50 protein-coding genes and 2 pseudogenes (1 of these 52 running past the window's edge) are annotated in these 57,671 nt (G+C 65.3%); 41 read left to right on the top strand and 11 right to left on the bottom strand.

Annotation, left to right across the window (positions count from 1 at the left end; all coding sequences use genetic code 11):
- Positions 1 to 76: 76 nt before the first annotated feature.
- The gene (locus tag ACFWPH_RS32720) at positions 77 to 1,690 is read right to left on the bottom strand and encodes an MFS transporter (protein ID WP_378756138.1); all 1,614 of its coding nucleotides are present in this window, start codon (positions 1,688 to 1,690) and stop codon (positions 77 to 79) included.
- Positions 1,691 to 2,267: 577 nt separating this feature from the next.
- Here ACFWPH_RS32720 and ACFWPH_RS32725 point away from each other — a divergent pair.
- A pseudogene (locus ACFWPH_RS32725) lies at positions 2,268 to 2,466 on the top strand (IS5/IS1182 family transposase); the annotation flags it as partial.
- A 5-nt stretch (positions 2,467 to 2,471) separates the two neighbouring features.
- On the opposite strand, the gene ACFWPH_RS32730 reads toward ACFWPH_RS32725, so the two are convergent.
- The 5 genes from ACFWPH_RS32730 to ACFWPH_RS32750 form a co-directional block, all read right to left on the bottom strand.
- The gene (locus ACFWPH_RS32730; protein WP_378756139.1) at positions 2,472 to 3,092 is read right to left on the bottom strand and encodes a hypothetical protein; all 621 of its coding nucleotides are present in this window, start codon (positions 3,090 to 3,092) and stop codon (positions 2,472 to 2,474) included.
- Between the two features lie 59 nt (positions 3,093 to 3,151).
- On the bottom strand, positions 3,152 to 4,570 hold the full coding sequence (locus ACFWPH_RS32735) for a caspase family protein (protein ID WP_378756140.1): 1,419 nt from the start codon (positions 4,568 to 4,570) through the stop codon (positions 3,152 to 3,154).
- Entirely contained in the window at positions 4,555 to 6,009 is a 1,455-nt protein-coding gene (locus ACFWPH_RS32740) for a hypothetical protein (protein WP_378756141.1), read from the bottom strand. Before ACFWPH_RS32740 ends, ACFWPH_RS32735 begins: the two co-directional genes overlap by 16 nt.
- Positions 6,010 to 6,021: 12 nt before the next feature.
- Entirely contained in the window at positions 6,022 to 7,584 is a 1,563-nt protein-coding gene (locus ACFWPH_RS32745; protein ID WP_378756142.1) for a hypothetical protein, read from the bottom strand.
- A gap of 234 nt (positions 7,585 to 7,818) precedes the next feature.
- Positions 7,819 to 8,118: a hypothetical protein gene (locus ACFWPH_RS32750; RefSeq protein ID WP_378756143.1), complete on the bottom strand. Its 300-nt coding sequence runs from the start codon at positions 8,116 to 8,118 to the stop codon at positions 7,819 to 7,821.
- Here ACFWPH_RS32750 and ACFWPH_RS32755 point away from each other — a divergent pair.
- A pseudogene (locus tag ACFWPH_RS32755) lies at positions 8,098 to 9,179 on the top strand (IS3 family transposase); the annotation flags it as partial. The gene ACFWPH_RS32750 and the pseudogene ACFWPH_RS32755 sit on opposite strands and share 21 nt — an antisense overlap.
- Before the next feature lie 40 nt (positions 9,180 to 9,219).
- Here ACFWPH_RS32755 and ACFWPH_RS32760 read toward each other — a convergent pair.
- A protein-coding gene (locus tag ACFWPH_RS32760) for an IS3 family transposase (protein WP_378756144.1) occupies positions 9,220 to 10,382 on the bottom strand; the annotation gives its coding sequence in 2 pieces (ribosomal slippage) (positions 9,220 to 10,115 and positions 10,115 to 10,382; 1,164 coding nt in all).
- A gap of 111 nt (positions 10,383 to 10,493) precedes the next feature.
- Here ACFWPH_RS32760 and ACFWPH_RS32765 point away from each other — a divergent pair.
- From ACFWPH_RS32765 to ACFWPH_RS32790, 6 genes are all read left to right on the top strand, one after another.
- Complete coding sequence (locus ACFWPH_RS32765; RefSeq protein ID WP_378756146.1) at positions 10,494 to 10,796, top strand: hypothetical protein; 303 nt, start codon at positions 10,494 to 10,496, stop codon at positions 10,794 to 10,796.
- A gap of 651 nt (positions 10,797 to 11,447) precedes the next feature.
- The gene (locus ACFWPH_RS32770) at positions 11,448 to 12,866 is read left to right on the top strand and encodes a PD-(D/E)XK nuclease family protein (protein WP_378756197.1); all 1,419 of its coding nucleotides are present in this window, start codon (positions 11,448 to 11,450) and stop codon (positions 12,864 to 12,866) included.
- A complete protein-coding gene (locus ACFWPH_RS32775) occupies positions 12,859 to 14,028 on the top strand; it encodes a hypothetical protein (RefSeq protein ID WP_378756147.1) in 1,170 nt (389 codons plus the stop codon). The genes ACFWPH_RS32770 and ACFWPH_RS32775 overlap by 8 nt, the downstream gene beginning before the upstream one ends.
- A complete protein-coding gene (locus ACFWPH_RS32780; protein ID WP_378756148.1) occupies positions 14,028 to 17,456 on the top strand; it encodes a hypothetical protein in 3,429 nt (1,142 codons plus the stop codon). Before ACFWPH_RS32775 ends, ACFWPH_RS32780 begins: the two co-directional genes overlap by 1 nt.
- 17 nt (positions 17,457 to 17,473) lie before the next feature.
- On the top strand, positions 17,474 to 20,257 hold the full coding sequence (locus ACFWPH_RS32785; RefSeq protein WP_378756149.1) for a pPIWI_RE module domain-containing protein: 2,784 nt from the start codon (positions 17,474 to 17,476) through the stop codon (positions 20,255 to 20,257).
- Between the two features lie 506 nt (positions 20,258 to 20,763).
- Positions 20,764 to 21,093 carry an Lsr2 family protein gene (locus ACFWPH_RS32790; protein WP_378756150.1) on the top strand — a complete coding sequence of 110 codons (330 nt, stop codon included), beginning with the start codon at positions 20,764 to 20,766 and terminating at the stop codon, positions 21,091 to 21,093.
- Between the two features lie 649 nt (positions 21,094 to 21,742).
- On the opposite strand, the gene ACFWPH_RS32795 is transcribed toward ACFWPH_RS32790, so the two are convergent.
- Complete coding sequence (locus tag ACFWPH_RS32795; RefSeq protein WP_378756151.1) at positions 21,743 to 22,495, bottom strand: helix-turn-helix domain-containing protein; 753 nt, start codon at positions 22,493 to 22,495, stop codon at positions 21,743 to 21,745.
- Between the two features lie 388 nt (positions 22,496 to 22,883).
- Here ACFWPH_RS32795 and ACFWPH_RS32800 point away from each other — a divergent pair, with 388 nt between their 5' ends.
- From ACFWPH_RS32800 to ACFWPH_RS32925, 26 genes are all read left to right on the top strand, one after another.
- Complete coding sequence (locus ACFWPH_RS32800; RefSeq protein ID WP_378756152.1) at positions 22,884 to 23,030, top strand: hypothetical protein; 147 nt, start codon at positions 22,884 to 22,886, stop codon at positions 23,028 to 23,030.
- Between the two features lie 122 nt (positions 23,031 to 23,152).
- Positions 23,153 to 24,046: a hypothetical protein gene (locus ACFWPH_RS32805; RefSeq protein WP_378756153.1), complete on the top strand. Its 894-nt coding sequence runs from the start codon at positions 23,153 to 23,155 to the stop codon at positions 24,044 to 24,046.
- Positions 24,043 to 25,281, top strand: coding sequence for a cutinase family protein (locus tag ACFWPH_RS32810; RefSeq protein WP_378756154.1), 1,239 nt, complete (start codon positions 24,043 to 24,045; stop codon positions 25,279 to 25,281). Before ACFWPH_RS32805 ends, ACFWPH_RS32810 begins: the two co-directional genes overlap by 4 nt.
- Positions 25,278 to 26,399 (top strand): lipase family protein, encoded by a 1,122-nt coding sequence (locus ACFWPH_RS32815; protein ID WP_378756155.1) that lies wholly within the window; start codon positions 25,278 to 25,280, stop codon positions 26,397 to 26,399. The genes ACFWPH_RS32810 and ACFWPH_RS32815 overlap by 4 nt, the downstream gene beginning before the upstream one ends.
- 25 nt (positions 26,400 to 26,424) lie before the next feature.
- Entirely contained in the window at positions 26,425 to 27,936 is a 1,512-nt protein-coding gene (locus ACFWPH_RS32820; RefSeq protein ID WP_378756157.1) for a cutinase family protein, read from the top strand.
- A 112-nt stretch (positions 27,937 to 28,048) separates the two neighbouring features.
- Entirely contained in the window at positions 28,049 to 28,774 is a 726-nt protein-coding gene (locus ACFWPH_RS32825) for a hypothetical protein (protein ID WP_378756158.1), read from the top strand.
- 5 nt (positions 28,775 to 28,779) lie between these two features.
- Positions 28,780 to 29,421, top strand: a complete 642-nt coding sequence (locus tag ACFWPH_RS32830) for a hypothetical protein (RefSeq protein ID WP_378756159.1) — start codon at positions 28,780 to 28,782, stop codon at positions 29,419 to 29,421.
- Positions 29,418 to 29,717, top strand: a complete 300-nt coding sequence (locus ACFWPH_RS32835) for a hypothetical protein (RefSeq protein WP_378756160.1) — start codon at positions 29,418 to 29,420, stop codon at positions 29,715 to 29,717. The genes ACFWPH_RS32830 and ACFWPH_RS32835 overlap by 4 nt, the downstream gene beginning before the upstream one ends.
- A gap of 89 nt (positions 29,718 to 29,806) precedes the next feature.
- Positions 29,807 to 30,646 (top strand): alpha/beta fold hydrolase, encoded by an 840-nt coding sequence (locus ACFWPH_RS32840; protein WP_378756161.1) that lies wholly within the window; start codon positions 29,807 to 29,809, stop codon positions 30,644 to 30,646.
- Entirely contained in the window at positions 30,640 to 30,876 is a 237-nt protein-coding gene (locus ACFWPH_RS32845; protein WP_378756162.1) for a hypothetical protein, read from the top strand. Before ACFWPH_RS32840 ends, ACFWPH_RS32845 begins: the two co-directional genes overlap by 7 nt.
- 13 nt (positions 30,877 to 30,889) lie before the next feature.
- Entirely contained in the window at positions 30,890 to 31,507 is a 618-nt protein-coding gene (locus ACFWPH_RS32850; protein WP_378756163.1) for a hypothetical protein, read from the top strand.
- Positions 31,508 to 31,523: 16 nt separating this feature from the next.
- Positions 31,524 to 32,333, top strand: a complete 810-nt coding sequence (locus ACFWPH_RS32855; protein ID WP_378756164.1) for a hypothetical protein — start codon at positions 31,524 to 31,526, stop codon at positions 32,331 to 32,333.
- 116 nt (positions 32,334 to 32,449) lie between these two features.
- Positions 32,450 to 33,793 carry a hypothetical protein gene (locus tag ACFWPH_RS32860; protein WP_378756165.1) on the top strand — a complete coding sequence of 448 codons (1,344 nt, stop codon included), beginning with the start codon at positions 32,450 to 32,452 and terminating at the stop codon, positions 33,791 to 33,793.
- Positions 33,790 to 35,262, top strand: coding sequence for an SCO6880 family protein (locus ACFWPH_RS32865; RefSeq protein ID WP_378756166.1), 1,473 nt, complete (start codon positions 33,790 to 33,792; stop codon positions 35,260 to 35,262). Before ACFWPH_RS32860 ends, ACFWPH_RS32865 begins: the two co-directional genes overlap by 4 nt.
- Positions 35,259 to 36,965 carry a hypothetical protein gene (locus ACFWPH_RS32870; RefSeq protein ID WP_378756167.1) on the top strand — a complete coding sequence of 569 codons (1,707 nt, stop codon included), beginning with the start codon at positions 35,259 to 35,261 and terminating at the stop codon, positions 36,963 to 36,965. The genes ACFWPH_RS32865 and ACFWPH_RS32870 overlap by 4 nt, the downstream gene beginning before the upstream one ends.
- A gap of 4 nt (positions 36,966 to 36,969) precedes the next feature.
- Positions 36,970 to 38,112: a C40 family peptidase gene (locus ACFWPH_RS32875; protein WP_378756168.1), complete on the top strand. Its 1,143-nt coding sequence runs from the start codon at positions 36,970 to 36,972 to the stop codon at positions 38,110 to 38,112.
- Between the two features lie 41 nt (positions 38,113 to 38,153).
- Positions 38,154 to 38,888, top strand: coding sequence for a hypothetical protein (locus tag ACFWPH_RS32880; RefSeq protein WP_378756169.1), 735 nt, complete (start codon positions 38,154 to 38,156; stop codon positions 38,886 to 38,888).
- A gap of 8 nt (positions 38,889 to 38,896) precedes the next feature.
- Entirely contained in the window at positions 38,897 to 39,436 is a 540-nt protein-coding gene (locus ACFWPH_RS32885; protein ID WP_378756170.1) for a hypothetical protein, read from the top strand.
- Entirely contained in the window at positions 39,433 to 40,479 is a 1,047-nt protein-coding gene (locus tag ACFWPH_RS32890; RefSeq protein WP_378756171.1) for a hypothetical protein, read from the top strand. Before ACFWPH_RS32885 ends, ACFWPH_RS32890 begins: the two co-directional genes overlap by 4 nt.
- 52 nt (positions 40,480 to 40,531) lie before the next feature.
- Complete coding sequence (locus tag ACFWPH_RS32895) at positions 40,532 to 41,473, top strand: hypothetical protein (RefSeq protein WP_378756172.1); 942 nt, start codon at positions 40,532 to 40,534, stop codon at positions 41,471 to 41,473.
- Between the two features lie 202 nt (positions 41,474 to 41,675).
- Positions 41,676 to 42,608, top strand: coding sequence for a hypothetical protein (locus ACFWPH_RS32900; protein WP_378756174.1), 933 nt, complete (start codon positions 41,676 to 41,678; stop codon positions 42,606 to 42,608).
- A 23-nt stretch (positions 42,609 to 42,631) separates the two neighbouring features.
- Entirely contained in the window at positions 42,632 to 43,879 is a 1,248-nt protein-coding gene (locus tag ACFWPH_RS32905; RefSeq protein ID WP_378756175.1) for a hypothetical protein, read from the top strand.
- Between the two features lie 34 nt (positions 43,880 to 43,913).
- On the top strand, positions 43,914 to 45,767 hold the full coding sequence (locus tag ACFWPH_RS32910) for a type IV secretory system conjugative DNA transfer family protein (protein WP_378756177.1): 1,854 nt from the start codon (positions 43,914 to 43,916) through the stop codon (positions 45,765 to 45,767).
- Complete coding sequence (locus tag ACFWPH_RS32915; RefSeq protein ID WP_378756179.1) at positions 45,764 to 46,609, top strand: DUF4913 domain-containing protein; 846 nt, start codon at positions 45,764 to 45,766, stop codon at positions 46,607 to 46,609. Before ACFWPH_RS32910 ends, ACFWPH_RS32915 begins: the two co-directional genes overlap by 4 nt.
- Before the next feature lie 15 nt (positions 46,610 to 46,624).
- On the top strand, positions 46,625 to 47,554 hold the full coding sequence (locus tag ACFWPH_RS32920) for a hypothetical protein (RefSeq protein ID WP_378756180.1): 930 nt from the start codon (positions 46,625 to 46,627) through the stop codon (positions 47,552 to 47,554).
- A 309-nt stretch (positions 47,555 to 47,863) separates the two neighbouring features.
- Positions 47,864 to 48,439 carry an NUDIX domain-containing protein gene (locus ACFWPH_RS32925; RefSeq protein WP_378756181.1) on the top strand — a complete coding sequence of 192 codons (576 nt, stop codon included), beginning with the start codon at positions 47,864 to 47,866 and terminating at the stop codon, positions 48,437 to 48,439.
- Between the two features lie 175 nt (positions 48,440 to 48,614).
- On the opposite strand, the gene ACFWPH_RS32930 is transcribed toward ACFWPH_RS32925, so the two are convergent.
- From ACFWPH_RS32930 to ACFWPH_RS32940, 3 genes are read right to left on the bottom strand one after another with little or no spacing between them, the layout of a single operon-like run.
- On the bottom strand, positions 48,615 to 48,896 hold the full coding sequence (locus ACFWPH_RS32930) for a pentapeptide repeat-containing protein (protein WP_378756198.1): 282 nt from the start codon (positions 48,894 to 48,896) through the stop codon (positions 48,615 to 48,617).
- Entirely contained in the window at positions 48,871 to 50,073 is a 1,203-nt protein-coding gene (locus ACFWPH_RS32935) for a hypothetical protein (RefSeq protein ID WP_378756182.1), read from the bottom strand. Before ACFWPH_RS32935 ends, ACFWPH_RS32930 begins: the two co-directional genes overlap by 26 nt.
- The gene (locus tag ACFWPH_RS32940) at positions 50,070 to 51,044 is read right to left on the bottom strand and encodes a hypothetical protein (protein ID WP_378756183.1); all 975 of its coding nucleotides are present in this window, start codon (positions 51,042 to 51,044) and stop codon (positions 50,070 to 50,072) included. Before ACFWPH_RS32940 ends, ACFWPH_RS32935 begins: the two co-directional genes overlap by 4 nt.
- A gap of 621 nt (positions 51,045 to 51,665) precedes the next feature.
- On the opposite strand from ACFWPH_RS32940, the gene ACFWPH_RS32945 reads away from it, so the two are divergent.
- The 7 genes from ACFWPH_RS32945 to ACFWPH_RS32975 form a co-directional block, all read left to right on the top strand.
- Entirely contained in the window at positions 51,666 to 52,391 is a 726-nt protein-coding gene (locus tag ACFWPH_RS32945) for a PIG-L deacetylase family protein (RefSeq protein WP_378756184.1), read from the top strand.
- Positions 52,388 to 53,653: a nucleotide sugar dehydrogenase gene (locus ACFWPH_RS32950; protein ID WP_378756185.1), complete on the top strand. Its 1,266-nt coding sequence runs from the start codon at positions 52,388 to 52,390 to the stop codon at positions 53,651 to 53,653. Before ACFWPH_RS32945 ends, ACFWPH_RS32950 begins: the two co-directional genes overlap by 4 nt.
- 37 nt (positions 53,654 to 53,690) lie before the next feature.
- Entirely contained in the window at positions 53,691 to 54,638 is a 948-nt protein-coding gene (locus ACFWPH_RS32955) for an NAD-dependent epimerase/dehydratase family protein (RefSeq protein WP_378756186.1), read from the top strand.
- A gap of 25 nt (positions 54,639 to 54,663) precedes the next feature.
- Positions 54,664 to 54,903 carry a MoaD/ThiS family protein gene (locus ACFWPH_RS32960; protein ID WP_378756199.1) on the top strand — a complete coding sequence of 80 codons (240 nt, stop codon included), beginning with the start codon at positions 54,664 to 54,666 and terminating at the stop codon, positions 54,901 to 54,903.
- Between the two features lie 2 nt (positions 54,904 to 54,905).
- Positions 54,906 to 55,805, top strand: a complete 900-nt coding sequence (locus ACFWPH_RS32965) for a formylglycine-generating enzyme family protein (RefSeq protein WP_378756187.1) — start codon at positions 54,906 to 54,908, stop codon at positions 55,803 to 55,805.
- 11 nt (positions 55,806 to 55,816) lie between these two features.
- Positions 55,817 to 56,734: an NAD-dependent epimerase/dehydratase family protein gene (locus ACFWPH_RS32970; RefSeq protein ID WP_378756189.1), complete on the top strand. Its 918-nt coding sequence runs from the start codon at positions 55,817 to 55,819 to the stop codon at positions 56,732 to 56,734.
- A 456-nt stretch (positions 56,735 to 57,190) separates the two neighbouring features.
- Positions 57,191 to 57,671, top strand: partial view of an HD domain-containing protein gene (locus ACFWPH_RS32975; protein WP_378756190.1) — the 5' portion only. It continues 71 nt past the right edge of the window; only the first 481 of its 552 coding nucleotides appear in the window; it begins with the start codon at positions 57,191 to 57,193; its stop codon lies beyond the right edge, outside the window.

The following is a 57,671-nucleotide window of genomic DNA, read 5'->3' on the forward strand; positions in this document are numbered from 1 at the left end:
GTATGACAAACTCGCTGTCCGCTACCTGGCAACCGTCCGCGTCGCCGCGATCAACCTGTGGTTATCCGGCCGCAGCTTATGAAACAGACTCTAGGCGGGAGTCCGGAGTCCAGCCTTCGGCCGCGGTGACCAGGAGGTAGCGGCCCGGCCCGGGAACGGCGATCGAGAAGTGGCCCGCGGAGTCCACCTGACTCCAATCGAGATGATCCGCGGCGGGCGTGAACACAGTGACCACCGCATGGCCGATCGGGCGCATCGATCGGCCGAGTACTTTCCCGCCGGCCACGGCCCCGTGCGGATGCGCGGATTTGTCGAGGTCCTCGGTGCTCTCGTCCGGCGTCTCCCGAAGTCTGGTCATGGCCCACGCGATGACCGCTGTGACGAAGCAGGCACCTGCGGAAATCCAGAACAGCACGGCGAAGGCATCGAAGGAGGGAAAGACCTCGTGGGCGACTCGGACCGTGCTCATGGTCCCCACCGCAGCCATGACCGCGCTGGACAGGGCTGTGCCGATGTAGCGCAGCAGGGTGTTCAGTCCGTTCGCGGACGCCGATTCCGTCAGCGGAACTGCGCGAATGATCAACGTGGGCAAGGCAGCGTAAGTCATCGAGGTCCCGGCGGCCACCAGCACCGAGCCGGTGACTATCTGCCAGAGTTCATGACTGAGATACACGCGAGCTACATACGAACCCGCCATGACGAGCGTTCCGGCGAGTAGCGTTGTCACCGGGCCGTACCGGCGGATGATCCGCGCGGACACCGGTGCCATCGCGCCGAAGACCAACGCGATCGGCGCCATCCACAGCCCGGTGCTCGAGATGTCGTATCCGAGTCCGTACCCGGTACTCACCGGCAGTTGCAGCAATTGAGTGGTGACGAGCATATTCGCGAACATGGCGAAGCCCAGCAGCAGTGACGCGGTATTCGCCAGCAGAACAGCGGGGCGAGCGGCGATCCGGACATTGACGAGTGGGTTCCGGACTCGGAGTTCGAGCGGCACCCAGGCGATCAACAGAACTGCGCCTGCACCGGCCAGCGCAAGGGTGGTACCCGAGGTCCAGCCCCACTGCGCTCCTTTGGACAACGCGAGCATCACTGCCGTCAGGGCGACCGACCCGATGACCGCGCCGCGATAGTCGAAGGAGCCGCCGGTCTTGACCGGCGACTCGCGGATCACCCGCCAGACCGCGGCGAGAACGACAACCCCCACCACACCGGTCACCCAGAATATGGCGTGCCAGTCCAGATGCGCTGCTATCAGACCGGACAAGGGGAGCCCCGCGCCGGAACCGATTGCCAGGCTGGCACTCATCAGCGCCACCCCGAGCGGCATTCGATCGCGCGGCAGCTCGTCCCGGAGAATTGCGATGCCTACCGGTATGAGGGAAAGTCCCACGCCCTGCAAGGCGCGAGCGACGATGATGAGGATGAGGTCGGCGCTCACCGCGCCGAGGACCGACCCGAGCACCATGACGATCAGCGCCACCATCATCATCCGCTTCTTCCCGAACATATCGGCGAGCCTGGTGACGGTGGGAATCGAGACCGCACCGAAGAGCAAGGTCGCCGTCACCAGCCAGGACGCGTTGTCGGCGGTCGTGTTCAGAAGGCCGGGAAGCTCGGGAAGGAGCGGGAGGACGAGCGTTTGCTGGAGGGAGACGACGGTGCCGGTGAGCGCCAAGGTCGCCATCACGGTCCAGCTTCGTAAGTCTCCGAATCGGACTGGCGCGCTCACACACAGAACCCTTTCCTCGGGGTGAACGAGTGTTCACCCCGAATCAGTGAACCAGTGTTCACCACGTTGAGTCGAGCGCCCGGCGAAGATTGTGACCAATGCAATTTCGGCTGCCCGGGCTCCGCGGTCATGACAACTGCGCGTGAGGTGGGTCGAGGACGACTCCGGCCGCGGCTCTCAGTCAACGGATCCTGCTGGGGTAGTCGAACGCTGCACCGGCGCCCGCCGAAGGGGTCGGTGGTCGATGAGTGGGCGGATGCTGTGCACGTCCGCCGACCGCACCGGCTGGTCCAGGGCCGCCATCGGTAGATCCGGACCGGAGGCGAAGACAGACGAATCGCCGATCCCGGGCCTGGTGGCGAACGAGGGAAGCCTGGGCCGCAGTGTGTCATCGGTCATAATTTTCACCCCCCTGGGGGTGAAACCGCAGGTCATAGCGTTGAGGGAAAGGGTGTCCAGGCGATATCTGGGCAAGGTTTCTAGGGCAGAAATGCCAAAAAGTGTCCGGAGGGGGATGTACGTGGCGGTCATCTCCGATGCGAACGGAATCCCGCTGGTCACAGGGTCTCTGGCGTCAACGCTCACGACTCGGTGATGCAACCCATGATCGAACGGATTCCGCGGGTTCGTGGAGACGCGGCCGGCGCCGCGGCGAACCCGCCAAGCTGCGGGCGGACAAGGGCTACGACTACGACGTCCCTCGCCGCTGGCTGCGTGCTCGCGGGATCGTGCACCCTCAATTTCGACACTCGACGGTACACACATGATGGCAACCCATCCTCCATTTGCCATTGGCGTCCTGAGTCGGGGCGAACTCCACTTCGGCTTTGAGTGAAGGGAGGCCACCGGTCTCGGCGCACGCCTTGATCGCCTGCTCCTGGGTGCTCTTGCAGTCATCGATCAGCGCCTGCAGTCCTATGGCCAGGAGGCAACCGAGTACCAAGATCGAAATTATGATTATTATCTTGTCGACAGGATCAGTGCTGGCTGTGAAGTCATAGGAAACCCCATTGGCATCGGTAAAGATTCCGCTGTGAATCTCGTATCTGCCACCGATTGCCGAAAACAGTTCGTACTCTGATATCGGCTCCGACATCACATTTCCGTTGAAGTCGGATAGCAGATCGCCGTCGGGTCCGTTTACGTCGATTGTGGTGCCGTTCTCCGTGAAGGAAAACTCTGAGATCCAGTCCTGGGCAATCGATATTCCCACTTCAATTGCCCGATCACGGGTAAGAGTTGTGATCCATCCACTCAGATAGACTGGATCGGCGTCGGGGTAGGTCGTCATCGTGACATCCGCAAGCACATCTTCATCCAGATTGAGGAATGTTATGTCGAGCTGCGCATTGCCCATAGTCAGGAGCCTCTCTGATCCACTCTCGATGCGTCGGTGGTGATTCCGCTGCGCAGGAATCAGAACATCAACGGGCGTTCATTAATTCTCGCTGCTTCGCTGGCAGTACCGTAAACCTTCAGTTGCGGTGTCGATGCTTGTGGAGATGAATTTCGGAGAGCTCTCAGGAACTGCTTGTAAGAACCCCGGAATGCGCCATTGTTCCACGCGCGCGCTATGTTGTAGGTGAATAGCGACAGCGGATTCCCCGCGGGTGTCGTTTGCAGGTCCAAGCATGCTGAGAGCGATATGGCCGTGCACGCCAGTTGTATATCCTCCTTCGATCCAGTGACGCTCTTGACGGTGTCGTACAATCGGCGATTGCTGTCGTAGATCTGAGAGCCGTCAATGAATTTGGCGTCGCCGGAAACAGCTTCGATGTACAGGTCGGCGAACAGTGCGGACGTATTCTTGACCTCTTTTTCGTCTGGGGCAGCCAACTCAACATGCTGAGGTTCGCGATCGCCGCTGATTGCGTCGCCGATTGTTGCTGCTGTGTATGGGATGAGATCTTCCACTTCTGTTTTCTGTGGTCGGTCCTCCCCGCCAGGAACATTCGGGTCCATCGGCGGAACATTGGCGCTCAGACTGGCTTCGGTGTTGCGGAGACCTTTAGCTGCCTCGATTGCATAAAGCTTCTTGTTCTGATTCGGATCGATTCTGACTTCCTTCAAAGCCGTTTCGGAGTGACAGCTGTCGAATACAACATGCACACGCACTCCCGCGCGGAGGTCCGCGAGTAGGGTGTGAAGTTCGTCGTCGATCAACATGCGGTCGAAGAAGCAGAGTGTCTCGTCGAGTTCGTCTTCCTCGAAGTCATTCGAAGTATTCGGTATCTGGCTGCCGTGCCCAGAGAACGAGATGAACAAGCAGTCGTCAGCGAAAAGGTTGCCGGCACAGGACCTCAGAAATCCGGAAAAATTGCTGGTTGTCGCATCTTCGTTCACGAGCAGAACCGGATCGTAGCCGATTGCGATTGCAATTTCCTGCATTTTCTTGGCATCATTGGAACAGGATGGAAGTTTCAGCTTCGATCCGTAGTGGTCTTCGTCCACCTCGTCCAATCCCAGGTGGATACTGACTGCATGAGGGCGACGCACCACGTCCGGAGAGAACAGGGTATCGAGCTGTGAAATTGTTTGGTGGGCGATGATCCCGTCGGCAATCAGCCCGTAGTCTCGCTGGAAGGATTCGACGGACTCCGCGGTGCGTTGACCGAAGTAACCGTCGACCTCTGCCGGGGAAAAGTAGACTCCGCTCAGCGCGGCAATCGCCGACTGGATGGCCGCGACGGCTCCCCGGTTCACCTCGCCGCGTGCAATCGGTTGACTGTTGTCGTCCGCACACAGAAGCCGCTCGTACGTATTGTGCGTGACAATTGTCGTGAACCTGGGTGACCGTAGCATTGGAGTGCCTCCCATTTCTACTTCAGTTGCCATTGGTAATCAGGATTCGGTGCCGGCGCGGCGGGTACCGATGTACAGCCGAACCCGGCGACGTACGCGGTGCTGCTACCGGTGGCCGCTGGTGCCTCTGCTGGCGAGTCGTTACTTTGTGATCGACGACTCGCCAACTCGATTCGAGTCGCGACGTCACTCTCGGTGATTCGTCGGATTCTTCCGTACCGCGCCGGTCTCGAATAGATCAATTGCTGGAGCGACACCCGGGCGCGGAGTACTTCCGCAGTGGGCCTCGGCGCGAAGGCCGAGCTTCCCCGGGTAGCCGGTCCACTACGGGAAGCTGGTAGGTAACGCATCGCTACGAGCGGTTTGGTGCTTGCCGGTAGCTGCTGTGTTCGGCGCCGGCTGGGAGCAACTACGCCGACAGCCGGGGAAGGTGGTTTCGACCGCTGACGCACGCCTCGGCTCGGTCCGCTCTTGAGCTTGGTGGGATCGATGGGTCCGGGGTTGTACGATCCTCCACCAGATGGAGGATCCCGTGGTCTGGGTGGTTGCCGGACGTCTTCGACGACTACGAGGTAGATGGTGGTGACGTAGGCCGGAAGTCGGCCGTCGACGGAATTTCCTTCCGAAACACTTGCGGCCGAGGTGATCTGCCAGTCGTCGGCTTCCAGGAGGCCCGGCATGAACCATGGTCGATGGATATCGAGGGCGGCATAACGAAATCGAACCCTACCCGAGCGCGCTGCGCGCCACGCATCCCATTTGGCTCTCGGCCCCGCGTCTCCCACCGCCAGGTTCAGATCGTCGACCGATGCCTCGGCGAGCAACCATGTATCGGTGGCCGACGCCGACAGCGGCGAAAATCCAGTGGGTGCATACGAGCCGGAAGCAGCGGACAGCAAGGCTGTGGGGTCAAGTTCGTGGTACTGCGTGCTCGCTTCGGGCTGCGAGGAACGCTGCGCGAGGCTTTTCAGGGTGGAAAGTGCAGATTCGATCGCGACTTTGTGCCCCTTGGCAATCCAATCCGCTGCTGCCACAGACAATGTCCCGGAATCCGCTCCCGAGGCCTCGAGTTCGGCATAGGCAAGGCGATATTCTTCGTACATTTGAAAATCCCGGGTGAGCACCTCTTGGCCGTGTGGTCCTTCGTATAGCAGCGCCCGGGCCCTGTTCCACGCATCATCCTCCCTTTTTGTCCATGGCCGGACAGCGAAGGTCATCGATCCCAGCATCTGCCGGTACAGCTCCCATAACACGACCGCTGAGAACGGCTCTGCGTAGCGTCCCTTCCGCGGGACGAAGTTGACCATCCGTGCGAATTCACTGGCAACCTCCAGGTCGAGCATCGTCTCGACGGTCGTCAGGTCCACAGGGTCATAGGCAAAGGGAGTCGCCGGCCATGTCACAAAGTCGTCTATGGCTCGCTGGGCACCGATCCATGCCGCAAGCCCGACGTGTAGCCCGTCCTGCATCATCGCTGTCAGCCTTCAGATCCACTTTTTGACTTCAGAATTCGGGTTGGCGGTCTGCGGAAACAGAACTGACAGAAAGCCAACCAGCTGTAGTCCTCGAACGTGAATGGAGGAGCCCTGAATATCCAGAACGCTCTCGTGGCGACGATTGGATTGTTGGTAGCTTCCGCCGAGTGAAAACGGTCCGAATCCGAAACTTGCCCCTCCTCCGGAACTGGACTGGTATGAATTCAGGAGGCTGGAAAGCTCAGATGAATTGATTCGGAGATCTCGAATGAACAACGCTTTCGTCGGGTATCCGATCATGGCCCCTGATGGATCTTTTTTACCGTCGGAGTGCAGCTTTCCGTAGTCCCGGATGAAGGTATCTTTGGGTCGCCAGCCGGTGGAGAGGAACCAGGATGGATTGAATGCCGGCCGCATGATCTCCACAGTTGTATATTCGAACGACATTCCGAATGATTCGTTGCGGAAATCCGAGCTGTATTCCGTGACGGTCCGCCCCCCGCTGCCGCCGACGGAGAACAAGCCGAAACTGATTCCGGCTCGCCCCGAGGCGCTGTACGATCTTGATGCAGAAGCGTAACGCTGATGCAGTTTATGCTCTTCGAATCTGGACCATCCCGGTGATCGAGCGAATGACCCGGGTAGGACCGAGGCAGGAAAGAATGAATATCCGAAGGCTCCGTTGGTGTTGTTGTCGATATCATCGAGAAGCTCGAGTAGATTCTCTTTCCAACGAACCATCGAACTGCCTAGAATATGACTGATCTGTGCTTGCGCACGCTCGATGTCGGATTTGTAACCGGTAGCGTCCCAGTCGCGTAGGGCCTGCGTCGCCCGGTTTCGATAGATTCCACCGCTGCGTTGCCATTCCACGAGATCGGCGGCCGTTCCGTTGTTGGCTCGTGCAAGGCGCGATGCATAGTCGATAACCGCGTTCTCGTATGCAAGCTTCTTTGCGGTGTACATGGTCATCGCCCGACTGTCCCGGTATTCGATCTCTTTTTCGCCGAGAAACCCCTCGACCTCCACCTCTTGCCCGAGCAGGGCGCGGGCCCTTTCGAGGGCCTCCTTCTGCGTCGCCGTCAGCTCTTCGTCGGCGACTTCGCACCGCTCGAGAGTGTCCTTGTACACCTGACTGAGCGTTCGGTTGGATTGTGAATAAACCACCGAGACGTGTTTGTGCTTACCGGCACCCGGAGTGGCAGACCACTGAGAAGTGGCCTGCGTCGGCATGGTGTTCGGGATGAAGTCGACCAGTCTCGACCACTGCTCCCAGCCCCCGAGGAGATTACCCTGGTACATGATCTTGGCATCCTCGATCGCCTGCGTCCGGTCCACGCCACCCTCACCCATAAGAGCGTCAACGAGTTCGCCGAAGTCTGGCAGTGTGAGTCGCGTAGGCGGGGCATACGGTCCAGCAATGGCGAAATCGAAGGCGCTTTCGTGAAAGGGTATACCTGGCATCATCCAATTGAGGTTGATATTATCCGGCAATGGCAGTTCGGTGCTCCCACCTGTGAGGCCGGCATAGAGGGTGTCGATCACAGTGGCCATGAGATCTTTGAGGTCCATTAATGCCCTCCTCGAGTTCGTCGAACCAACCAGGCTCTCACCGGCACGATCTCGGATGAAGAAGATCAGCAACGCCGTCTGTGCAATTATGCTCCCTCGAGCGAAGCCTGATCAATGGTGCTGTCCGCCCCAAAAGGCATAGGTTCGGTATCGGCCATGGCATTTTGGAGTAAATCTGGTTACAACCGACAGGGCGTGCACCGAGCAATGGATCAACGGCTAACAGAGCAAGGATCAGAGACTTTCGGTTCTTTCGTCACCTGTGATGAAATAGAAGCAGGCGGGAAACACTGCATGGCTCATACATGTTCTGGATCCGGTGCAGGTGGGGGTTGTCGCGGCAGTCCGCAATCGTCGCGCCGATACATGGCAGCTCTGCGCGAGCTCCGGCGGGTTGAGAACCTCGAAGTCGTGCCCCAGCAGAATCATATGCAGGAGTACGGCATCGAGACTGTTGTCAACTGCGTCCGGTGAGTGAAGTGGGCGGTCGGAGCCCATGGTTAGCTGACCTTCGCCGCCGATTTCGGGATCCATCCGATGACGTTGACCAAGTGGATGCGTCAAGCCGATATCGACGAGGGCACCAAGCCCGGAACGACCCGTAGCGAGTCCGATGAGCTGCGGGAACTGCGGCGCCGCAACCGATTGCTCGAGCAGGGGAACGAAGTGCTGCGCCGGGCGGCGGCGTATCTGTCTCAGGCGAATCTTCCGGGAAAAGGCTCTACCCGCTCGTGAGTGAGCTCGCCGCCGACGGGATTCCCGTCGCGGTGACGTGCCGGGTCCTGCAGCTTGCTCGACAGCCCTACTACCGCTGGTTGAACAGTCCCGTTACCGACTCCGAACTCGTCGAGGCATATCGGGCGAATGCATTATTCGACGCCCATCACGATGACCCGGAATTCGGCTATCGGTTCCTCGCCGACGAGGCCGGCGTCGCGGGTGAGTCGATGGCGGAGCGCACCGCCTGGCGGATCTGCTCGACCAATCGCTGGTGGAGCAGGTTCGGCAAACGCCGACGCGGGAAATCCGGCCGTCCCGGACCGCCGGTCCATGATGATCTGGTCCGTCGCGTGTTCACCGCGAAAGATCGGAATCGGTTGTGGCTGGCCGATATCAGCGAACATCGAACCGGTGAAGGCAAGCTCTATATTTGCGCGATCAAGGATGTTTTCTCCAACCGGATCGTGGGCTATTCGATCGACTCGAGGATTAAGTCCCGGCTCGCGGTCACCGCGTTGAACAATGCTGTCGCCCGCCGTGGTGAGGTCGCCGGCTGCATAGTCCACACCGACCGCGGGTCGCAATTTCGTTCCCGGCGTTTCGTTCACGCCTTGAACCGGCACCGGATGGCCGGGTCCATGGGCCGCGTCGGCGCGGCCGGTGACAATGCGGCGATGGAAAGCTTCTTCAGCCTCCTGCAACGCAACGTGCTGGACCGGCAGCGGTGGGACACCCGCGAACAACTACGGATCGCGATCGTGACCTGGATCGAACGGACCTACCACCGCCGACGCCGCCAAGCCCGCCTGGGCCGGTTGACCCCGGTCGAATACGAAGCGATCATGACCCCAGCAGCAGCCGGTCAGGCTGCCTAACCATTGGCCTGCCCCACCAAATGGGTTCCAGTGGCGGTGGCTAACTGGCAGCGGTGATGGGTGTCTTCTCGGAGAGTAGCTCGAACTCGATCGGGGTGCGGTAGCCCAGGGACGAGTGGCGGCGTTGGCGGTTGTAGAAGATCTCGATGTAGTCGAAGATCGCGTTGGCGAGTTCGAGGCGGGTTTTCCATTTCTTGCGGTCGAGCAGTTCGATCTGCATGGACGACCAGAATGATTCGATCATGGCGTTGTCGAGTCCGTCGCCGACGGTGCCGAAGGATGGCAGCAAGCCGGCCGAGCGGATCGTCTCACCGAAAACCCAAGAGGTGAACTGACTTCCATGGTCGGCGTGCACGATCCCGCCGGGTGCGGGGCGTCGGTTCCGGATCGCCATGTCCAGGGCATTGACGACGAGGCTGGAGTCCTGACGAGAGTCGATGGACCAGCCCACGATCCTGCGGCTGAAGGCATCCAAGACCGCGGCGCAGTAAACCCGGCCTTCCCTCGTTCGATGAACGGTGATGTCGGTAACCCACAATTCGTTCGGTTTCAGCCGATGGAATTTGCGGTTCACCAGGTCCCCTGCAGTCACCACACCGCGGAGGCTCTTGACCCGCGCCGAGGCCGGCAACCCACGGATGCCGGCCAGGGTCATGAGAACCGAAACCGTGCGAGAGCAGACCTTGATACCCATCGCCATCGTGAGTTCGGCGTGGATTCTGCGGTAGCCGTATGTTCCTCGGGACGCGACGTGGACTTCGCGGATCAATCCGGTCAGCCATTCGCGCCGCAGTTGGGTCGGTGTCCGCGGGCGTCGTTTGGCTTTGTAGTAGTCCTGTCGGGCGACTCCCAGGATGCGGCAGCATCGGTCGACCGGCGCCCCAGCGGCGACGAGGCTGTCGATCACCGGGTAGAGCCGCCTTTTGGGCCGGGGACGTCCTCCCCGAGGAATTTCGCGGCGTGGCGGATGATCGCCAACTCGCTCTCGAGCTCCCGTATCCGGCGGCGAGCCGCACGTAGCTCGGCCGACTCGACCGACGGCTTGCCGGGACGCAGTCCGTGGTCGATGTCGTCCTGGCGCAGCCATTTCGACAGTGTGACCGGGTGGATGCCGAGCTCGATCGCGGTCTGCTTGGCGGGTTTGCCTGCCCGGACCAAAGCAATCGCGCGGGTCCGGAACTCGGTGGGATAGGCGCGTGGCACGTGGGTCAGCCTCTCGGTAAGGCTGCCGGTTAGCAACCGGAGTTGGAACCCAACCGGTGGGGCAGGTCATCGATCTGGCTTGCCGACAGGTGAGCCTGGAAGGATGTCACTGTGCCCAAGCCCTATCCCCAGGAGTTCCGCGACGATGTTGTCCGGGTCGCCCGCAACCGTGAGGACGGAGTGAATCACCCCACCCGGAAACTGACCCGCGAGGAAATCGGTCGACTGACCAACTTGCTGGGAGGCATGACAGCGGTGCTGCGCAGAGCAGAACCGGCCAAGAAACTCGAGCTCTACCGGAAGTTCGGCCTGAAACTGGCCTATGACCACACCGTACGAACGGTGGTGGCCGGAGCCGCTCCGCCGCCACCCGTGGGCGTACTGGTTGTGTCCGGAGGGGGATACCTGCGCTAACCACAGAGATCAGCCTGCGGAAGCGGTAAAACGCTGACCATTTGGAATCTATGCCGGCTCAATTGTCGCTGGCAGCAAGCGCGGGCGGCTCTCGGGAAGTCGGCTCGGGCCCTGCATGGTCGGTTGCCGGGCCGTAGTTCTCCACTCGGTCGACAGCCGCGGCATGCAGGTGTGGCCGAGCTGTGAGTTGAATCGACTCGCGAGCCATGTTGTCATGCAAACGGGGTCGCTTGAATACGCCAAATTCTCGAACATCGTTCAAGATGGTCTGGTGCGTGTCGATCCCCTACCACGCGGGGGATCTCTGGGTCAACCCGCGAGCCGGGGCGGCCCCTGACCGCGGGACGGTAGTCGACGCTGGCACGCGGGGGCGATGATCGCGGCGGAAAGCGGAACCGGTTGTGTCTGTTTGCATCCCGATATGTTCGAAAGCCAGTATGCTCCACGCGTATCTGCATCGACTGATGCTCAAGTATGTGGGGATTCTGTATGGGGAAAACGCTGCTTCGGCTGAGTATTTCAGCAGCGCGAAAGATGAATAGTGGATGTCACCGGTGCCTTTCGTTCGCAATCAGACCAAGCCTGGATAGGGAGCCGAGGCGGACTCGGCCAGCACGTGAGCGGACCGATCGGTTTGTTCTGCGGGCGGTGATGGATGCGTTGGACAGCATCGAGTTCAAGAACGCCGATATCGAACAGGCCATCAGCAGTATGGCGATGCGATCGACACGGCTGCACCCAGCCGCACAACGCTACGCCGAACACGCCGCCCGGACGTATGCGACGAATTCCTCCGCGCTGAAACCGGTTCCAGGGGTGTGGGTGGTGCAGCGACAGAGCCCGAATGCGTTGTGGGAGATGTTGGCTTGGGGACGCCGGTACGAGTCGTTGTCCGCGGCCACTCGGGAGTTGCGGCTGCTCCGGATGGGGTCGGTCGTTGGGCGCGCTGACAGCGATGACGATCGTGCGGCAGCGGCGATAGCGGCCTACGTGACGGCGTTCGGCGCTGCTGGTCATTGGCCGCACCCGAGGTCTGAGCCGTTCGAGCTCGGGCCGTGTGAGGGGATAGAGCGTGCCCGCGTGCTGGAAGTAGGATTGTTCGACGGCTCGGTGCGGGTTCTGTTCGACGGCACACCGCAACAGGCGCAGCGTCGCTACGACGAATACGGGCGTGACGCCATTGCCGAACTAGCGCGACGCGATGATGCGCGCCCCGGGAGGGCCTGCGGCGAATGCAAGGTGATGGATCGATGTGACGCCGTCGCGCGGATAACCGGCATGTTGGGAGTCGACGCGCCGGCCGCGCCATTGCGGACGACCTCGATCAGCGACCTCCGCTACTACCGCACCTGTCCGGCCCAGAGCTACATGTACAGTATTCACCTGCCCCGAATTTCCGAGTACAGCCCGGAAGCGGTGCTCGGGCAGGCAGTGCACCGCTGGCTGGAGGACATCCATGCCTCTGGCGATCCCGTATGCACTCCGGAGCAGATGTCCTCGGACATCGCGCCGTGGTCAGCAGGGCAATGGAAGATCGGCGGCGATGAAGCCGCTCTCGGTTCGGCGATGCTCCGCAACCATGTAGGTATGTGCCCGTTCACGGCGGGTGCGGCGATCACCAAAATCCGGACCGAGCCCACACTGAGTTTCTTCGACCCGGCGGCGCAGACGGTAGTGATCGCGAAACCTGACCTGCTGTACTGCGAGGACGACGGGTGGGTATGGCGTGAGACCAAAACTACCCAGCGGACGTCCAAAGCCGAGGGGGATGAGTTGCTGGAGTCCTACCCACAACTGGCGTTGGCAGTGGTGGTTTTGAGCGGCGGCGCGCTAGGAGGTCGTGCCGACACCTCGCGAGTCGAGCTCGAACTGCTCCGCCCCGATGGCGCCGAGCTTCACCTCATCGACCCCAGCGACCCTGAAAGGGCCGCCTACGCGCGTCGGGTTCTGCGGGAGCTGGCCACTCCCTGGCGGCTGGATGAGCAGTTCGATCCGCGACCGACCAAAGCTTGTCGGTGGTGTCCTGTATCCAGGTGGTGTCCGAGTTCTCCTGTCACTCAATATGAATGAATCGGAGGCTTTACCCGCGATGACCCCCACCGGCGCGCCTGCAGCGCCAATCATCGACAGTGAATCCATCGTGCGACTGGTCGCCACAGCGATGGTCCAACTGTCCCAGCAGCGCGGCCCGAGCAAGACGATCTATCCCGACGTTGTGCAGAAGGCACTCAACCAGGTTGTACTGCTCGCGCTCGAGCGTGGAGATTCGCCACCGCAGAGCGTGGCCGACCTGGTTCGCTGGGCCCAGCGACCTCTCGGTGAATGGCCGCTGGACCTGCCGGCCGACCTGGCTGCCGACGACACCGTGCTCGTCGACCCCGAGACGGTGACCCCGACACAGCGGTGTCTGGAATGGCTCATCGACGCCGGGGACACCCTCGGCGAGCTAGTCGAGAACAAAGTGATGCTCGGAGCCCTCGCGAAAACTCAATCGGCACAAGCCCCTGATGCCTATACCGAGTTCCGCAATCTGCTGATCACCAAGCCGGTGCTCACCCAAGCCGAATTCCTGTCGATCACCACCATCAACGTCGAGCTGGAGTTGCTGGGCGAACAGATCAAGTACTCCTACCGACCCGCGCCCTCGTCGTTGCGCCGCCACGGGACCTACCACCGGTGCGGACGCTGCAACGGGCTCCTCGTCCCGGTTGGCAACGAGGGGTTCCGATGCGAACTCGACCGATGCCGCCGGGACGGCGTTGTCGTGGGAGACGCAATCGACCCGGGCCGACATCAGCTCGTGTACCAGCTCCTGCGACCGCTTCGCGTGTTCGTCACCGGTCCGGGACTCGCGGAAACCGACCTGCAGACCGACCTGGAATCGCTCGGTTTGACGGTCAAGATGTGGCCGGAGTTCGACAACTACGACCTGCAAGTGATCTTCGGCAACGGGACAGTGTGGGCGATCGATGTGAAGGACTACGCCAACCCGGCGCTGCTGGCTCGGCGCGCCACGCCGCTGCGGAAACAACCGCACTATGACCGCGCGTTCCTGGTGATACCGCAGTACCGGTTCGACGACCGTCCCGACTACCGAACCGTGTTCCACCACCACGTGGACCCCAAGGTCCGCGACCAGCTGGAACTCGTGACCGACACCGAGGTCGTGGCGGCCGCGAAGAAACAACTCGGTACCCACACCACCCGGCGGTTCGATCGGAAGGAACGGTAATGCGGTCACGCAGCGGATGGCATAACAAGCTGGCCGCGCAGTTGCGGCCAGCCTGGCCCACCGCACATGCGGGATTTCGCCCAGGCGATCTCCTCGATGTCGAACTCGGCCTCTATGTGCAGTATTGCCTCAACCCGCAGCGTAATGCCAGCGATGCCGGGACCCTGCTGACCGGCTACCCGTTCGGTGAGGTCTTCGGCGACGTCACGACCGAGGAGGATCGCCGCAGAATCGGACGCGCCCGACACTACCTGTGGGACTTGCGCCGCCGCCACGAATGGCGTCAACACCTCGCCTACTACCTGAGCATTCCGGTCGACCTGCGCGGCTTCGACTTTCCCGACATCGACAGTCCCCCCGTTCGACTCGTTGTCAGCCACGCCCCAAAACGTTTCGACGTGTTCGACGAACTCCTGGAGTCGCCGCCACTGTTCGCCACACACACAGTCACCCCCGCCGAGCCAGGGGAGTACGACTTCATGGTCCGTGACAGCTGGCAGTCGGTCACATTCCCTCTAGAACTTCTCCGCAACGACCCAGCAGCACCGACCCACCAGCTCAGTCAGCCCGCGATCGGTGAGGCAGGACCTATTGAGGCCACCTGGGAGCAACTCGAGCAAGCCGCCCGTGACATGGATGCCGCCGAGCCGGACGAACGGGACCGAACCTGGTTCGCCCGACTCGACCGGGTCCGGCTGCTCACTCGCAACACCGACCTCGGGGAATTCGCTCGCTCGGACACCCTGAGGATCGATCGGCTGCTGAATCTGGTCGGTATGGTCGGTGCCGGCAAGTCGACCTTGCGTGACATCCTCGCATACTGGGTGATCAAGAAGCAGGGGCGCCGAGTAACCATCGTGGTCGGTGATGTCGCCGAAGTCTTGGCTGTGACACAACGATTCACCGGACTCGGGATTGCGGCTGCACCTGTCCTGGGGCACTCGACACGTCATCGAAATATCGAGCGGCTGCATCGTCGGCTCGCCAGCAGCGGCGCGGACAGCATGATCGACCACGACCATCCCGGGTTCGCCTACCTCAGTAGTGCCTGCCCCACGGACGCATTGCGCGGTGTGCAAGCACGCAAGGCATTGCGCATCGGTGAAGCACCGTGCTACAGCCTTTACGCCGCCGACAACGACACGGACACCGATATCGAATCCGACGGTGCCCAAGCCGAACCGCGGCACCCCCGCAAAGGGCGGCACTCCTGCCCCCTGTGGTCTCGCTGCCCGCGCCACCACGCTCCGCGCGCGCTGGTCGACGCCCTGCTCTGGGTGGCAACCCCAGCCGGATTAGTCCATAGCGCGGTGCCCGCACCACAGAACCGCGAGCAGATCCGATACCTCGAACTTGCGTGCCGTACAAGTGGCCTGATCGTCATCGACGAAGCCGACCGAGTACAGATGCAACTCGACAGCATCTTCGCCCCCGCGACCACGTTGGCAGGGCGTTCGCCCAACTCCTGGCTCGACGAGGTGGCCGGCCACAAAATCAGCGAACTTGCCCGCGACGGCCGTCTGCAACTGTCACGCCACGACGTCGATGACTGGACCAATGCGGTGAACACCGTGAACTCGGCCGTGGACCGATTCTACGGACTGGTCATCAACCACCCGGAATTGTTGCGCTGGATCGGTGAAGACTACTTCAGTGCCTTGACCCTGCATCGCCAGCTGATCGCGGACTGGTTTCCGGAGCAGCGTCGAACCGACGGCACCCGTGAGCCGCTGCCCGCCGAGGCTGCTGCCCGGGTCCAACGATTGAATGCAGTCTTGGATCTGTTCCGCGACGATCCCGTGCGCGAGCGCGACGGCACCGAAGCCGACGCAGATGCCGTGGCACAGGTCAACCAGCTGGTCCGAATGACTCTCGGGCTGCTACACGCGCACCGCGAGTCCACGACTCGGCAACGTGTCAAGACCGTACTGCTCGACTTTGTCGGCTCCGACGTCATCGCCGAGGACGAACTAGACCAGTACACGCTGCGATTCGAATTCACCCTGATCCTGGCGGCGCTACACAATCGACTCGACTTCATGACCATCGTCTGGCCGCGGGTCGAGCCGGCATTGAACCTGGAGACCACCTCCAATGTGCTCTCACGCCGGCCACCCAAGGATTACGAACCAATTATCCCCGAATCCCCGATGGGCAACATCCTGGGCTTTCAATTCCGCCCGGGCGACCGCGACAGCGACGGTCACCGAAGCGGGGAACTTCGATTCTTCCGATGCAGCGGGGTGGGTCGTGAACTGATGTTATCCCTGCACGACCTGCCCTCGGTCGATGCTCGCCCGGGGGCGAACATCCTGCTCATGTCCGGTACCAGTTGGGCGGGAACCTCGAGTCGATTCCACATCCATGCCGCGGTAGGCGCGATCTTGCAGCCACACGACGACGAGATCCGAGCAGTCCGCGCGACAACTTTCCGGCCCGGATACCTCTACTGGCCGACAACCGAAGGGGCGCAGGAACCCATCAGGCTTTCCGGAGCGCACGCCGACCGTCGACGGGCTGCCCTGCACCAGATGCTGACTCAGCTCGCCACCCCCGACCGAACCCTGGCTGACGCGGTCAGCCTGTTGCAGACCGAGCTCGACGAGATCCGTTACGAGGATCCCGACCGTGCCCGGGTACTGCTGCTCGTGGGCAGCTACGACGACGCGAAGTTCGCCGCGGAAACACTCAACGAGATCCCGGAATGGACAGGTCGAATCACCCAGCTCATCGCAGATGATGCCGATTTTGACGATTCATGGTCCGCGATGGCCGCAACAGGGACACACCGTCTGCGACGAGGAGATGTCGCGAAATTCACCGGGGAGGTACTGGTTGCTCCGCTGCTTGCGGTCGAACGCGGCCACAACATCGTGTTGGCCGGTGGAAAGGCCGCGATCGGCACGGTGTACTTCCTGGCACGCCCCCACCCACGGCCCGACGACATCAGCCTGGCGATCCAAGCCATCAACGACTGGGCCGTTCGTGAAGTCCGCAGCAGTGCCTTTGCCAGAAAAGCGCTGAATGCGGGTACGCTCGACCGCGCGGGCATCCGATTCCGCGCTCGCGCGACCGCAGAATGGCACCGTCTTCTGACACGGCGGATCGCCTGGTCCAGTCTCGACGACACCGACAAAGCCCACTTCACATGGGACCAACTGGTCGTCATGTGGCAGGTCATCGGTCGTCTCGTCCGCGGCGGTGTGTCGGCCCGGGTCGTATTCGTCGACGCGGCGTTCGCACCCCGGGAGGCCGCGTTCCGCGGCACAGACACCGCGGCAACCAGCCTGCTCGCCAGCATGCGTGAGGTCCTCGCCCCCTACTTCGACGAAGAGTCCGACACCGACCCGATGGATCGGTCCCTCGTACAGGCACTGTACGAGCCGCTGTTCCTTGCCCTGTGTTCGCTCGACGCCGCCCTCGTCTGAAACCGGAGAAATCTCTGATGGCCGCACGCTTTGACCAGCTCGAAACCGCCGTTTTCGTTCCCTCGCCCGACCTCGACCATCTGCCCCGCGTCTTTCACACCCTATCCTTTCCTGAGGCGTGGCACGAGCCGATCCTGGACCTCTACCGGTCCGCCAAGCCGGAGGCGCGACGTGAGAAAGTGCAGCGAGTCCCGATCCGTGCGCTCAACGCGGTGCTGCGAACTTTGACCCCGGATGTGATCGCTGTGGGAAGGGATGCCGAGTTCGAGCCAACACGGCCCTGGCTGTACTCCCGGGAACTGGTGAAATCCTTGCCATTCCGTCGCATCCTGCAGGCGTGGCTTCGATCTATGAATCCGTCCGAAGAAGGATTCGCACAGTTCAAAGATACCTTGAACACAATCAAGATCGACAATCTGGACTGGGAGCAGCAGACGGTCAATCTGCTGGACCACACCATATCCGAAGGGGGCACCTGTATACCCGACGCCCACCTCTACACTCTGCTTCCCGCGATCGTCGCCGACCGAATTCAAGCTCTTGCCTCCTACGAATATGCAGGCAAGCGCGTCACCTTCAAACAGGTAACCACCGGTAACTACGGTGGGGCCGAGCTGATGTCCTGGCCACCACACAAGTACGAGAGCTCGGGCCGAAGATCCGGTGACACGACTACGTGGCGCTACTCGGGACTCATCCGCATCTCTGTGCGGACCGCACCGTTCTCGCCGGTCCCACGTATACACGTGAGTTTCGGAATCCGACGGTGGGTCACCAAACCTCAGCCGTTCACCCGAGGCCGGGGGATCAGCGCCTATCTACTCGCCGCCGACCCGCTGATCGCCGACACATCCACACCAGACCGGTTCGCCATCGCAACGGTAGAGCGGATACCCCAGACCGAAACGATGCGATGGCGCTACGGTGGCCCAGAAGGGTTGCTCACCAGCCTGTCCGCCATCGAAAAGTTGCCGGACCCCACGGTTTTTGTGAAGGATCCGGCGAGCTGGATCGACGACCGGGAAGAGGCGAAAGCTGCGCTTGTTCATCATGCTGTGATGGGCTCCCACGGAGTCGGAACCGGACTGATGCCTGCGGAGCGAAGCCGTCTCCTCAGGTGGGTAAGCCAGGCATTGGAGCCCGAATTCGTCCCTGCCGGACCTATGACCCGCAGCTCGATCTCACGCCGGCAATCACGACAGTTGATCAAGAAGGTGTCGGTGCCGTCCGATCCCAAGTCCGAGGAAAAGGGCCACCAAGCGCGTGCGATAAACACCGAGATCAGCAAGGCGAACGCGACCATCCGAAGAGAATCGGTCGCTGCAGCCACCGGCGGCATCCTGTCGATACTGGTGTTTCACCAAAACGACGCCCGTATCCAATCCGCGATCAAGGCCGCGATAGAAGCCAACCTCGGACTCGACGAGTTCCAAACTGAGGAAACAGCATCGACGTGGCGGTGGGACGCACCGGATCTGACAGTCGATGTACGACTCGAACCGCTCGGTGAGCTCGGCGCCCCATTGGAGTGGCAGGGCAAGGCACCTTCCAAAGGCAAGAAGCACGAGCTGGCCACCGACGAACGCCGCCGCGCAACCACCGACCGAATCCGCCAGATAACCGCAACCTCGACAAGCGCACCGAAACTCGGGCTCATCGTCCTGCGCGGGAAAGACAACTTCCCGAAGCGCACGACCGACCCAAAATTCTCGATCCGGATGGGATTCGCCGAGCACGGGATCGTCACCCAATTCCTGCGCCCGATCGTCACCGACGACGACCTCAAGAGCCTCGACCATAGGGTCCGTGGATCCTGGGACGACTGCTTGCGCCAAGTAGGGGCCCGCTTCATCCCAGGGTCGAACGCGATGGTCGATGTCCCGGACAACCTCAACCAGGTCGCCCTATGGTTGGTGAAACGCCAGGTCGACAACACCAACTCCCTACCTCAGTTCACGCCGATCGCAGTGTTGATTCGCCCCGGCCAAACCACGATCATGGCGTCCAGCCCGCTACACCGAGGATGGGTGCCGTACCCCGAACTGCTCACCAGCCTGACCGGACAGGTCAGGAGCACCGAGTGCAAAGACCTCGCAGCGCAGCGCCACCACACAGCACGGTTCGTTCAACAAATCCTCTCCGGGCTACGCGGCAAACCCACACTGCTGTTGACACATGCCCAAAACACGCGCGGGCGGTGGCCCTGGCTGACGAATCCGGGCCTGGTCGACGGGCGGATAAGCCTCGGCGATGGACCACTTCAGCGGCTCACTATGCAGGGACCTCACCTGCGGATCGTTCGTGTCGCCACTCACGACCGCGACGAGACCCCGCCATGCTGGGGTTTCAACGGCACCGGAGCCGTCGGCATCAGCAAAGGACTGTGGCTGCCACGCGGGCACGATGCCACCACACGCGTCTTCTACAGCACCAGCGAAAAATCCAGTACACAGACCTCGGTCAAGGTTGACGACTCCAAACTCACACCGACCATCCGGACTGACGGTGTGGCCGATCCACGACCAAATAGGAATGCGTGGAATCCGAATCTGATCGAACTCGCGATGATCGGATTCACAGACCGCGACGAGGCCGAGCGATGGGCCTTCTACCTCCATCAACAGCGTTCTGCAGAGGACTACCGTGACGAGCTGAGGTTGCCGCTGGCCTTGCACATTGCTCAGTTGGCCGACGCCTACGCCCTTCCCTACGATGACGAGGAAGAGGACGAGGATGGCCAACTTGACCATGACGGAGACCAGGAAGAGCGGCAGCTGTCGTTCGCCTTTGACGTGGGCTGAGCGTGGCATGGTGTCGAACCGCCTACTCCAGGGTTGCCGGAGGATGCTCGTGTATCCGACTGGATAGGGCGGGCCCGGCAGGGGCTCGTGTGCCCTGCCGGGCGCCGAATCTGGAGTGGAACCGCTCGTTGCCTGCGCTTATGTCGACTGTGAACCCAATCGGAAAATTCGTCGGGAAGTGTCGGTTGCCGAGGATAGAGTTAGCGTTGAGGAGGTCGACGATATCCTCGACCGCATCGAGGTTTTCTCGTCGTTAGCGGCCGTCTTCGGATTCCCGCCGGCGTCGAGTCAAAGCCCTGTTGGGCGCCGAGGGGCGAAATCCAGAACGCACATGCGGTGCGCGGCGTGTCCCGGTGCACGCCTGAACACGTCTCGCGTGCTCCGGATATGGCCGCTACGAGGCTTGGGTCTTCGGCTGCCGCCACGGGTCCGGGAGGTGAATGCTGCTACTGTGCCGCCTTGGAGCTTGGGTCGGGCAGGGTTTTGGTCAGTGGAGGTGTTGGCGCGTGGCGCGCAAGGTGGTTGTCACTGTGATCGACGATGTGGACGGTGTGTCGGCTGCGGCCGAGACTGTCTCGTTCGGTATCGACGGTGCCGGGTACGAGATCGATTTGTCCGAAGCGAATGCGCGTGAGTTGCGCGCTGGTTTGGACAAATGGATCCCGTTCGCGCGCAAAGTCGGAGGGAGGGATCGGCGCACTGCCGCAGGCTCGGCGGGGCGGCAAAAGGATGCCAGGGCGGTGCGTGAGTGGGCTCGCCGCAACGGTCATGATGTGCCCGGGCGTGGTCGGATTCCCTCCGCAGTCCTTGAGGCGTATCACCGCGCGGTGAGTTAGTTCCACCGGAGCGTTGCTCCGCGAGAATATTGAACAACGTCGGCGTAGACATTGTCCATGGTTTCTACGTGGGTCCCGCGGTGGCCCTTTTGCGGTGCGCGACTTGGGTTCGGTCCAGGCTGCCTGTGATTGTGTATGCGGAACCGGTGAGTAGCTACGTCCCATAGTTGCAATATTGCGATCGAGATATTGCGGGGAACGGTATTCGGTGGAGCGCCCGGGTCAGTGTAGTGGGCTGGGTGTTTTCGTCGGAGTAGGCATCGATCATAATGACGGATAGCTATTGAGTATCGCCGACTTCAGTAGGGTGGCCCCTGACAGCCACCCGTAGATCGGTCGGCTGTCAACACGGGGCTGTCGGGCCTGCGGGGGTTTGCTGATCGATGCCTGCTTGCTGCCCACGTTTGGGTGAGGCGAACGAGGGCCCGCTGGTGCGGGAGTTGTCTCATTCGGCTGATATGTGTTTCCCGGTGGCTCGCTGATGGGTCGGCACTGGCTTGGGTCTGTGGCCGGTGACCGCGGTCAGCTCCGTCGGGCGCCTGCGGTCGGAGCCCGGTGGGCCGCTGGCGCTTGCTGTGTCGTCGTCGGAGGATTCCCGGATCTGTCCTGAGCCGGCCTCATGAGGCCGGCTCAGGACAGTAGTGTCGGCTCAGGAAAGATCTGGGTCGTTGTAGGGCATGGGAATCAGGGTGATGAGTGAGACGTCAGGAAGACGGTAGGCTCCGGTTTTCGTCATCGTGAAGGATGTCGATTCGCCTGTTGCGGGGGCGTGGCGATGGAGCAGGTCGTCGGGGGAGCGGCCGTAGGCGACGTCGATGGCCGATGTCCATCGGCGGGTGAATTCGTCATGGTGGCTGAGCTTTCGAAGGAGCTTTTTGGTTTGGCCGCTGTCGCGGTAGCGGCCGGCCAGTGCTCGGGTGATGGCCACGGTGTGGGCGGCTTCGCGATCGTGGTCGGGTGCTGAGTGCGCCGCGGCCGGTCCGAAGATCCAGGACAGCAGCGAATCTGCCTCTGTGAGTCCCGGCCAGGCGGTGTGAAAGCTGTTGTTGCAGGCCAGGATGTTGTACAGCGGGTCGACGTAGGCGCCGAGGATGCCCTTGATCTCGAGGTTGTCGAGGTGGGGTATCAGGCCGATGTGGTGCTGTAGTTGGACGCCGAGTTCGCCGGTGGCCGGAAGGTGGTGGGCGGGTTCGCGGAGTTCGTGCAGGTGCTGGCCGTGTTGGCTGTCGAGCCCGTAGGCGTCGATCAACCGGTCGAGTATCGCGCTGGTGGGGACGCGGAGGTTGCTCTCGATGTCGAATAGGTAGGACTGGCTGACCCCGTGTGCGTCGTAGGCGGCGCTTCGGCTGAGTCCCAGTTGCTTGCGGATGGCGAGGCAGGTGTCACCCAGTGTGGGTGGCAAGACCAGTAGTTTCGGTGTGGATGTTAGAGGCTGTGCAGCATTCCTGGGCAGCACAAAAATCCCCCCTTTCTGTGCGTCTCCGCCACCAGTGTGTGCGGAGTTGCGGTTGACTATCTCCCCGAGTCGATTAGTTCCTACCAGAGTCCGTATATGTCGGCAACCGGATACGTTTCCTGTCGGTCGCGGTGAGATAGCCAAGGGGGCGGGGATGTGCACGCTGAGACTCCTGCGGCTCGTCGTTTGACGCAAAATTTTTATTTTCACGCAGGCTGCGTGAATTCTTTCCGAACCTGCTGGATCTGTGGGTGTTCTGGGGTCACGCGGCAGCGCGTATACGCAGAAAACGGAAGGTCAGAACCCTGGCGCAGCATGAGGATCGGTGGTTTGGATGGTGGAGTACGACCGTCCTCCGGAAAGGAAAACAACATTGGATCCGAGCATGGTGATGGGTTGGGCTAACGACGCCCTGGTCTTGCTGTCGAGCGGTTTGTCGTTCGCCTCGCAAGCGTTGTGGCTCATCCTGTCCTTCGTTTGATCGGAAAACTCCCCGAGTAATGGCCTCCCGGCTTTCCCTGGTCGGGAGGCGCCCGGCGGGATATTTCCCGCATCCATTCATTTCCCCATTCTTTCGCCTTCATGACGAAGGGTTTATTTGGCATGCCCAAATCCATAAAAATTACCGATCACCTCGAGCGCGGGCCCGGTTATGGGCGCACGCGCCGCAGCGGCCGCATCATGCTGGCCGGGGCGATTCCCCTCGCTATCGCGTTGTCGGCCACCGTAACGGCCCACGCCGACGAGCAGCCCGCGTCGATCGCCGACCAGCCCGGGGTGACCAGCCCGCAACAGCCTGGCACCTCCGCCCCACCTCCTCCTCCACCTCCGCCTGCACCGGCTCCCGCTCCGGTGCCGGAGCCGCCGGTGTATTACGAGCAGTCGCCGGAGGTCCGCAACGCCGCGCCGTCGCGGCCCGCTCCGCCACCGCAGGAACCGGTGGCGCCGGTCCGGGTCGAGGACCTGCACCTACCTGCCCCCGTGCCGCCGGTCGCGCCGATCGAGCCGCCGGAGAACACGATCCGCATCGGGCAATGGCAGGCACCGAGCCCGCCATGGCTGCCGCCCGAAGCGCGCGACACCATCAACAATGTCGCCGCGACCGCAGAAGCCCACGTGGCGACCGCGCTGGACTCGGTCGGGATCCCGGCAGGACGCTCGGACCGGGTTTCCGGTGCCACCATGGCCGGTGCCGCAGTCGGCGGCGCCGCCGGAGCGGTCGCTGCGGGTGCACCCGCGGCCGCGGCCGGCGCTGCGGTCGGCGGGTTGATCGGCGGCACGATCGGCGGGATCGCCGGCGCCGCGGTAGGGACCGTGGTGGCGGTCCCTGTGGTCGGCACTGTCACCTCAGGGGTGGCCGGGACTGCACTCGGTGCCGCGGTAGGGGCGGCGGTCGGCGCCGTCGTCGCTGGAGTCCCCGCAGCTGTGGTCGGCGCCGCCGCGGTCGGCACCGTGGGCGCTGGATTCGGTGCCGGTGTGGGGGTCGGGCAGCCATGACCGCCGTCACTGCGAAGACCTGCGCCGTGACCGCCACCGTGGTGGCTGCGGTGTGCGCCGCACTCACCGCCTCCGGCATCGCGACAGCGCAACCTCCTGTCGGTGGCTGTGCACCACTGCATGTCCTCGGAGTGCAGGGCACCGGCCAGTCCTCCCCGGCCGCGGACCCGGTCGCCGATACCGGGGTGGTCGGAGCGCTGATCGGACCGGTCCTGGCGTCGGCGCCCGGTGCGGTGGCGCGCTCCTATATTCCGTATGCGGCCGGGTTCGGGGGCGCAGTACCCGGAGGTGGCGCCGCGCCGTATGCGGTGTCGGTGACCGAAGCCCGCCAGCGGCTCGACTCCGAGATCGGCGCGATTGCCGCCGCCTGCCCAAACACGATGTTCGCCGGTGTCGGGTATTCCCAAGGCGCGCAGGCCTTGTCGTGGCTGGCGCGCGACATCGGATCCGGTGCCGGACCGGTGCCGGCGGATCGGGTTGCCGGGATCGCGCTGTATGCCCATCCGGATCGCGCGCCCGGGTCACCGGTGTTCCCGGGCCGGCCGGGCAAGACGGTGCCCGACCCGGCCCCGGGCACCGCTGGCGGCGCGGTGGCAGGGGTGCGGTTCGCGCCGGCCGCACCGGGTGGTGGCGGGATCGCCGGCGGGGACATCGGGTACGGCGCGTTGACCGGCCGGGTCGCCGATATCTGTGTCGAAGGTGACCTTGCGTGCGCGGCGCCCGACCATGCGGCGTTACTGCGGCTCGGAGCGTTGATCGCGGCCCAAGCCGACCTCCGTGACCCGATCACCGCGCTCAACTCCCTGCACGGCCTCATCGCTACCGCGTTGGGGGCTGCGTGGATCACTGTGCTGCTCCACGACATCCACCTCACCGACGGCAACGTGGCCTACCGGCCGGAAAAGAGCTTGGCGCAGCGGTTGATCGACGCCGCGGACCCCCGCCACAGCGACCCCAGCCCGGCCGAAGCCGCGACAGCCGACGCCTGCTGGAGCGCGGTCGTGTCCACAGTGATGGCGAACCCTGCCGCGACCTTGCCTGCGTTGGCTGCCCAGCTCACGGCGGCGTGGGGGCAACTGGTCGCCGACAATGCCGCGTTGGTCGATCCGGCGGTGTGGATCCGATACGGGCACACCGTTTCCCGTCACACCGGCTATGCGGCCGGTGGACATCTGAATTCGGGAATCGCCTGGATGACCGCACTGGCCCAGGACGTGGAAGGAAGCCGGTCATGAGCAGCGGCAACTATCCAGTGGACGCGTTCTACGTCGCCCCGAGTGTCGGGTTCGATGTCCTCCCGGGAGCCCTGCTGCGTTACCGCTCCGCGGCCCTGCCGACGCTGGGCAGGCCGTATCAGGCGTGGCAGCTGGTGTATGCCAGCCGCACCGGCCGGCACTCCCCGATTCCGGCCTCCGGCATCGTCGTCGCGCCACCGACCCCCGGGCCGGATTCTGCGGTGGCGGTGTACTGCCCGCCGTTCCGCGGGCTGGGCGGCAGATGCGCGCCCTCCCAAGTGTTCACCGACGCGGCGCCGGATCCGGATCTTCGTGCTGTGTCCGCAGCGCTGGAGCGGGGCTGGATCGTTGCGGTGCCCGACGGCCAATGCCTTGGAGTGACAGGGTTGGGACCCCACACATTCCTCGCCGGCACCGATGCAGCGCACACGGTCCTCGACCTTGCCCGGGCCGCTCGCACGATCCCGGACCTGGATGCAGCCGGTGCGCCGTGTGTGATCTGGGGGTATGCCGACGGCGGCCGGGCAGCGGTGTGGGCCGCCGAATCCCAGCCCCGCTACGCCCCAGCGCTGGACCTGCGCGGTGTCGCCGCGGGAGCGGTGGTGGCCGACCCCGGTGGGCTGGTGCCCCGCCTGGACAGGGGCCCGTGGTCAGGGTTGGTGTTGGCCGGGCTGATCGGGTTGAGCCACGCCTACTCCCACCTGACCATCGACCACTTGTTCACCACGGGCGCGACCGCGGCCATCGCACATGCCTCCGGTTTGGATGCCGGGCAAATCCTCGACAGCTTCCGCGACCACCGCCTGGCTACCTGGTGCACACGCGCGGACCCGTGGAACGACCACCGGTGGCAGTACGTGCTCACCAGCGAAGCCACCGGCGCCCAAATCCCTGCAGTGCCGGTGCATCTGTATCACGGCAGTGCCGATGCACTGATCCCGGTGGAGATGGGCCAGCAGCTCTACGCCGAATACCGCCTCATGGGCGCAGAAGCGACCTGGCGTGACTACGACACCGGGCACACAGGCACGGCAGTGGCCGGCGCTGCCGACGCTCTCGACCAGCTCACCGAAGACCTGAACCACCTACCCGGACACCCCCGCCCACCCGCCGCCTGACCCGACCGAAAAGAGGTGACATCCCATGCACCGAGTCAACACCTCCGCGACCGTCGCCTGGACACTGTTTCGCGCGGTCGTGGTCGCAGTCGGAGCCGTCATGGTAGCCGCTGCAACGGTGTCTGCGGCTCCCACCGACAGCGGCACCCTCGGCGTGCGGTGCCCGCACGTGTACGTGCTCGGGGTCCAGGGCGGCGAGGAATCGTCTCCGGACGCACCGGCCGATAGTGACAGCGGCGCATTGGGACAGGTGTTCGGGCCGCTGCTCGCCACCGCAGGCGAATCGGTCCAGCGCGCGTATATCCCGTACGGCTACAACAACGACGGTGCCGTGGTGCCGTACGAGCAGGCCACCGCCGCCGCAACCGAGGACCTGCACACACGCGCGGGCGAAGTCCTGGACCGCTGCCCGGACACCAAGATCGCCGTTGCCGGCTATGCCCAAGGTGCAGTCGCGGTCTCGGAATTCGCACGCCGGATCGGCCGCGGCGAAGTGCGCGTGCCCGCCGACGCCATCGCGGGCATCGCGCTGCTGGCCCACCCCGGCCGCGCCCCGCACACCCCGGTCCTGCCCGGCCGCCCCGGCGACACGCGCCCCGCGGCGGCACCCGGCACCACCGGGCAGGCGGTCGCGCAGATCTCCCTGCACAATCCGGCATTGAGCGGCGGCGGCATCGCCGCCCACGGGCCCGACGGCGGGTACGGGTCGTTGACCGGGCGGGTCGCCGACCTGTGTGTCCCGGGCGATGCCACCTGCGATGCCCCGGTCGGTGGCACCCTGGCCACCACAGTCGCCAATATCGCCGCCCGTTCCGACCTGCGCGACCCGATCGCGGCGATCTCGACGATTTCACAAGCTCTGTCGGCCACGGTGTTCACCACCGCGGTGGCCGTGGTCAACGAAGACCTGACCGGCGCCACCCTCGACGAACTGTCCTACTCCCCACAGAAAACGATCGGGCAACGATTGGCCGAAGCATCGGCTCCCGGCGCGCGGGTGCCCGGACCGCAGGAAGCGCTGGCCGCCCTGCTCAAACTCGGCGGTATCGGCTTGAACGCAGTCGTGACTGTGGCGCGCACAGTGTTCACCCCGGCCACCATCGCCGAACTGGCCACCGTCGGAATGGCGAACCCCTGGGCCGCGGTCGCGGTCCTGGGCACCAAACTCGCCGGCGCCGTCGTGCAACTCGTCCCGCCGCACACCGCAAGCCGCTGGGCCAACGAAGCCTTCGACGCGATCACCACCACCATCACCGACCACAGCGAGCTCTACCAGGTCGCCAGCAGCGCCGGCTACAGCGACACCGTCGCCCGCCACGGCTCCTACAACACCACCGCAGCCGGCGTCGACGGTTCGTCCCCACTGGCCGAGGTTGCCGACTGGTTCCAAGCCCTGGCCACAGACCTCGCCGCAGCCACACCGACGCCACCGGCATCAACCGCTCCCACCGCGACATCGACCGCTCCCACCGCGACATCGACCGCGGCACCGAGCTCATCGACGTCGCCGCCACCCGGCCGCCACGGCGGCCCCTGAACCCCTTCGGAAGGACGCAAACCCAGCGGACACAAGTACCCCGTCTGCTGATTCGTCCCCTGACGTCCTTCCGGAGGGCCCGACCCAACACCCCCCGTAGGAGGTGAACACCATGCCCACCGGCAACCACACCGACCCCGGCACCGACCACGGATGGGGCTGGCTCGACGCCACCAACCCCATCCCACTCAGCAACCGGCGAGAACCCCAGCCGGACAACAGCAGCGACGTGTCACCGGCCGAACCCGCCGGGCCTACACGACTACCCGCGCCGGAGATGGTCGGTGGGTCGGCGCGGATGCCGACTCGGGCATGGGTCGCGCTGGCGGTAAGCCTGGCCGTGTCGGCCACCCTGATCTGCGCCGGCATACTCACGCTTCGCAGCGGCACCACAGCCGCCCCGGAGATGCCCTCCGCCACCGCCGCACCACCACCGTCGCTCACCTCGGCAGCGTCCTCCACCAGCGCGGTCGGCTCGGCGGCATGCAGCGGACTGAGCGGCGACATCATCACCGACACCGCCGGTGATCCCGCGACGGTGACCGGGGTGATCGCGGCCTTCGAACACGCCTACTACCGCTCCCGCGACGCGGTGGCCGCGCTGCGCCTGACCGCGCCGGAAGCCGGACTGGACCCGCAGCTCCTGGCTGCGGGGATCACATCGATTCCGGCGGACACCCGCCATTGCGTCGCGATCACCTCGATCGCCGACCACGTCGCGGAGGTGCACCTGGTCGAGGTGCGTCCCGACGGGCAGCGCCGGGACTACCTGCAGGTGATCAACGTGCGCCGCGAAGGCGAACACATGCTCATCACCAACATTCAGAAACGGGGCTGAGGAAAATGACCGTCGCCCTACAGATGCGCTCTCCCCGCCAGCGAGGCCTGGACCCCGGAACCGTTACCGCCCCGCCCCCACACCGGCGGGCCCCGGTCCGCGAGCACCCGCTGCCGACCACCGGCCCGCACCCGCCACTGGTCGCCGTGCTCGGCGCCCACGGCGGAGCCGGTGCCTCGACCTTGGCTCGCTGGTGGGCCCCAGCGGCCGACACCGGCACAGCCTGGCCGGGTAACCCGCGCACCACCCAGCAGGTCGTCATCGCCGCCCGCCTGTGCATCCCGGGACTTACCGCCGCGGCCGACCGGCTCCGCGAATGGCACGCCGGCCTCGCCCCCGAAGGAGTGACCGTGCTCGCGCTGGTGCTCACCGCCACCCGACCCGGCGCCACACCAGCCGCGGTCCGCCGCTACTGCGCCACCATCACAGACCTGGCCCCCTGCGTCTACCGGATCGCCTGGCACGACGAACTCGTCGTCCGCGAACTCGACGAGCTCGCCCGATACACCCCCAACGATCCGGCGCCGCCTCGACGTATCCGGTTGACCGACACGGTGCCTGCCGACGTGCACCGTGCAGGGACAGACCTCATTGCCCGGCTCGCCGCGATCCGCCCCACTCGCGAGGAGAAGGGGAGCCGGTCATGACCACGATTCTCGCGGCCGGCGACACGGTCGCTGTGCTCGCCCAGCAGATTCACATCACCCCCGTCACCCCGCCGGGCTCAGGGCAGCTGGTCAACCTGGTCAATTACCTGTCGTGGCTGGTCATGCTCGCCGGCATCGCGGCGCTGATCTACGCCGGCGGAAAATTCGGGTGGGAACGCTTCCACGGCGGCGCGGTCGAGTCACCCAAGATCATCCTCGCCGCGCTCGTCGGCGGAATCATCGCCACCAGCGCCGGAACCATCATGAACGCCGTCGTCACCGGAGGCGGCGGATGACCCCCTCACAGGATTCCAACCCGATTTTCTTCGCTGTCTCCACGAGCCGTGCACGGATACCGGCGGCACCGATCTCGCAGGGAATGTCCATGATTCTTCACCCCGATCTGCGCCTGACTGCACTCCCTATTGCGGACGGGCGATACCTGGCGGTCTCCCGGCTCGGGCCGCAGACCGGACCGGCCACCATCGTCTACCTGCACAGCCCGTTCACCAGCCCCAACTACTGGAGCCCGCTGACCACCTACCTGCACACCCGGCTCGACGGACGGATCACCCAGCTCACCTACCACCAGCGCACAGCCAACCAGCACCCGGGAAGCGGCTTCGCAGGCACTTCCACGACAGGCGCCGACGATCTCGACACAGTTCTGACCCAGGCGAAGGGAGCGGTCGTCCTGGTTGCGCACTCAGCGGCGGCCCGGCTGATGCTGTCCTGGATCGAGAAATACCCGCGCCCGGCCCGCACCGTAGCCGGGCTCGTGCTGCTCAACGGGGCGCTCGAATTCCCCGACACCCCGATCAATCCCGCGTGGCGGGTTCAAGACGAGCTGCTGGCCCACTTCTACCGACCACCCAGAAATACGGGACGACCGTGGCCCGAGTCAGATGGTCTGCTCGCCGAACGCCTCCACATCAGCATCGCAGCATGGGTAGCGGCCACCTACGGCACCGCCGCGTTGACCGACACCACACTCAGCGTATGGCGGTGTATCCCGACCTGGATACTCACCGGCGCCCTCGACCCCCTGGTGCCCCCACACCACTGCCGGGCCCTGGCCGATCAGGTGTGGGCCGACTACGACTGCCTCGCCGACACCGGTCACTCCCTTCCCTACGTCGAACCGCGACAAGCCAGCCAGCCGATCCTGGCGGCGCTCGAGGTCGCCTACCGCACCCACCTCCACGACGGAGGCCAGCCATGGTGACCGCGAAACCTCTCCCTGCGCAGGTCCTTACCCCGATCACTCAGTTGCTGGGCTGGTTGGCCTGGTGCGTGCTGCTGGTGTGTATCGCCCGCCTCATCTGGGTCGGTGGGCAGCTGTGTGTGCGCTTCTATCGCGACGAAGGCCTCGAAGGACTCATTGGCTCCCTGCTCGGCGCCGCGCTGATCGGGTCGGCCAGCTCGATCGCGATCGCCGTCCTGCCGAACGGATAGGAGACACACCACGATGACACCGCTGCGACCTTTCCGGATTATCGTCGCCGTCGTGCTGTCCGCGGCAGCACTGGCCGCCTGCGGCAGCCCCGACCCCGGCCCGACGACAACCCCATCGAGCGCTGAGGTCCGGTCACCGACCGGCCTACGGTGGCACACGTTCCAAGGCGTCGAACTGCCGATCGCCGACCAGGGACCAGATCGCATCGACGGCGCGGTCGCAGCTGGGTTCGACCGCAACCAAGCCGGGGCGGGCTTGGCGGCGATCCACGCGAGTGTGCGGATGTCGGTCGCCACCGACCCCCAGTGGCCACGAGTCGGACAACAGATGCTGGCTCCCGGTCCGGGGCGCGACGCCTGGGCGACCGCCCGCGCGCAGATCTCGATCACCGATCCGATCGCCGATGGGCCGCCGAAGATCCTGGGCTACCGGATCACCGGCTACACCGACACGGCAGCTGACGTGCAGGTCTACGCCGCCTATCCGGACAACTCCGCCACCTGCCAGACCATCCGGGTTCTGTGGCACGCCGGCAACTGGCGACTCCACGTCCCCATCAACCCCACCACCGCCCCCGTCACCGCCGTCACTGCCCCGCCCATCGACCTGATCCCGCTCACCCCGCGCTGATGAGGAGGCGCTCGCTGTGACATCGAAACGTGTATTGATCACCCTATCGACACTGCTGGTCATCGTCGTGATCGGCGTGTTCGTGTGGACGCTCACCTACGACTGCCGGCACGACACCCGCACTGTCTTGCCTCCATCCACCGAAACCGAGCCTGGTGCTTCGCCCGCGCCTGCCGGCCCCTCCTCCGTGATGCCCCCCGGCGAGCCACCGACTGTAGATCTGTTCGGCAATCGCCTCGAAGTCCCTTCCGAGTCGGCCGGAGTCGCTATACCCCAGACCACGGCCGCTCGCCCGGACCCCGTCGGTGCTGACTATCTCATGGCCGCGCCCGTGGGGGTGCGGTGGCAGCGGATATGGGGCGGTGCCGCAGCTCCGGTGTCGAGTAGTGACGGCCCGGTGCGGATCGCCGACGGAATCGCCACCGGATTCAGTCGCACTCCGCAGGGGGCGGCGTTGGCGGCCGCAGACGCGCTCGCGCGGGCACTGGCCGCACCGGAGAGAACCTGGCAGCAGGTCGTACGAGATCGCTTCTACGGCGGTGGACAGCCGCTGATCGACCGCTTCGCCCGATCCCGCGCCAGCACACCGGATACCGCTCGTTACGTCACTGTGCCCGACGGAGTCCGGGTCCGTCCCGGCTATAGCTCCGAGCTCGCGGTTGTCGAGTTCGCCCTGGCCGACCGCGACGGCTACGCAGTGTCGACGTGGCCGATGGTTTGGGTTGACGGCGACTGGCGCGTCCGCGTCGACGATATCGAAACCCTCTGGGGCCCGACGAAACGCGTTCTGACGCTCACTGGATTCGGGGCATGGGAGGGAATGTGATGACGCTATCGACTGCCGGCGGCTCCGTCGCAGGTGCCGGACGGACCCAACTTCCGATTCCGGACGTATGTGATCTGCCCGGCCTTCCTGCGGTGGCATGCGACGTAGGGGGAGCGGTGCTGCCCGAAGTCGCCACCACGGCGATGGAAAGTATGGCCGGCGAATTGGTGGAGGGGTTTTCCGAGCTGTTGCGCATAGTGATGACGTGGTGGACGGCTCTCCCGTCGCCGGAACTGACCACATCGGTTGGCGGTCCAGGATCAGTGCTGACCGATATTCGCGGCTACACCAGTGACCTGCAAGCACTGCTACTTATCGCCGGAATCCTGTTCGCAGCAGCACGTCTGGCGCTGGCGAAACGCGGCGGTGTCGCCGGTGAAGCACAGGAAAGTTTTGTGATGCTGGCACGGGCGGTATTCGCATCCATGCTGTTCGCGGCAGTGATCACGGCCGGAACCCGGGCCGGGGACGAATTCTCCAATTGGGTGATCTTCGATGCCACCCGCGGCGACCTCGACGGTGTCATGAAGCGGTTGATCGAGTTGAACGCCGCCGGTCAGGTGGTTCCCATCGGCACCGGCATCATGCTGGTACTCGGTCTACTGGGAGTGATCAGCATGCTGGTGCAACTGGTCATGCTCGTGACCCGGCAGGTGCTGCTGATCGTGGCGGTGGCGGTGATCCCGATGGCCGCGGCGGCATCCGGCACTGGCCCGGGTTCGCAGTCCTACAAGAAACTGCTGGGCTGGTCACTCGCGTTCGTACTGTGGAAACCGGTGGGGGCACTGGTGTACGCGATTGCGTTCACCGTCGCCGGCCGCGGCGACGATCCCCACCTGATTCTTCTCGGGCTGCTGCTGATGATCATGTCGGTCATCGTGCTGCCGGCGCTGATCCGGCTGGTGGCCCCTGCGGTCTCTGTATTGGGTGGTGGCGGCGGTGCCGGGGCCGCGCTGGCCGGTGGCGCCGTCGGTATCGCGATGTCGTCCGCGGGTAGCCGTTCCAACGGTCGCAAGGTCACCGAAGGAGAGAACTCCCCCGGAGGAGCGCAAGCTGGCGGATCGGCGCCCGGGCCGTCCGGTGGTGGGGGTCGCCCGATCGGCGATGGTGGTGGGAGCCCCGGGGGCGGCGGATCCAGCAGCGCAGGACCGGTCAGCTCTCGAGGCGGACCCGGGGGTAGCCGTTCAGGTGGCGCGCCCGCAGCACACGGGAGCAGCAGCGCCCGATCCGGCGGCGGGACGAAATCGCCGGGAGCAGGCGCTGCGGGCGCTGGCGGATCTGCGGCAGGCTCGGGAGCCGCAAGTGCGGCGGCTGGTGCGGCCGGCGCTGTAGTCATGGCTGCGCAAGTTGGCGCTGATGTGGCGCAACAGGGCGCGTCGGCGATCGATTCCCAGACGCGCCACGCGGCCGGGGAACAGTGGGATCCCGATGCTCTGGGGCCGGGGGAGGTGCGGCGGTGACGGCACGGGTGTACGGGCGGTGGGAAAAGCCACGTTCAGCAGGATTTTTCGGCCTCACCTGGGGTGTGTCGTTACTCGGGCTCGGGTTGGTCATCACGGTGATGGTCGGGTTCATGCTTACCCGCTCATTGTCGGTGGCCGGGATCTTGCTGGCGGTCGCGGTGGTGGTGTTCACCCCGCTCGCGGTCACTCGGGGTGGCCGTACCGGCTGGGAGTTGGCGCTGTTGCGCGCTCAGTTCGCGGCTGCCCGCGCTCGCGGTGAGCACGTTTATCGAGCCGGCCGCTTCGCGCGCATCCCGGGCATCGCGAAACTTCCTGGCCTGTTGGCTGATTCGAGTCTCGCCGAATATGAGACGCCGGGTGGGAAGCGGTTCGCGATGCTGCATATTCGCCGTACCGACCATTTCACGGTGGTGTTGCGGGTGGTGCCGCGTGGCAAGGAGCTGGTTGATCAGGATCGAATCGATGCCTGGGTGGAAGGCTATGGCCAGTTCCTGGCCGCCCAGTCCCGCGGCGGGGAAGTCGTCGCTGTGACTGCGGTCCTGGAGAACGTGGTGGAGACCCGGTTCAAACAGGCCCGGGAGGTCGCGCGGCTGGTGCGCCTGGATGCACCGGCTTATGCGCGGGCGGTGATGCGGGAGGCCGCCGCCGATACTGGCGGGGTCGGGGTGCGGATCGAGGCCCGGATCGCGGTGACCTATCGGGCGATCGGGCGGGGCCGTATCCGTCGCGATACCGCGGAGCAGGCCCGTGAGATCGGGCAGCGGCTGCAGGGTGTGTTGTCGCAGCTGGCGCGTGCCGGGCTGCCGGCGACTCCGTTGCAGGCGTGGGAGGTGCTGGGGTTGGTGCGTTCCCGCTACGACCTGGCCTCTCAACGTGATGTGGAGATCGCCGGCCCCACGATTGCCACGAGCCAGTCCTGGGACAGCGTGGGCCCGCTGGCCCACGTCGACCGGTGGGACCATTACGTGCACGACGGGGCGCGGTCGATCACGTGGGAGATGGATGCCGCCCCGCGTGGGGCGGTGATGGAAACCGTCCTGGAAGAGCTCCTGCGTCCTCGCGCTGACGTGCCGCGTAAGCGAGTCGCGATTGTTTACCGGCTACATTCGGCTGCCGAGGCGACCACATTGGTCGACTCGGATTTCCGGGATGCGGTCGCCGCGGAGCAGACCGAACGCGGTATCTCCTCGGCCGCAGCACGGATCAGGGTCGGCAATACCAGCGCTGCCCGTGATGAGCAGGCCCGCGGCGCCGGGTTGACCCGGTTCGGGCTTTTGGTCACGGTCACCGACCATCTCGACGCCGACCTGCCGGGTATCGAAGCATCCGTGCAGGGGATGGCCGCAGCGTCGCGGTTGGGGGTGCGCCGCTGTTACGGCAGCCAGGCCGCGGCGTTCGCGGCGTCGCTGGGTATCGGGTTGGTGTTGCCGGAACATGCCTCGATTTCGAAGCGGGTGTCGGCATGAGCAGCACGCGGAAAGCGAAGCAGGCGCCGCCGGCCCGCACCGAGATCGTCGCCGGGGTGCGGGTGTTGACCGCCGCCGCGCGTGCCGAGACCGAAGCTGCCGCGGCCCAGTCGGGGGTTCGGGGATGGTGGGCGCGGGTGGCGCTGTCGAGCGATGATCACCGGCGCGCCACCGCCACCGGCCGGGTTCCGAGCGCCGTCGGTGACGGGTTCGACCGCCCGTTGGCCACAGTGACCGACCGCGGGTATGCCGGCGCCGGTGGGGGCCGGGCTTCGGTGGTGGCGGCGATGCCGGAATGGCGGTCGACTACGGTGCAGGTTGCCGGGTTGTGGCCGTTCGCGGTCGGTGCGAGCGCCCCGACCGTCGGCACCCCGGTGGGCACGCATTACATCACCGGTGCTCCGGTGCATTTCGATCCGATGTCGTGGTTTCTGAAGGGTTTCATCACTTCCCCGATCGCGTTCGTGCTGGCGTTGAATGGTTTCGGGAAGTCCTCGCTGATCCGGCGGGTGGTGACCGGCGCGGTCGCGGCGGGGGAGACGGTGCTGTGTCTGGGCGATACCAAACCGGACTACCGCGACTTGGTGGAACGTCTCGGCGGGCAGGTGGTCGAGGTCGGGTACGGGCACGGGACGATCAACCCCCTCGATATCGGGGCGCTCGGGCAGATCCTGGACCGGCTTCCCGATGCGGATCAGCGGCGTCGGATCGCTGCGCGGGTGGAAGCCGGTCAGGTCCAGATCGTGGCCGGTCTGATCGAATTGGTGCGCGGTTCGCGTGTCGCCGACTACGAAGAAACCCTGCTCGCCGCCGGTTTGCGCGAACTCTACAGTCCTGCCGGTGGCTTCACTCACGACCGGCCACCACTGCTGTCGGACCTGCTGGACGTCATCTCCGCCGGCGCCGACCGGCTGCTGCGCTTCGCCGAAGAGGACGACCCCACAACCTACCGGGCAAGCACGAAAACCCTGCGCCGCTCCCTGCGCGCGCTGGTCGAGGGACCGTTCGGCGCGGTGTTCAACGGGCCTACCGCCACGCGCCTGGACCTGGCGTCCCCGGCGGTGTGTGTGGATGTGTCCCGCATCCCCGAAGGCGACACCAAACTCCTGGCCGCGGTACTCATGGTCTGCTGGTCCGACGGGTTCGGCGCGGTGGCCGCCGCCCACGCCCTCACCGACGCCGGCCTCACCCCACCACGGGTGTTCGAAGTGGTGATGGACGAGATCTGGCGGGTCCTGGGAGTGGGGGAGTTCATGGTCGACCGAGTCGATGCCCTGACCCGGCTCAACCGCCCTCTGGGCACCGGGCTGGTGATGTGCTCGCACACCGTCAAAGACCTGTCCGCGTTCGATTCCCCCGCCGCCCAAGCCAAAGCGCTCGGCTTCTTCGAACGTGCCCGCGCCAAGATCATCGGGCCCGTCGGCCCGGACGAGATCGACCGCCTTCGCGGTGCAGTCGGCATCACCGACACCGAGAAGCTGTTGGTCACCTCGTGGGCTGCGCCGCGACCACCCAGCGACGACGACCTGGACCCGACCCGGGCCGACACGCCACCCGGGGTGGGCTGCTTCCTGCTGAAAACCGGCGAATCCGGTGAACCGGGACTGCCGTTCCGCCTGGAATTCACGCCCACAGAACGTAGTGCCGATATCCACAACACGAATCGGCGGTTTCAGAATCTGCCCGGCAGCCGGGGCGGGTGAACCGATGGATGCGACGAAAACGTGGGCAGTTGCGGGGATCGGGATCCCGGCCACCGTGCTTCTGCTGCTGATCCTGGTCGTCGCCGTCGACGATCCAGTCTCGTGTGCCGCAGCACCGGCCGCGGCCGGGACAGACGGTGCAACCGGTGTAACGGTGGCCGGGCTGTCGGAGTCGCAACTGCGGTTGGCGCGTGACGGTGTCGTCATCGGCGTCCGGCGCGGGATGCCGGAATCGGTGATCGTGGCCGAGCTGGCTGCCCAAGCCACCGAGTCGAGCTTCCGCAACCTCGCCAACAGCAACGTTCTCGAGTCGCTGCGTTACGCCAACGACGGTGTCGGTGCCGATCATGATTCGGTCGGCCCGCACCAGCTGCGCGTCAGCGTGTGGGGTGAGGTCGGTATCGCGAGGTTGATGGACCCGGTGTATCAGATCAACTGGTTCTACGACCAAGCCGCAGCTCTCGGTGCCGCCGCGACACAGATGTCGCCGCCGGAACTGGCGCAGGCGATCGAACGCTCCGCGGTGAACGCCTACGCCGCGCAGATGGATCTGGCACGGAACCTGTATGCGATGTTCGCCGATATCGACCCGGGCCCGGCCGCGCCGGGGTCGGAGAGCGGCATGGTGGCGGGGTGTGTGACCTCCGGCTCCGGTGCGCCGCTGACCGCCCGGGACTCGGAGTTCGGGAGAGCGGTCATCGAGCACGCCGAACAGTGGCTCGGGTTCCCGTATGTGTGGGGTGGTGGCGACGTCCACGGCCCCACTGGCGGCGGTTTCGACTGCTCCGGGCTGACCCTGTACGCGATCTACCACGCCTCACAGGGCCGGACCCGGCTGCCGCACTACACCCAGGCACAGCAAGACGATCCCAGCGCCCAGCCGGTCCCGTTCGACCAGAAGGCGCCCGGCGACCTGATCTTCTTCACCATCCCCGGTGACTCCGACTCCCATCATGTCGGCATCTACTACGGCCGCAACGAACACGGCGCAGACCTTCTGCTGCATGCACCGACCACCGGCCAAAACGTCACAGTGGCACCCCTTTCGGAGTGGGTTGGCGAACGAATGGATGTGCGCCGCTACACCCCACCCGGCGGCGGACGCCAGGATGACCCGACGCCGGGAACGGAGGGGCGGCAGGTATGACCGGTACGAACCCGTCGCGGCGGAATGGACATGGTGGGGCGGTGACCCCGGAGATGGTGGTGCGGGTCCGGCTGCCGCAGCTGCACACCTTCACCCGCACCGACCAGTTCGACCAGGTCGCCGCCCAGCACCGGTTCACCGACACCCGCAGCTTCAACCGGTTCCTCGACGCGCTGCTCGATATCGGCGGGATCGACTACGACGGACTACGCCACGCCGAGAACGCCCATCGCGCCGAGGAACAACGCGTGGCCGACGCGGCATGCCACGGGCCACGGTTGACCGTGTGGTCGGCGGCGACACTGACCACCTTCACCCTGTGTCGCGGTGACGGCCAGGTGATCTGGCGCGACCGAATCCCTACCACTGTTGGGGGGATCGAAGCCGCCCAAACCTCGGCGCTGCACGCTATCTGGCTCGCCGGCCAGGCCCGTGAACAGTTGCACACCGCGGCAGCGACGCTGGATCTGCGGCTGGACCGCGGCCGCGGCCTCGACTTGGAGAGCCTGCGCCGTGAAGCGCTCGCCGCTGCGCTGGTGCTGGAGGCGACGGTGGTGGCGGTGCACAACCCCGCCGCCGAGCGCTGTGCGGGCGAGGTCGTCGACTGGCGCGGCATCGACCTGTCAACGCTGCGTCATCCCCAGGATCCGGGCCGTCCCCGGGAACCGGACGACCGAGCTCGTCGAGCCACCGACGGCACTGCCACGAACGCCGCACCCCGGTCACCCGGGCCGTCGCGACCGGACCTGGCCCCACTGACCGAGTACGAAAGGTAGGGCTTCTGATGAACACCACAACACTCGCCGTCGGCGCAGTCGTCCTAGCTGCACTCGCCGCGACGGGCTGCGGCGCGACTGCGGCCCCCGACCGCGCCGCGAAAACCGATGCGTGCCCTGTCGCGGGGTTTGCCTCCCCTTACCAGCACATCGATCCGTGCTCGGCCGAGGACGTCCTGCATGCCGCGGTGACCGCGATCTTCGACTACCGACCTGCCGAAGACCCTGATCCACGCGCAGCGTTCGTCCGGGCACGACCTCTCCTGCAGGCCCGGTTGGCCGCGCAAGCAGAACACGCAGCGGGCGTGTGGGCGCCGATCACCACCAGCCAGTGGCATCGATGGCGCCAGCAGCAAGTCCCGGTCACCGCGAGGGCGACGGTGACCGGCGACGACCACCCCGCCGACACCAACGAGACCGTCGATCGTGTTCTCGCGGTCAGCCTCAGCGTCGGCGACACGCCCGTGGCGGAGTTCGCGGTGTATGCGAGCGCTGAGCGTGACGTCGGTGGGCCGTGGCTGCTGTCGGGGCTGGGGGTGCGGTCATGACCGGGGACCCGGTGGAGGAATCCGGTCAGGCGATACGCACCGGATTCATCCAGTCCATGCAAACCGCGGCGATGATGTCGAACCTGCTGCAGCGCCGCGGGGGCGAAGCCCGTTCCCGCACCGAATTCGACCAGCGCCTGCAGCATGCCGAGGCCAAGGAACACCGCTCACTTGTCGAGCATCAACTGCGTTGGCACACCAGCGTGGACAAGGCGCGCGACGAGCACGCGTTGAACCAGGCCCGGCTGATCGAGGTCCAAGACCGCAACAGCCGCGCGGAGGATCTTTTCGACCTCGAAGTGCGATTCAAGAACGCGCAGTACCAGCGCGGGGAAACCAATCAGCACAGCCGGGAAGAGACCGACCGCGTCCAGCGCGATCAGAGTCGCGAACTGCACGAGGCGCGGATGGACGGCTACCGGCGCCGCGAGACCCACGACACGACACTGCACAACCTCGAAGTCGAGTACAAGAAACTACTCATCGACATCCGCCGCCGCGCTGCGGGGTTCACCGACTCGCTCACCGCCGCCGGGGATACCGGCTCCGCAGCCGCCTCGGCAGCAGGGTTCGCCGCCGCGACCGGCGCCGCTGGGCTGTCGGACCTGCACGCCGGCCACGTCCATGCCTATCAGCGGAGGTTCGCCGAGGACACCGGTCTCGACCCCAGCGATCTCCCGAACGGGACCGGGGTGAGCGAGGGCGTGGTGATGGATGCCGAGCCGGACGACCTCGATATCACCGATGTCGAGATGGCCGGCGTCGACACCGGACCGGTCGGCGCCGGCCGGGTCGTCGGCGATGTCGGCCTCGACGACGTCTTCGCGCTGACCGAGGAACTGACCGCCGCGACCTACCTCGAACACCTCGCCGCCGACCTCGACTCTGCATCGCTGACCGGCGAGTCCACCTCGATCGACGACGCCCTCGATGCCGCCGGCCTGAGCGACCTGTCCGCTGAGGACCTCGAATTCGATTCCGGCCCCGAACCTCCGGTCCGGCCCGGGACTGCTCCGGTACCGGACGTCGGGCCGGAACCGTGACTGCCTCCATGTTCGTGACCACATCTAGTGGAAGAGGAAGGAAGGATAGACGATGACTACACCTGATCGCCCGGTCCCGGACCGGGTGGGCGCCTGGCAGGCGGACATGCTCCGACGTGTCCAGGGGTTGGCCGCCGAGCATGTGCGTGTCGAGAAGGCCGGCGAGAAGGTTTTCGACCGACCAGAAGTAGACGGCAGCCCGCACCAGGCGTGGCGCGACCGGCTCGAAGACCTGACGACGCAGCGGGAACAAGCCGAATACGCCGCCTGGACCGCAGGGGTCCCCCTGCGGTGGATCGCCGCAGCCCGCGAACTCGGCGCCACCGGCCAAGTGTCCGCGGCCAAACTCCCCGCCCCGGCCCTGCCGGCCCGCGACAACCAGATCCAGGACTGGTGCTTGGACATGCTCAGCGCCGACCTGTGGCACATGCAGCATATGGCCGCCCTCTCCGCCGCCCACGCCGACCGGGTCGCGACCGGACGCTGGCCACACCCACCGAACCCGGCCGTCGAGGGCCGGTTCTCGGCAAACATGACCGCCCTGCACCACCGCATCAACGCCCTCTCCAAGGCCGCCGCGCTCACCCGAGACGAAGGCACGCACCTGTGGAGCTCGCTGGACGTGCACCGCTGGCACGCAGCCACAATCAGCGGGCTCACCGATCGCGAATTGTCCGACACCTGGCATTGGTGGGCCGCAGCCGATCCCGCCGGCATTCCCCCGTATCTCCCGGAACGACCCGTGCGCGCGGCGGTGGACTGGGCTCGGCCACCGACCCCGCAGCAGATGATGGACCGCGCCACCTTGATGCTGCACACCGAATTCAGCGATCCCGCCCTCGAACACCTCGCCCCCGACGGCGCAGGCACGCAGATCGGCACGGTAGTCGAGTTGATGCTGCCCGAGGGCAATGGGACGGAATGGGACACCGACCCCGACCCCACCGCCACCACACCGGTCCCGCCGGGAACCGATCACGGACTCGGCTACTAACCACTCCCTGCACAACCACAGCACACGAGCACTCCACGAACTCGATCTCCGTATGCGGTGACCATCACCGACCAGTGGCCGCGGGTACCGGCCACGATGGTCAACCCCCCAACCACTTCCTCAGGGGACATCCGATCCACCCCGGCCACACCAACGAGGCGGCCGGTGGTCCACACCTCATCACCACGAGGGACGAGAAACGATGTCCAAAAACACTTCCCAAGGACCTGGCTTTGCAGCCGGTCCGGACCGAGAACAGCAACTACGCGACCTGTACAAGGCCGCCGGAATTCCGTACGGGGTGCGGCTGGGCCCCATCGAGCACGACTACGGCCCTGCCCAGGCTCGTCTGGACAGCATCCACGCCTCGTGTCTGCGCGAAATCCAGAACCTCTCCGCATTGCGCGCCCGCCTGATGAAAGACCGGTCCTATCTGGAATTGAGCGAGCTCGAACGCTCCCGTATGGATCTGACCTTCAACGCGCTCAACGGAGCCCGGCTCGCCGCCGAATACGAAGGCGTCCCGCCAGCAGATATCGACACCGCCGAAGAAACCGGCAAAACCGGAACCCCCTGGGTCCACGGCCCCAGCCACCAGCACCTGGGCCGGATCGAACAACTCTCCGATGACCTCGAACAGGCCCACGACCTGATCGATGCCTACGAACGGTCATTCACCGTCGGCCAAGAACTGATCGCCGCCCAACGGCAAACCATCGGTGCACAGCGAGAAAAGATCGCCGCGCTGGAGCGGGCGAACGCCGAACTCAGCCAGCGCCTGTCACCCACCCCCGGAAAAATCGCCGAGCTCGAAGAACGCCTCGACCACGCCCGCCGCGAAGTCACCCAATTGTGGGACAAGATCGAGGACTACCAGTGGGAACGAGGCACCTACCGGACAGGCCCGACGCCGGACGAGATGATCGCCCCTGCGGACCGCAGCGGTGAACCCGATCCCGGCATGAAGACCGAGACCGATCCACCATCGGATACCACGACCGAGATCGGTGAAGCGATCACCTCGGCGATCGAGGAAGCACTCTCTGGCCAGGCCGACGCATGGTCCAGCGAAGACGGGCCACCACCGACCGATCCCGCCACCGGGTCAGGACCCGAACCGGAGGCGACACCATGAGCCGGTCATCGACAACGACAGGGATGACAAACCCCGCCCACTACACCGGTATCGGCAGGGGCGAAGCCCAGCTACGGGCCGATTTCGCCCACTACTATTGGCTCTCCCGCGATATCGCTCCTGAAAGCGCAACCCCGCAGGTCGCGGCCGAGCGGACCGCGGTCGCCGACGGGTTGGCTGCGAAATGGAAGGGCCATCCCAAGCCGCGATGGCGGGCCGTGTGGCAGGAGCTGCAGACCACCGCTGACCGGTGGAAGCACCGGCCCGATGCCACCCGCAGAATCTACGAGCAGCTCACCACAGCCCTGCCGCCGGGCGCCCGCGAACACAATCCGGCCTGGCGCACGCTGCGCGACACCGGCCTGATCACCGAACGCCTGGCGGAGGGGGTCGCTGGATCTGCGCAGGACCAAGCTCGCTGGTTCCCGCAGAACCCCTCCGTGGCCCCGAGTCCTGACCGCAGTGCCGGGCGCCGGCCTCAGCGGGCGTCCGCCGCTGAAGCTTCCACGCGGCCGACAGCTTTCGACCGGGCCCTCGGCGGGCGCGCGGAGAATCTGGCCGGCATGGTCGAGGTCGAAGCCATCATCGAGGCCACCGATCTGCTACTCGGAGAGGAAGAGGCACTCGGTGACCTCGACACCGGAGCCGAGGCCCGCGCCGCGCTGCTGCCCGCCGAACGGCGCACCGCACCGATCGTCTACGACTACAGCGGCGAGGCCGAGAGCGAGGCCCGCCAGATCGCCGCGCTGCGCCAACTGCAAGACCTGACCGCCGAGCACACCCGGCTGGTCGGTCGCTGGGAAGGCACCCTGGATTCCGATCAGGATCAGATCGAGCGCCTGGAACAGCTGATCGCCGCCGCGCGTTCGGTGCGGACCGCGGCCCTGACCGACGGAGCCGCCCCTGCCGACGTCGATGCGGTCTACCACGCCGGATGCGGCGGCACCTACTGGAGTGACCGTCCTGGAAGCCCCCGGATGGGCCGCATTGCCTCCCTGATCCAGGAACGCGATCACGCCCGCGCCGAAGCCGCCGCCCTGCGCACAGGCACCCCCGTTTCCAAGGACATCGGCGTCGACGCCGGACTGGCGTCCGGCGTCACGGACGGGGTCGCCCTTCACGGCGCAGAAGGGCCAGGCGCGGTGATCAGTGACGCCGTCGACGCCGCTTTTCCGGCCGGCGACATCGGTGCCGAGTTCTGGGACGAGATCGACACTCACGCGCCGTCGCCTCCGCCCTCGACGGCCCGCGATATCGAGATCCACCTGTAGCCGTCCACCTACGCCTCGATCTGGAGGTTTATTCGTGTTCGCGACAAGAGAAACCCGCCGCCGCGCCACCCGCGGAATGGGCGAGGAAACCACCCTGCTCGCCCTGGCCTTGGCCGGAATCGTGGCCGGGCTTGCCGCCTGGGCAGCGCTGAGCATCGGCAACACCGCCGCCGGGCGCCCGGTCACCGCCAACCCCGTCACCGCGCTCGCCGAAGTCGCGTTCGGGCAACGGAGCTGGCCGTGGCAGGCGACCATCCCCGCCGCGCTCTTCACCGCCCTCGCTGTCACCGCTGCCTTCGCCGCGCGGCGGAAATGGGCGGCCGGAAGCGAAATCGACGCCGCTGCACGCACCATGCAACGCCCCAGCCAGATCCGCATGGCTCGGATCCAGGACAACCTTGCCGCCAACCAGCGGCTGCTGCGCGATGCCGACGAACAGACCCGTGCGCTGCCCGGACCGCCGTTGGGGCGGACGGTGATCGGCGGCATCGGGTTGCATGTGCCGGCCGAACTCGGGGTCACCATCGCCGCGGGCACCCGCACCGGCAAAACCATGGCCTGGGCCATCCCTGCGGTCCTGGCCGCCTGGGGCCCGTGTCTGGCCACCAGCAACAAACCCGACCTACTCCGCCACACCCTGCACGGGCGCCGCCGCCACGGACGGACATGGGTCTGCGACCTGCAAGCAGTCACCGGCGAAGTGCAATGCGACTTCTGGGTCAACCTCCTGAGCGGAGTAACCAACCTGCCTGCCGCCCGCAAACTCGCGGGGTTCTTCGTCTCGGCCTCCACCGGCACCGCCGCCCAAGCAGCCAACGCCCGCGTGGACTCCTACTTCGACGGCGGAGCCCAAGAACTGCTGGCCCTGTATATCTTCGCGGCCGCTTGCGCGGAGGGCGATCTGCTGCATGTGGCCGAATGGCTCGGCCACGACCAAGACGACACCCCCGCACTGATCCTGCGCCACCACGGCCACCCCCGCCCCGCCGCCCGCATCACCGAATGCCAAGGCCTCTACGCCCGCCAACGCGACGGTCTCTACGACATGGCCCGCCGGTTCTTGAACGTGCTGTCGGACAAGGGATACGCGCTCATGGTCACCCCACCATGTCGATGCGAGGTCAAGGCCGCGGAAGGCGCCGACCCCGAGATCGGGGAGACCGTGACCGTCTTCGAGCGCACCGAACTCGCTCCCACCCACCAGCTGCCCGAATTCTCACCGAGCCACTTCGTGACCTCCAACGACACCCTCTACGCACTGTCGATGGCCGGCCACGACAGCGCCACACCACTGATCTCCGCGCTGGTGGGGCAAATCCTGGAAGCCGCGCTCGACAATGCCCGCGCCCGCCCCGACGGTCGCCTCGCCGTGCCCTTGCTGGCCGTGCTGGACGAGGCTGCCAACTGCGCCCGGATCGGGGAATTGCCCTCCTACTACACCTACGCCGGCGGCTGCGGGATCGTGATCATCACCATCCTTCAAGTCCTCGAACAAGGTGAAGACCTTTGGGGCGCCAATGGTTTGGCGACGATGCGCGCTCAGTCCATCGAGGTCTACGGCGGTGGGATTGCCGCGGTCGACTACCTGCAGCACTGGTCGCAGATGGCCGGCCCGCACGATGTCGCCGACCGCTCCCGTAGCCACGGACACCAAGGCACCCAACGCAGCCTGTCCTGGCGCTCCGAACCCATCCTCGACATCTCCTTGCTCGCCGCGCTGCCCAAAGACCGTGCCCTGGTGCGGCTGCCCGGGCACGGCCCGGTCTTCGTCCGCAAAATCTGGTGGCAGGACACCGAATACGCCACCGACATCGGGTCCTCCCTGACGCAGTTCGAGAAGCCCGCCCAGGCACCGGCGCTGCCCGAAGCCGGGGGTGAACACCGGTGAGCGCGTCGAGCTCGGGCCCCGGAAAGGGCCCGGTACCACCGGTATTCCGGCATTTCACCGACTTCGCCCACCGGTGGCTGTTTCCCACCATCAGTGTGCGGCTGGCCGAAGCCAACCGCGAGGGCACCTACACCTGGTGCCGGCAGTGGTGGGTCCACCGCCCCGTCGCCGTGCGGATCGCCCACATGCACACCGCGTTCGAAGCCACCCGCCGCTCCGGCGCCGGTAACGGCGTCAGCAGCCTGCTGATCTCCCACATCGACCCGCACATGAGCTACATCCTCGACGCCGCCAACGGGCCCCTGCACCGCTGCACCCGCGCCCGCCATCTCGACACCCCGGCCCTGGCGTTCGACCCCGTCCCTGACCGATGGTTTCACCGATCCGCCCTCACCTCCACGACGGACGGCGCCGGCGGGGAGCAGGAGAGGAAGAAGTCACCTCGTTACCCGCACCACAGTTACTTCGTCGAGGACTGGCTTCTGCCGGTCACCGCCGTAAGGATCGCCGCCGACAACCGCGAGGGCCACTACACGTGGTGCCGGCAATGGTGGCGCCACCAAGCGGTCGTCGTCCGCTTCGCCGCCCTGCACAAAGCCTTCGAAGCCGCCCTGACCGCCCCGGACAAAACCGCCATGAGCACCGCGTTCGTCCGCCACATCGACCCACAAATGAAATACATCCTCGATGCCGCCAACGGGCCTCTACACCGATGCACGCCCACCCGCCACGTCGACGTAGGCGCCTTGTCCGCCGCGTCGATCCCGTCGGCCTGGTTCGCCACCGACACCACCATCGACCGGCTCGGCTTCGGCCCCGACTTCCGCGCCCTACGGCCGTGACCTGGAGTGTCGGCGATGCCCCCGATCCCGCCCACCCCGGCACAATCGAAAGTCCTGCGCTGGTTACAGAACCAGACCGTGACCGCGCGAGAGATGCGGATGCGAGAAACCGAACGCGAACGATTCGGTGAACCACCCGCACGGCTTGTGTACCAGAAAATGCACCGCAACGCCGTCCTACGTCACGAACTCCAGAACGCCGCCCTCGCCGGCGGTGTCCCCCAAACCTGGCTCGATCACGTGCGCGAACGCGCCGGCAAAGGAATACGATGGCGTCCGGACCTGTATCTGCGCATCCCCGAACCATCCGTCGACCGCGACCACCTGCTCGCCGTCCTTGCCACCGACGTGCACCGGCTCCGCCAGCACATCGCCACCGCAGTCGGCTACGGCCACATCGGCGCCGTCCGCGAAGCCGGCACCGCCACCGCTTTCGACCGCAACCTGCGCGCCCTGTGGACCCGCACCGCCGCGGTCACCGCACTGCTCACCACCGACACCACAGAAATCGGCCGCGTCTGGGGCCGCGCACACGACTGGAAAACCGTCGTCGGCTCCACCCTCGCCACCAGCGGCCCCGACGTCCTCGCCCAACGCTGGCGCAGCCTCGCCCGCGAAGACACCAGCAGCTACAAACGGCAAGCCGAAGTCCTCGCCGCCGCGGGAATCACCACCGACAACCACCCGATTCCGGCCCCCGCGACCCTGATACCCCAACTCCGCACCCTCCACCACTATCAACAACTCTTGTCCCCGAACCAGGGCCAGCACCCCGGTTGCGCGATGGACGCCGCAGTCGACGCCATGGACCCGCACGGCGTGGACGAGTCCCACGACACCCCGGCCACCGCCCGGCCCCACCACCCCGGCGCCTGGGTCACCGACACGGAACCTGCCCCCGGCCCTACGGGCTCACCCGCCCTCGATGCCGGACATGCACCGTAATCCCACATGACCCCGGCACATGAACCTCCTGCCCCGCTGCGTGTTACGCCTCGCATCGCCACCGGGGACGGCCCACCGCAGCAGTCCCGGCACATGCTGAATGCAACGTGAATGCTGAGTCCTTACGGGAAACGGCCCCGCACTAACCGGCGACCGTGCGCTCGTCGGTGTCTCAAAAAACTCGGCAACACCGTCGGCGCGTCCTGTCAGGATGGTTGCGCAAGGTCACCTGATCGCACCTTTGCACCGACCGGTCGAACAAGACAGACCCTTCTCAGGTGTCGCAGGGCGTCGCTATGCTCGCGCGACATGGAGCCCGCCACCGCAGCCATCGCTGATCTTGTTGCCGCGATCACGCCGATCGACGAGGTCGAACAGCAACACATCGAGCAGACACTGGCTTGGCTCGCTCAAACCGATGACATCTTCCGGCGGGTTCCACCGGCGAATCCGCCGCAGCATTTGGTCGCGTACGTGGTCTTGGTCGACCCCAGGAAGCGCGGCATCTACCTCGGTAGACACCGCAAGTCCGGTCTCGAACTCCCGATGGGCGGGCACCTGGCGCCCGGCGAACATCCGCGGATTGCCGCGCGTCGGGAAGCGCGCGAGGAACTCGGGTTCGACCCGAGATTCGATGTTGTCGGGGATCAGCCCCTCTTCCTGACCATGACGCCTACAGTTGGATTAACCGCTGGCCATGTTGATGTTTCGTTTTGGCATGTCGCTCGGGGTGACCGGTCCCGTAGCTACGGCCTCGATCCCGCTGAGTTCGACGGGGGCAGTGGTGGGACCTCGACCCCGACGGCCTGCCGGGCACCGACCCCCACCTTCCTCGGTTCATCCGCAAGCTTTGACAGCGTCCTCCAACCCGCTCCCGCTCGATGAACACGCTGGTCTGTCATTCGCGGCAATTCGGCGTCGGGCAAGTCGACCGTCCCCGTGGCCTCCAACGTCGCTTCAAGCACGGCCACCGCGCGGTCGTCCGTCAGGAGGTGGTGCGGCGGCAGATTGCCCGCGAGGGCGACGAGCCCTGCCGCGTTCGCGATCCGCCGCTGGCTGATCACTGCGGGGGCAGTTTCGCCTCGGTGAGGTCGGCGCCGATCAGTAGGGCGCGTCGCAGGTCGGTGTGGGTGAGGTCGGCGGCGGCGAGGTTCGCTTCGGGACAGATTGGCCCCGTGCAGGTGGGAGCTGCGTAGGCTCGAGGAACATCGCGGGAGGTTGCGAGTCCAGCCCCTGATCCCGGCGCTATGGCAGATCCCGCCCCGCCGACGCCGTCGGCCCGCGGTTGGTTTGGAGCCCGGACAGTGGAGGCCGCTCTACCCGTTCGGACCCGTAACCATATACGGCTGGATCGACGACATCGACGATCCTGGCCCGCCGATAGCGGGGCCTTGCGGCCAGAGTTGTTGTAGTTCGGTGGGTGTGAGTGGAGCGCGGTAGGCGGCGTGCAGCACTGTGTCGATGGCTGTGGGTTCGGCGTGGTCGGCGAGGTTGGTGAACCAGTCGATTCCGGCGGCGTAGGCCCACATGTAGGTACGTAGCAGGGGGTTGGTGCTGCGGTCGGTGAGCAGGTTCGCGATCTGGTCGTTGGTCCACCACGGCACCCGGGTGCGTGCGTGGCCGGCGCATTCTGAGATCGGGGTTCCGGAGTTGATGGCCAGGTGGAGTTCGGCGCGGACGAGTTGGGTGTAGTGGTCCAGCCGCACTCTGGCGATCAGGGCGGGGTCGTCGGGGGTGATGAACAGGGGCATGGCCTGCGCGAGTCCTTCGAGGAGGACTTGCTGGGGGCCGTGGACCGATAGCAGCCGTACCCAGGGCACGTCGTCGGTGGCGCAGCGGGCGGCGATACTGGCGCTTTGCAGGCCGTGGCCGAGTACTTCGTGGAGGGCGAATTGCCGGGCCTGGACTTTGGTGTAGGAGGCGTGGCGAGTGTTGAGGCGAAGCCGGACTCGCGGTCCGGCGCCGTCGAGCCAGTAAGACCAGTAGGCATCGACATCGGCGGTTTCGATGCTGAGTTCATAGTCCGCGTCGGTTCCGGTCAGGCGCCGGACGGAGGGTTCGAGGTCGGTTGCGGCTGCTCGGATGGCGTCGGGAGCCGATCGGGGGTCGAGGGGGCCTTCCGCGGCGGCGAGGTCGGTGACGGTGTTCACGCCCCATGCGATGCCGCGGTCTTCGACGGCGCGGCGAGCGGTTTCGCCGATGTCGGTGACGTAGTCGGGTGGCCAGCCGGCCGCGGGGCAGCCTTGGGTGGCGTGGATGTATTCGCGCAGCGGCAGGTGTTCGCCCAGCAGCGCCCGAAGGTAGGTGAGGTCGGCTGTGACCCGTTGAGTCAGCGCTGGTTCGGTGCTATTGCTTAGGAGGTCGGTGAGCCGGAGATAGGTGGTGAGGCGGTCGGTGGGTGCGAGTGGTTCCTGGGTGGTGGGGTGGAAGTCGAAGTCGATGACCGGGGCGGCGCCGCGGTTGGTTTCGTGCTGGTTCCAGGCGCGAAGCGCGTGCTCGATGGCGTCACGGGTGCTCACTCGGCGATCTCCCAGCGCAGTGTGATCGATTGGTTGGGACGAAGGTACTCGCGGGTGAGAGTGATGACGGCGTCACCCTGTACGCAGTCCCAGACCAGGTCTTCGATGGCGGTGTTCTCGGCACCGTTGGGATGTTCCTCGGTCGCTGTACAGGTGGTCGGCTCGCCGACAGTGGCGTGCCTCAGGTTGATGGTGAGGCACCGAGTGTAGCGGTACACCGAATGCCGCCAGTAGAGTGCGTCGGTGAATTCTCCTCCGTCGCAGGTGTAGCCGACTACTGCGGATTCGCCCGGTTGTAGTGCGGGGGAGAGCTGACAGGAGAACTTGGCCAGGTTCGGGGTGTCGTGAGTGCGGTGGATCGCGACCCGGCGCGGGCCCTCGCGAATCGGTTTGATCTCGAGGGCACCCGAGGTGTGTTCGAACCAGAGTTCACGGAACATTCGGGTCAACGGCTGATCGGTCAGGTTGACGGTGTCATAGCGATAGGTCACCCGCGCAGCACCGTCGGCGCTGATACCGATATCGATCCGCAGGTCGAGGTCGACGATGTGACCGACGAGCTCGGAGAGCCGGCCGACTTCCGCATCGGTGAGGTGTCGATCGTGTTGAAGGGGCAGCAGGAGCTGCGGAAGCCGCTCTGTCTCGGCCTCGATGCCCCACGGGTTACCGGCAACCTCTCGGCGGTTCACCTCGGCGATCGACTGTGTCGGCCCCCAAGGTGTTGCCCCGGAGGTTGGGGGCTGTGCGGGGGCCGGGGGTTCGTCGTGCCGCGTTTCTGTGGTGTCGGGCTCGAATAGTTCGGTGGCTGTGTGGCCGGGCAGCATCTTTTCCAGGACCCGGCAATGGTGGGGGTAGGGGAGTCCTTTGACTTCGCCGGATAGCCAGCGGTGGAATTGTGAGCGTTTCGGGGCGGAGCCGACGAGGTCGGGGTCGATAGTGGCGGCGATCTTGTCGTATTCGCGGCAGAACATGCTGTGTGTGTGCAGGTGCTGTGCTCGGAGCACGGCTTTGAGACGAGTACCCAATGCTGCCACCCCTGTTACCCCTTCAGGTTTTCGGTTCACTGCGTCTGCTGGCTGTCTCATCGTAGAGGGGACGGCAGGGGATAGCAGTGGCACAAGAAGTTTCAGATGGGCACTTTGTGGGTGTCGAGATGCGACACCGTATCCCGGCAGAGTCAGGAACAGCCAGCGACCACGACCGATAGCGGCATTGCCGGAGGGACGAGTGCAAACGCCGGATGTAGCTCGGGTCCGGCAGACCCTTCGTGATGCGGATGCGGCTCGTCAAGCGGCCATCCAACTGGTTGCCGGGCAGTGAATCCAGTCGTTTCGAACATGTGGAGGAAGCCATGGGATTTCGGTTGTCGTTGCAGATCCTCGTCGATCTGTTTCCGAATCTCACGCCTCGAACAGGGGCACCCGTGGGTGATGTATGCAGGCAGCCCTGATGATTCCGTGTTCCGGCCTTCTTCAAGTCTCGCCGTACCTCACCTGGGCCGAACCGGGCGCTGAGGTTCCGCTGGTGTATTTGACCGACAGATTCGGCCCGACGTATCCGTTGTCCGGTTACCGGGGGCGGTGGTGAGCATCGTGCAGGTTGACTGGGGACAACAGCGGGTACTGGTGATCGCCCCGCATCCTGATGACGAAGTGATCGGCTGCGGTGGGTTGGTCAGCCGAGTCAAACGGGAGGGCGGGCAGGTGCACGTGCTTTACGTGGCCGTCGACGACCTGGTCGAATACTCACCTGCGGGCGGCTCGACCGCCGAGCAGCGGATGGCCGAGATCGAGCACGTGGCCCAGTTTCTTTCCATGGACAGCTGGCATGCGGGCAGCATCGGTGAACGGCACACCCTGCGTCTGGATGCGCTGCCTCGCTGCGAGCTCGTCGATGTGCTGGAGGGCCGCCCCGAACACGGGGTGGCGTTGCCGGTGCTGCGGCCGACAGTGGTGGTTGCGCCCGAGGTCACAAGCTACAACCAGGACCATCGAGCGGTCGGACAGGCCGTGTTGACCGCGCTACGCCCCGGCCCGGATCGGTGGCGGCATCAGCCCCGGCTGGTCCTGACCTACGAGCAGGTCGCCGACTTTTGGAGCGGAGCATCGACGGCGCCGCATCCTCGGAACTTCTTCGTCGAATTGTCTGCCTCCGACGTGGATCGCAAGATCGCTGCGCTGCGGCTGCACGAAAGCCAATGGCGGGATCACCCGCACACCCGGTCGGAGGAAGCGTTGAGGGGCCTGGCGGCGGTCCGTGGCGCACATAGCGGGACGCGCTACGCCGAGGCGTTCCATTGCTTGCGGTGGCGGGTATGAAGGCCCCGACCGCCTCGATGCGGGTCGCGGTGATCGGCTGCGGATTCATCGGTCTGCCCGCCGCTGTGCTGGCTGTCAGCGCTGGTCACACGGTGGTCGCGTTCGACACCGACCCCGACCGCATCGACCAGCTCCACCACGGCTATTCCTACCTGCCTGATGTATCTGACCACGATCTGGATCAGGCCTTGGCGACCGGGCGCCTGATCCCGACCGGCAACACGGACGCGCTCGCCGGATTCGATGTCGCGCTGATCGCGGTGCCTACACCAACGACAGATGATCACCCGGACCTCAGCTATATCGAGGCCGCCAGCAAGACCATTGCGGCCCACTTGTGCCTGGGCGCGACCGTCATTCTGGAATCGACTACCTATCCGGGCACCACCGAGCGCGTCGTGGTGCCGATCCTGGAGACCAGCGGTCTGCAGGCCGGACGGGAGTTCCGGGTCGGGTACGCCCCCGAGAGGATCAATCCCGGAACGCCGATCACAGAGCTGCGATCGGTGCCCAAGATCGTTGCCGGAATTGACGACGAATCCCGGGCCGCGGTCGCCGGGTTCTGGTCAGGTCTTGTGGACGAGGTCGTGCCCGCTCCCGACATCGGCACCGCTGAATTGGCCAAGCTCGTCGAAAATACCTTCCGTCTTATCAACATTTCGCTGGTCAACGAGCTCACCCGCAACGCGCACGCCTTGGGTATCGACGCCTGGCAGGCGCTCGCGCTGGCGGCGACGAAACCATTCGGTTACATGCCGTTTCACCCCAGCGCCGGGGCGGGTGGGCATTGTCTGCCCTCCGATACCCGTTACCTGGCATGGCGGATCCGCGAAACCGCCGGCGGGGCAGCCCCGCTGATCGAGACCGCCGCCCGGATCAACGACGACATGCCCTCGTATGTCGCGAGCCGGATAGTAGCCGGGATCCGGTGGCGGCAGCCCTGTCTCGCAAGTGCACGAGCTGTCGTGGTGGGTGTCACCTACAAGGCCGATATCCCGGACCTTCGCGAATCGGCTGCCCTGAAGGTCGTTGAAGCCCTGCGTGGGCTCGGCGTGAACGTGGTCGTCGTCGATCCCCTCGTTCACGCAGACCCAGATCTCGCCGTGTCCTCGGAACTGACCGTCGAGCATGTTGCGGAGGCGGCGGTGGTCGCGCTACTGGTAGCCCACCGTGACCTCGACTACGCGCTGATCGCCGGCAGCCGGTACGTGTTCGACGCCTGCGGTGTGCTCCCGGCGGCACCCAACGTCGAACGGCTTTGAGCATCCACACCCATCACTCGATTCGAAAGGACATGCTGTGACCACAGCCAATCATGTAGTCGTCACCGGCGGCGCAGGCTTTATCGGCTCGCACCTGTGCCGGTCGCTTGTCGGGCGCGGCGATCGCGTCACCGCGATCGACAACCTCAGTACCGGACATCGGGAGAACCTGACCGATCTCCTGGCGCACCCGCAGTTCCGTCTTATCGTCGGAGATGTGACCTCTGTGTCGGTCTTCGCTGGACTTGCCGAGGTCACTCACGTGGTCCACCTCGCCTGTCCCGCCTCACCGAAAGCCAACTCCGCGATGCCGCTGGAGACGATCCGTGCCGCATCCCTGGGCACCCTGAACACGCTGGAACTCGCCCAACGCAACAGCGCCCGCGCGGTGATCGCCTCCTCGTCGGAGATCTACGGCGATCCCCAGGTCCATCCGCAGCCCGAGGACTACCGCGGCAACACCAATCCGGTGGGACCCTACAGTGCCTATACCGAGGGCAAACGCCTCACCGAAGCCGCAGCAGCGGCGCATCACCGGTTGGGAACCAACGTCGGGGTCGTCCGCCCCTTCAACGTCTACGGGCCGAACATGTGGCCCGAGGACGGGAGGGTGGTGTCCTCGTTCTGCGCGGACGCCCTTGCCGGCAAGACCTTGCAGATCCACAACGGTGGAACCCAAACCCGGTCTTTGGTGTACATCACCGATTTCGTGGACGGGATGGTCGCGATGCTTGACAGCGATGAATTCGGACCGATCAACCTCGGTTCCGACGGCGAAATCACCGTCGCTGACCTGGCGCGGCTCGTCATCGACGTGGCCGGAGCCGGAGCACTCGAACTCGCACCAGGCCGCGACGAGGTGGTCACCGTCCGCCGACCCGACACCAGCCGAGCCCGCAAACTCCTCGACTGGGCCGCAACGACACCTCTGCGCGCCGGCGTCACCGACACCCTCGCGTGGATGCGACAGGTGACACAGTCATGACCATCCGATTCGTTCTACCAGCCAGCTGGTCCGCCTCACCGGCGCCGACCTATCGAACCTGTCGTGTGAGGCCACCACGGTGGACCAGGCCCTGAAGTGGCTGATCGAACAGCATCCCAGGTTCGCCGAACGGATCTACACAGAACACAATCTGGCTCCGTGGACGATCGTGTGCCTCAACCACCACCACGTCCTCGACCCGTCCACTCCCGTACCGACAGGAGACCACGAACTGCAGATTATCCCCGCCCTGATGGGAGGCTGAGCATGCATGAGGTGATCACGATCCCCGCCGCCACGGCCACCGTTGGGTCCCCGGAACACCACCTGGACGTCGTCGCGGCCTCCCAGCACTATCCGCGGGCGTGGTTTGAAGACGAAACCCCGCAACACACGGCCAGCATCGACGCATTCTCCATCGACCCCGTGCCGGTGACCAACGCCGCCTATGCCGAATTCACCGACGCGACCGGGCACATTACTGCCGCCGAGCGACGCGGATACGGCCTGGCCTACGGGCGCGAGTACTGGGCAACCGTGCCCGGTGTCAACTGGCGCCACCCGTACCCCGACCTGGACGCAATCCGCGATCGCCCGGAGCACCCCGTGGTGCACGTCGACCACGCCGACGCCACCGCCTACGCCATGTGGGCCGGCAAACGCCTGCCGACCGAGGCCGAATGGGAATACGCGGCCCACGGCCCCCAATGGGTCCCATGGCCGTGGGGCAACGAGTGGGACCGCCACCGCGCCAACACCGCTGAATACTGGGCGGGATATCCGATTCACGACCTCGGCACCTGGAAAACCTGGTGGTGCGACCACTACACCCACCACAACATCACCCCCGCCACCACCGTCGTCGGCACCCTCACCGACGGCACCTCACCATTCGGCGTCCTCGACATGGCTGGAAACGTCACCGAGTGGACCGCCTCGCCGTACCTGCTCTACGCCCCCGATCGCCGCTACGACCCCGGATACCAGGCCGTCGCCGACCACGGGCACATCGCGGTGCGCGGCGGCAGTTGGAAATCGTTTCGATGGCAGGCCCGCACCAGTGAACGCGTCGCCTGCGACCCCAGCTACTCCGCCCCCGACCTGGGGTTTCGCTGCGCCCGCGATCTACCCCAATCCGCCACATCCCACCACCCCACCACCAGATAAGGTCTGCTGCCATGCGTGCACTCATCACCGGCGGCGCCGGGTTCATCGGGTCCCATCTGCTCGACCGGCTGCTCGCCGACGGTCACACCGTCACCGTCATCGACGACCTGTCCAGCGGTGACCGCGACCGCATCCCCGACTCCGTCGCGTTCCACCAAGCCGACATCGCCGACGCCGCAGCTGTCACCAGCATCATCGAGAAATCCCGGCCTGAACTGATCTTTCACCTCGCCGCGCAAATCAGTGTGCGTCACTCGGTCACCGATCCCCAGCGCGATGCCCAGGTCAACGTGATCGGCACCCTCAATATCGTCGCTGCCGCCACTACCGTCGGCGCACGAGTGATCATGGCATCAACCGGCGGTGCAATGTACGGTGACGGCGTTCCGATGCCGACACCGGAAACAATGCTGCCGCAAACCCAAGCGCCCTACGGGATCTCGAAATACTGTGCCGAGCAATACCTGGCCCTGCACAACCGGCTCCACGGCGCCCGCCACATCGCACTGCGGCTGGGCAACGTGTTCGGCCCGCGCCAAGATCCTCATGGGGAGGCCGGAGTGGTCGCGATATTCTGCGGCCACATCGCTGCGAACCGCACACCCACGATCTTCGGCGATGGCAAACAGACCCGCGATTACGTCTACATCAGCGACATCATCGACGCTTTTCTCGCCGCTTCTACCTACACCGGATCGGTGGCAGTGTTCAATATCGGAACCGGTTTCGGCACTTCAGTCCTCGAACTGCTCGACGCAGTCAACAGTGCGGCCGGCACCTCTATCGCTCCCCGATTCGACCCACCGCGAGACGGTGAATGGCGGCACGGCGCCCTCGACTCGGCATTGGCTACCAGCGAACTCGACTGGCGCGCAACAACCACCGTTACCGACGGCATCCGGACCACCTATACGGCCCTGACCTCCTAGGTGCAGCTGCTGCATCTCGTCGACACGGGCGGTGGTCTGTGCGAATCGGAGCCCCACACCCACGCATATGTCGCGAAGCGCCCACCGCAGCAGGCGCATTGCCCGGCCATCCCGGTGTCCATGGAAGCCTGGCGGCTGGTATGTCCGCTGTGCACGTCGACCGGGTGGCCGACTCCCGAGGTTTCCTGCCGACAAGAGTCGGCAGGAAAGGGATCTGCAGTTTTTGTCGGACGTGGAAAACGTGGCCGGTGCTCGTGGAGACGGAACCACTGATGCTGGACACCGCAAGCATCGTCCGCGTTCGCGGCAACCGCTCGAGTCGGTGGCTGGCGGATGCCGTGTGACACAGCGCAGGTCTGGAGCTCGCTCGTCGGTGCTTATCTGGGGAGGTCTTGTCGCGATGGCTGAATGCCGCTGCTGGTCGGTTGTGGCGTCGGGTCTGGGTACGGTGAGGTCATGACCTCGCGGGCAGGGGGTCGCTGGGCAGAGAGACTGGCGCGTGAGCATCTGGCACTTCTGCCTCGTCGCGTTGCGCATCTGGAGGGTGTTGCGCGGCGGGCCGGTGAGGCGGCTTCGGTGGTGGCCGACCCGGAGCTGTTGATTGCTGCGGCGTGGCTTCATGACATCGGCTACGGACCGGCCTTGGTGGAGACGGGGTTTCATCCGCTGGACGGTGCCCACTACCTGCGGCGGATCGGTGCCGCTGAACGGTTGTGCGGTCTGGTGGCGAATCACTCGTCTGCGCGTATCGAAGCTCGGCGTCGTGGGATACCGATCGAATGGGCTGATGAGGAATCCGCAGAGCGCGATGCCCTGTGGTGGGCGGATACGACGACCACACCGACAGGGCACGTCACGACGGTGAGTGCTCGGCTCGCCGAGGTTGAGGCTCGATACGGTGCGGACCATATCGTCACGCTCTCGGTTGCCGAGGCGG

It is taken from the genome of Nocardia sp. NPDC058499, assembly GCF_042719915.1.
Taxonomy (GTDB): Bacteria; Actinomycetota; Actinomycetes; order Mycobacteriales; family Mycobacteriaceae; genus Nocardia.

Excerpts from the sequence above, each read along its gene's own strand:
- ACFWPH_RS32830 (WP_378756159.1), top strand. The coding sequence starts at position 28,780 with ATGACCGTCGCCCTACAGATGCGCTCTCCCCGCCAGCGAGGCCTGGAC.
- ACFWPH_RS32805 (WP_378756153.1), top strand. The coding sequence starts at position 23,153 with ATGCCCAAATCCATAAAAATTACCGATCACCTCGAGCGCGGGCCCGGT.
- ACFWPH_RS32780 (WP_378756148.1), top strand. The coding sequence starts at position 14,028 with ATGCGGTCACGCAGCGGATGGCATAACAAGCTGGCCGCGCAGTTGCGG.
- ACFWPH_RS32895 (WP_378756172.1), top strand. The coding sequence starts at position 40,532 with ATGACTACACCTGATCGCCCGGTCCCGGACCGGGTGGGCGCCTGGCAG.
- ACFWPH_RS32800 (WP_378756152.1), top strand. The coding sequence starts at position 22,884 with ATGGTGGAGTACGACCGTCCTCCGGAAAGGAAAACAACATTGGATCCG.
- ACFWPH_RS32820 (WP_378756157.1), top strand. The coding sequence starts at position 26,425 with ATGCACCGAGTCAACACCTCCGCGACCGTCGCCTGGACACTGTTTCGC.
- ACFWPH_RS32940 (WP_378756183.1), bottom strand. The coding sequence starts at position 51,044 with ATGTTCTGCCGCGAATACGACAAGATCGCCGCCACTATCGACCCCGAC.
- ACFWPH_RS32745 (WP_378756142.1), bottom strand. The coding sequence starts at position 7,584 with ATGGACCTCAAAGATCTCATGGCCACTGTGATCGACACCCTCTATGCC.
- ACFWPH_RS32920 (WP_378756180.1), top strand. The coding sequence starts at position 46,625 with ATGCCCCCGATCCCGCCCACCCCGGCACAATCGAAAGTCCTGCGCTGG.
- ACFWPH_RS32965 (WP_378756187.1), top strand. The coding sequence starts at position 54,906 with ATGCATGAGGTGATCACGATCCCCGCCGCCACGGCCACCGTTGGGTCC.
- ACFWPH_RS32870 (WP_378756167.1), top strand. The coding sequence starts at position 35,259 with ATGAGCAGCACGCGGAAAGCGAAGCAGGCGCCGCCGGCCCGCACCGAG.
- ACFWPH_RS32890 (WP_378756171.1), top strand. The coding sequence starts at position 39,433 with ATGACCGGGGACCCGGTGGAGGAATCCGGTCAGGCGATACGCACCGGA.
- ACFWPH_RS32845 (WP_378756162.1), top strand. The coding sequence starts at position 30,640 with ATGGTGACCGCGAAACCTCTCCCTGCGCAGGTCCTTACCCCGATCACT.
- ACFWPH_RS32885 (WP_378756170.1), top strand. The coding sequence starts at position 38,897 with ATGAACACCACAACACTCGCCGTCGGCGCAGTCGTCCTAGCTGCACTC.
- ACFWPH_RS32750 (WP_378756143.1), bottom strand. The coding sequence starts at position 8,118 with ATGGATCCCGAAATCGGCGGCGAAGGTCAGCTAACCATGGGCTCCGAC.
- ACFWPH_RS32815 (WP_378756155.1), top strand. The coding sequence starts at position 25,278 with ATGAGCAGCGGCAACTATCCAGTGGACGCGTTCTACGTCGCCCCGAGT.
- ACFWPH_RS32770 (WP_378756197.1), top strand. The coding sequence starts at position 11,448 with ATGGATGCGTTGGACAGCATCGAGTTCAAGAACGCCGATATCGAACAG.
- ACFWPH_RS32850 (WP_378756163.1), top strand. The coding sequence starts at position 30,890 with ATGACACCGCTGCGACCTTTCCGGATTATCGTCGCCGTCGTGCTGTCC.
- ACFWPH_RS32785 (WP_378756149.1), top strand. The coding sequence starts at position 17,474 with ATGGCCGCACGCTTTGACCAGCTCGAAACCGCCGTTTTCGTTCCCTCG.
- ACFWPH_RS32970 (WP_378756189.1), top strand. The coding sequence starts at position 55,817 with ATGCGTGCACTCATCACCGGCGGCGCCGGGTTCATCGGGTCCCATCTG.
- ACFWPH_RS32925 (WP_378756181.1), top strand. The coding sequence starts at position 47,864 with ATGGAGCCCGCCACCGCAGCCATCGCTGATCTTGTTGCCGCGATCACG.
- ACFWPH_RS32840 (WP_378756161.1), top strand. The coding sequence starts at position 29,807 with ATGATTCTTCACCCCGATCTGCGCCTGACTGCACTCCCTATTGCGGAC.
- ACFWPH_RS32835 (WP_378756160.1), top strand. The coding sequence starts at position 29,418 with ATGACCACGATTCTCGCGGCCGGCGACACGGTCGCTGTGCTCGCCCAG.
- ACFWPH_RS32875 (WP_378756168.1), top strand. The coding sequence starts at position 36,970 with ATGGATGCGACGAAAACGTGGGCAGTTGCGGGGATCGGGATCCCGGCC.
- ACFWPH_RS32735 (WP_378756140.1), bottom strand. The coding sequence starts at position 4,570 with ATGGCAACTGAAGTAGAAATGGGAGGCACTCCAATGCTACGGTCACCC.
- ACFWPH_RS32720 (WP_378756138.1), bottom strand. The coding sequence starts at position 1,690 with ATGGCGACCTTGGCGCTCACCGGCACCGTCGTCTCCCTCCAGCAAACG.
- ACFWPH_RS32775 (WP_378756147.1), top strand. The coding sequence starts at position 12,859 with ATGAATGAATCGGAGGCTTTACCCGCGATGACCCCCACCGGCGCGCCT.
- ACFWPH_RS32740 (WP_378756141.1), bottom strand. The coding sequence starts at position 6,009 with ATGATGCAGGACGGGCTACACGTCGGGCTTGCGGCATGGATCGGTGCC.
- ACFWPH_RS32950 (WP_378756185.1), top strand. The coding sequence starts at position 52,388 with ATGAAGGCCCCGACCGCCTCGATGCGGGTCGCGGTGATCGGCTGCGGA.
- ACFWPH_RS32730 (WP_378756139.1), bottom strand. The coding sequence starts at position 3,092 with ATGGGCAATGCGCAGCTCGACATAACATTCCTCAATCTGGATGAAGAT.
- ACFWPH_RS32905 (WP_378756175.1), top strand. The coding sequence starts at position 42,632 with ATGACAAACCCCGCCCACTACACCGGTATCGGCAGGGGCGAAGCCCAG.
- ACFWPH_RS32825 (WP_378756158.1), top strand. The coding sequence starts at position 28,049 with ATGCCCACCGGCAACCACACCGACCCCGGCACCGACCACGGATGGGGC.
- ACFWPH_RS32810 (WP_378756154.1), top strand. The coding sequence starts at position 24,043 with ATGACCGCCGTCACTGCGAAGACCTGCGCCGTGACCGCCACCGTGGTG.
- ACFWPH_RS32900 (WP_378756174.1), top strand. The coding sequence starts at position 41,676 with ATGTCCAAAAACACTTCCCAAGGACCTGGCTTTGCAGCCGGTCCGGAC.